This window comes from Ruegeria sp. CDSB113 (genome assembly GCF_059611045.1).
Window position 1 is genome coordinate 56237 of sequence record NZ_JBXWOU010000004.1, and the last position, 54987, is coordinate 111223.

The window sequence follows — 54987 nt, forward strand, 5'->3', positions numbered from 1 at the left end:
GAGTCCAGGCGGCTCATCTGCCCGGCACCAACACCCACGGTTGCTCCGTCTTTGACATAGACGATGGCATTGGATTTGACGTGTTTCGCCACTTTCCACGCAAACAGAAGATCGCGCATCTGTTCCTCGGTCGGGGATTTCTTAGTGACGACCTTCAGGTCATCCAGGCCAACAAATCCGTTGTCCTTGTCCTGCACCAGAAGGCCACCGGCTACCTGACGGACGGTTTTGCCACCTGTGGTCACGTCTGGCAGGCCATCGGTTGTCAGCAGACGCAGGTTCTTTTTGGCGGCAAAGATTGCCTTGGCCTCATCCGACGCACCCGGAGCGATCACAACTTCGGTGAAAATTCCGGTGATTTCCTGCGCGGTTTCGGCATCCAGCGGCTGGTTCAGCGCAATGATCCCGCCAAAGGCCGAAGTGCGGTCACAATCAAACGCGGCCTTATAGGCGTCGATCAGTGTCGCGCCCTTGGCAACACCGCAGGGGTTGGCATGTTTGATGATCGCGCAGGCTGATCCTTGCGCCGGATCGAACTCGGCAACCAGTTCAAATGCCGCGTCCGTGTCGTTGATGTTGTTGTAGCTCAGTTCCTTGCCCTGATGCTGCACTGCTGTCGCGACACCGGCGCGGTTGGTGCCATCGGTGTAGAAGACCGCCTGTTGGTGGCTGTTTTCGCCATAGCGCAAGGTCTGCTTCAATTCTCCGGCAAAGGCGCGACGGCGCGGGGCCTGCGCGGCCAGCGCATCAGCCATCCAGTTCGACACAGCCGTGTCATAGGCAGCAGTACGGGCATAGGCTGTCTGCGCCAGGTTCTGACGGAACGCATAGGATGTCTGCCCATCATTAGCCGCCAGCTCGTCCAGCAGCGCGTCGTAATCCTGAACATCCACAACCACATTGACAAAAGCGTGGTTCTTCGACGCCGCGCGGATCATCGCCGGGCCACCGATATCGATGTTTTCGATGCATTCGTCGTAACCCGCACCTTTGGCTACCGTGGCCTCGAACGGATAAAGGTTCACCACCAGAAGGTCGATCGCGCCGATGCCATGTTCGTCCATCGCCGCCACGTGGCTGTCATTGTCGCGCAGCGCCAGCAGCCCGCCATGCACCATCGGATGCAGCGTTTTCACACGACCATCCATCATCTCGGGGAAGCCGGTAATCTCGCTGACGTCCTTCACCGCAAGCCCTGCATCGCGCAGCACCTTGGCTGTACCGCCGGTCGACAGCAGTTCGACCCCGCGTTCGGCCAATGCCTTTCCCAGCTCGATCAACCCGGTCTTGTCGGAAACGGAAAGCAACGCGCGGCGCACGGGGTGAAGATCGGTCATGGGGTCAAAGGTCCTTTTGGCGTCAGTCAAACTCGGGCTCGTCCCGGTGTATATCCCGCACGGCATAGGCTGTGTCCTGGGCCTTGCTCAGCGTCCACCGGATGCGCGTCGCATACTCCATTGCGCGGCCAGATAGAACGATCTGTTTTGTCGCGCGTGGTTTTAAACGCCCTTTTTCCAGATAAACGCTTGGTTCTACAGACAATTTTCCCACGCCATCATGGCGGAAAACCCAAATCTCACCACTTTTCAGCGCCATCGAGACTGCTGCACCCCCCAAATCCAGCGCTGCATCCACATCCGGATGCAGGTGAAACCGGATGTCAAAGGCGATGCCCTTCAGGCCCGAGGCGTCCATCGCCTTGTCAAATTGGCGCTTCGCCTTGTCGGTGGCCGTCAGCAGAATATCCTCACAGGCCAACTCACGCCCATCAAAGCGCAGCTCAAAGGTACGCGCATGTGTCAATCCGAAGACCTTGGTATACCCGTCATGCCCGGCCATGAATCGCGTGCCTTCAAAGGCATCCTCGAAATCAATGGGAACCTCATGCGGCGCATCCACCAGTGCCTCGCGTTCGGCGCCCTGCGTCGGCGGCGCCAGCCGAGCGCTTGAATACCCATCAAGGCACAGTGTCGAATGCGACGGTGTCGCCCGACCCGCACGCCGCCATTCCGTCCCAAAGCTTTCGCCCGATCCGCAATTGACCACCAGTGGTCTGCGGCCCGACGTCAGTTCGAAAGCCAGGGTCGAAGCATGGGCGTTGTATGACGCCGCCCCCTTGGGTGGAGTGGCGGCATCCACAATCACGCTGGTTCTGGCCGCATAAAGTCGGGCAAATCCCATGGACAGCCCCGTGGCGTGATGTGGCCTGACACCACTTTGCGCCAGTGCCTGATCCAGACGCCCTTCGACACCGCGCCCACCGCCGTGAAACCGAGCCAAAGCCCCGTCCGCATGGCGCAGGCTGCGCAAGGTGGGGGCCATGCGTTTAATGGCACTTGCCTGCGCCCCGGGCGTGCCCCGGCCCAATGCGCTGAGCGCGGCCGAGGTCCATGAAAGCAGCATAAAAACCTCAAGCAGCTCTTCGGGGTTGCGGGTTAAGATTCCGCCCTGCTCATCAATCTGGCTGTCGCATTCGCGCGCCAACGCACGAAGGGCGGGATCAGCCATTTGCTCCAACCCCTCCAGCGCCAATCCGGCCTGCACCAGCCCGGCAAGCGCCTCAAACCGGGGAAGACCGGGGGTCGCTGCCTTCCAACGCTTGGACAGAAACCATGTCTGTTGGGCTAACGAGCGAAAAAACATCCTGCTTTGGTGTTCATCTGCGCCGCGCAACAGGAAAATCGCATGGTTGATCCAGCGTATGACGCGCCGACCGGTCAGATCAGGTGCCCAGCCCGGCCCCTGACCGCGACCATGCGCGTTGATCCAGCCCCAGACCCACCGCTGGGCCTTTTCACGCGCGCGCATATCGCCGACAGCAGCCAGATCGTCGAGCCAGGCAAAGCCGTGGCGTTCATTGTCGAACCCGGTGCTGGGCGCGGCCACATCCCACAGCTCGGTATCCTGAGCTTCGACCAGATAGCCCGCAAATAGCAGATTTCCGGCGACCAACTGACGTCCGCGCGCAAATGAGCCAACCGTGCGTGGTTCCGGCTCGCCAACAAACCCCGAGACCGCTTTGCGCCGCTGGCTGAGTCGTGCATAGAGACGGTTCTGAAACCGTGTCCACCGATTGGTCATGGTATCTGTCTTTGACATGACGCTCGTTACTCTGCCCCTTGCGCTCTGCTGGCGCCTGAGACCCAACGATAGACCGGGGCGATCGTCAAGTCATCGAAAAGCGTGCCACTACGTCGATTTGTTCAGGCGTGCGATATAGAACCCGTCCATTCCACCAAGATCAGCCCAGTAATCGGGCCGCAGGCGCAGGCCGCCTTCTTCGGTGATCCATTCGGACTCGATTCCGGCAATGTTCAAAGCCGCCCGATCCACCGACATGTCCGGGTGTTGGTCCAGCGCTTCTTCGATCTGCACCTCGCCCTCATCCGGCAGCAGTGAACAGGTGCAATAGACCAGCCGCCCGCCGGGTTTCAACAAGGTCCAGGCGTGGGCCAGCATCCGGGCCTGCAGCTCGATCAGCTCACCGAATTCCGATCCGTCTTTGGCAAAAGGCAAGTCAGGGTGCCTGCGGATCGTTCCCGTGGCAGAACACGGCGCGTCCAAAAGGATGGCGTCATACTGGCCCTGATGTTCAAGCGCGTCGCCCGCGACTACAGTGGCTTTCAGCCCGGTGCGTTTGAGGTTCTCATGCACCCGCGCCAACCGCGTTCCCGAGATGTCGAGCGCCGTAACATCGGCCCCAGCCGCCGCCAGTTGCAGTGTTTTTCCACCCGGAGCGGCGCAAAGGTCGAGGATCTTTTCGCCCGATTTCGGGGCAAGTATGCGCACTGGAATAGCGGCTGCCGCGTCCTGCACCCACCAATCACCTTTGCCATAGCCCGGAAGGGCCGTGACCTGACCGGCATCGTGCAGCCGCATCGAACCTGTTGGTAGGGCCTCACCCGGTCCGCTGGCGCCCGGCTTCACAGTCAGGTCAAGTGGTGCGCCAGATAATTGCGCCTTTTCCATTCCCGCGATTGCATCCTCACCCCATGCCATGATCAGCGGATCACGCAGCCATTCGGGCAAACGCGGCACGCGCATTTTGGGCCATGCATCGGGCCCTTCGGCGGCCACTTTGCGCAACACGGCATTCACCAGGCCTTTCAGCCGTCCGTGCTTGCGTGAACGCCCTACAATGTCGACCATTGAATTCACCACACCATGTGCCGCTTCACCGTGGCACAGCTCGACCGCGCCAAGGCGCAGGGCGTTATGCACAGTCAAAGCGGGGGTACGGTTCAGGTGGTTTTCCAGCAGACGATCCGCACGCTCTAACCCGCGCAAGGTTTCCAGCGTCAGGCGTTGCGCCCGCGCGCGATCTTCAGGGGCCAACCTGTCCAGCGCGCCGGCGGCCAGACATTCGGACAGCAGGCGTCCTTCACCCAGAATCTGATCCAGCAGATAGATCGCGCTGCGTCGCGCCGCTGTTGCGTTGTCTGACATGGAATCGCCTTTGAATAAATCCTCGCCCGCATTGCCAATAGCGGACGCGGGCGTATATCAAGCCCATGCACGGAAAGGAACCCGATGTCATGAGTGACGACCGCAAAGACCTGCCGCCTGCCGCCCAGCGCGCCCTTGCCGAAGCTGAAGAGCGGCGCCGCAAGGCCGAGGCCAAAGCGAAAGAGATGCCAAAGGAACTGGGCGGTCGCGACGGTCCTGACCCGGCCCGCTATGGCGATTGGGAGAAGAAGGGCATCGCGATCGATTTTTGATCGCCTATCCCCGCAGAACTTCCAGAAAATCCGCTATCAGAGCGCGCTGCTTCTTTGATTTCGCCCGTTCTTCCGGCCATGTCAGCCAATACCCATCCTTCGTTTTCAGCTCGGGCAGGTGCAACCGGCGCAACCGTCCGTCCTGTAGATCCGCCTTGGCCAGTGGCATCGACCCCAACGCTACGCCCATGCCCTGACGTGCCGCGGACAACGCGTGTTCCATTGAATCGAAGCTGATGTTCGACGTAGTCACATCGCCCTGATCTGCCTTTCGCGCCCAATCTCGCCACCCCGGCCGTTCTCCGCGCAGATCAATCAAAGGCGCGCCCCATTCAACACCCGGAGCCGCCATCGGCACCAACACTTCAGCTGCGATCAATTCGGAATCCCGCCCGGGCCAGGCACCGCGACCGTAGCGGATTTGCAGCCATGTCCGCTCTTCATCCAGCGACGACCGTCGTGCCACGGAATCGGTGAGGACACGCACCTTCGGCTGCATCTCCTGAAATCGCGCAAGGCTGGGAACCACAAGCGCGTGGATGTGCGATGACAAACCGGCCACCCGCAATTCGCGCGGGGATTTGCCAAACAGATCCTCGGTATTGCGTTCAAGCGCCTGCAAACTGTCTTGCACCAGCGGCAGGTAGCTTTCGCCTTCGACGGTCAATGACACGCCACGTGCCTCACGCACAAACAACGTGCGCCCAAGCCAGGCCTCAAGGTTACCGATCCGCTGGCTTACCGCCGCTTGTGTCAGACCAAATTCCCTCGCCGCTGCCGAAAACCCGCCCAGACGCCCCGCCGCCTCAAAAACGCGCAGCCAGTCCAAGGGCGGCAACCCGATTTTTTTCTTAGCCATAAGTTTTTCCAAGCCTCAGCAGAAAGAAGGATTAATTGTCGTAATGCCACAAGAGGCGTATCTCCTCAACCAAAGCCCGCGCTGAACAGGAGACCCCCCATGCTGCGCTCTGCCACCCATGACACCTTGGTCGTGACCGTTGAGTTCGACACCGGCACCAAAGCTCGCTTTCACGCCATCTGGCTACGCGACAACGCGCTGGACCCCGAAACGCGCGCGCCCGGCAATGGCCAACGTCTGATCACCATCGGTGATATCCCCTCAGACATTTCGGTCAGCGCCGCCGAAATCAGCAATGGTGATCTGACAGTCACCTTTCAGCCCGAAGGCAAGACCGTCACCTTCCCCGCCGACTGGCTGGCCGCGCACAGCTATGACCGCGATCACAGCCTTCCTACCGGTCGGACAGCCCCCGGCATCACCACCTGGGAACGCGGCATCGACGCGCCCAGCGCTGATTGGGATGAGGTCCACGCCAATCCCAGCGCCAAACGCGGATGGCTAGCTGCGGTGGCCGAATACGGCTTTGCCAAGCTGACCGGCGGCCCGACTGAACCGGAATCCCTGCTGAAAGTCGCTGATCTGTTCGGCTATGTGCGCGAAACCAACTACGGCCCCTATTTTGAGGTCCGGACCGAGGTGAACCCGACCAACCTCGCCTATACCGGCCTTGGTCTGCAGGCGCATACCGACAACCCCTATCGTGATCCGGTTCCGACGCTGCAAATCCTCTATTGTCTGGAAAACAGCGCAGAGGGCGGTGATTCCATCGTGGTTGACGGCTTCCGCGCCGCTGAAAAGCTGCGCGAACAGAACCCGGAAGGCTTTGCCTTGCTGGCAGGCTACCCCGCCCGATTCGAATACAAGGGCTCGGACGGTATCTGCCTACGGTCACGCCGCCCGATGATTGAACTCTCACCGGATGGTGAATTGGTCGGTATCCGGTTCAACAACCGCTCATCCGCGCCGTTCGTCGACGTGCCGTTCGACCAGATGGAGGCCTATTACGCCGCCTATCGCCAATTGGGCGAGATCATCGACGACCCCGCCATGGGCGTGTCGTTCAAGCTGGAACCGGGTGAAAGCTTCATCGTCGACAACACACGCGTGCTGCACGCGCGTCTGGGCTATTCCGGTGCGGGCTCTCGTTGGTTACAGGGCTGTTACGCCGACAAAGACGGGTTGCTGTCCACATTGGCCGCGATGGAGATGAGCCAACCGGAGGCCGCAGAATGAAGCCCGATTTCTCGACCCTGAGCCGGGACAATATCGTGGCCTTCATCGGCGATATCTTCGACCGCCGCGGCGGTGAGGAATATCTGGGTGAGCCCGTCACCATGGCCGAACACATGCTTCAAGGTGCAACGATCGCCGAGCAGAACGGCCAGCCCGAGGAAATCATCGTCGGCGCGCTGCTGCACGATATCGGGCACTTCACATCCGAGTTCGGCACCTATCACCCGGATGACACCGAGGACCGTCATCACGAGGATGCAGGCGCTGAGGTGCTGGAACAGTTCTTCCCCTCGGTCATCACCGATTGCTGCCGCTATCACGTGGCAGCCAAGCGGTATCTCTGCGCCACCAAACCAGAATACTTCAATCGTCTGTCCACCGCCTCGGTCCATACGCTGGAATTGCAGGGCGGGCCGATGAGCGCGGAAGAGGTCGGAGAGTTCGAGAGCAATCCGAACCTGAAAGAGATCATTCAGGTGCGCTATCTGGACGAGGCTGGCAAGCGGGCTGACATGGAAACGCCGGATTTCGTCCATTTCGCACCGATGGTACAGCGCATGGTCGACAGGCATCTGGGCACATCATGAGCGCGCCGGAATACATCTTCGAGGCCAGCTCGAAACCGTCCCTTCCCTGGCACGAGGTTCCGCTGATCCGGGCCACGGACACGTCGGTCAAAGGCTATGGCTGTCTGGTTGATAACCCCGATACCTTCGAGATTGAAATCGCTCGCTGGCCGCAACAGGGCTGGCGACAGATTGACGAAGGCACCGGTGACGAGGGCGGCTGGGTCGAAGGCACGTTCAAATGCGACTGGCAAGGCGACGTGCTTTATGGTGAGAACGAGGCCGTCAAAGGCCACTATGTTCTGGGTTGGTCCGCTGATCCACAACAGGCGCAGACCGATCTGCAGACGGCACCGCGCGATCAGGTTCTACTGTGGCACATGAACTACCACCCCGATGGCGGGCAAATGTTCTGGCCATTGGACAACAAGCCCTTCATCGTGCCTGTCGCCCTGCCCGGCGACAACCTGACGCCAGAAAAAGTGGTCGCATTCTGGTGTGACGGCACGCGTGGCCTCTATATTCATCCCGGCATCTGGCACGAAGGGATATTCCCCGTTGAAGACAACCAGCGCTTCCTTGATCGGCAGGGCCGGGTGCACGCCCGGGTCAGCGCCGATATCGGTAAAGAGTTCGGCGTTTACCTTGCCTGCCCCTTGCGCGCGGACAAGATACGCGATCTGTAGCCAAACCTGTCGCTTCCGGGCGGCTCTTTTCAGATTCCCTTAACCTTTGCCGCAAACTTCTGTGATACTCTCCCTGTGTGTGCACAAGGGAGGCGCAGATGGGATTGAACCGTCGGAAATTGGTACAACTAGGCACCGCAGCTACCGCGAGTGCGGCGCTACCGCGATTTGCTATCGGCGCAACTGGCCAGAATGAGGCGTTCGAGGCCGAGTTCGCCGAAACACTGGCTGGCCTCAAAGCCGCGTTCGCCAAGCTCGGGTTTTCCGAGTCACAACCTTTTTCGATTGTCACCGGGAACGTCGACTATAATGGCGGGCTGCGGCACGATTTCGAGCAAAAGAAATTGCAACCAAACGCTTTCGTCATACAACCGCTGGCTCGCGTCGCAGATGTGGAAGAAAAAAACCGCCCCGATGTCCTGCCCCTGTTTCACGAGGTTGGCTGCCATCCAGAAGACGCGGTCAGCGGGCGTGATACCACGGAACTTATGGTGCGTCTTCTGACTGAAGAGTTCAGCCTTGACCCATCCCGCATTGCTTTTGTCAGCGTGCCTCAGGCCGATGACGTGCGCTCGGTTCTGGATGGGATGAACTTGCCGTTCTCGCAAAAGGTCCTGCTGCGCGATGAGGCCGAGGCATTGGCCGCCCGCGACGCCTCAGGCTATTTCTTTCCAGATCCGTTTGGCGAGGATTATCTGGTCACAATGGGCGTTTATTACCGCGTCGGCAATCAAACTGAACCCGCACCCGAATCCTATCCACCATCTGCCAACTGGACCGAAATCGGAGAGATCATCATCGGCGGCGAGGCCGCACCGTTAGGCATATCAATCGGAGCAGAGCGTCTGACCTATGCGTTGACAGGTCAGTTCCCGACATGGGACCAGCGTTTGGATGCTCTGTTCGCGCATATCGACCTGGGACATGCAGAACCGCCGGGGATCGCCGCGTTCAGGTAGGATTCCTTACAGCCCCAGCACATCCACCATGTCATACTGACCCGGAGCCTTGCCTTGCCCCCACAGCGCCGCCTTCAGCGCGCCGCGGGCAAAGATGGCGCGGTCGGTGGCCAGATGGCGCAGGACGATGCGTTCTCCGGGGGCTGCGAACAGCACGTCGTGTTCGCCCACAATGTCACCGCCGCGAATGGCATGGAACCCGATATCGCCCCGCTTGCGCGCGCCGGTGATGCCGTCGCGGCCTCGATCGGACACATCGGCCAGATCAACCCCGCGCCCTTCGGCGGCGGCCTCGCCCAGCATCAGCGCGGTGCCCGAGGGCGCGTCGACTTTGTGGTTATGGTGCCCTTCGACAATCTCGATGTCGAAATCTTCATCCAGCGCTGCGGCGACCTTTTTGGTCAGCTGCACCAGCAGGTTGACGCCAAGGCTCATATTCCCTGCCCGCACGATCACCGCGTGTCGCGAGGCTGGCTCCAGCGCTGCAATCTGCTCATCCGACATGCCAGTGGTGCCGATCACATGCACACAACGTGCCTGCGCGGCCAAAGCGGCAAACTCCAGCGTCGCCTCGGGCGCAGTAAAGTCAATCACCGCCTGCGCCTGCGAAAACGCCTCTAGCGGGTCGTCTGTGACGGTGACGCCCAGCGACTGACCGCCCATCGCCTCGCCCACATCCTGACCGATCCAGTCATGGCCCGTCCGCTCAACAACACCAACCAAACGCGCCTGATCGCTGTTCGTCACGGTTTTGATCAGCATCTGCCCCATACGGCCCGAAGCCCCTGTGATGACGATCCCCGGAATATGGGTCATAGCGCTGGTCCTTTTGTTGAATTCGGCTCAAAGCCTCCTACCCCGTTCGCGCCCGCTTGGCAAAGTCCTGCTTTGGGCTTAGATCGGGGATATGGCAAAGAACAAATTCCACGATGGCCCCGGCCCGTCCCAACGACAGCTCCGTGTCGGCGAACTGATCCGCCGCACCCTGTCCGAGGTTCTGGCGCGCGGAGATGTCCACGACCCCGACCTGAACCGCATGTCAATCACCGTGGGTGAGGTGCGCACCTCGCCCGATCTCAAGATCGCCACCGCCTATGTGTTGCCCTTGGGCGGCAAGGGGCAGGAGGATGTGATCGCGCTGCTGGCCCGCAACAAGGGTGAATTGCGGCGGGCGGTCGGCAAGAAGGTCGGTCTGAAATTCTCACCCGATCTGCGGTTCCGTCTCGATGACACCTTTGACCGAATGGATGACACGCGCCGCATGTTCGATCAGGACGCGGTGCGCCGCGATCTGGACGAGTGATCCGCGCATTTGTCATTTTGGGCGCGGTCTTCTGGGCCGCGCAGGCCTCAGCGGTCACATGCGAGAAGGTGACCCATGAGGACAAGCGGTACACCGTCTGCGAGGTGGATGCCGCCAGCGAAGAGTTGCGCCTCTTCCTCAATGATGAAGACGGTAAGGTGCTGGGCCATTTCTCATCAGTGAACAAGACCCTGGCCCCACAGGGAAAGCGTCTGGCATTTGCCATGAACGCGGGCATGTATCATGACGACCGCTCGCCCGTCGGGCATTATGTCGAAGGCGGCCAGGAACAGATGCGGGTGATCCCCAATGCCGGGCCGGGCAATTTCGGTTTGCTGCCGAACGGAGTGTTTTGCATCCGCGAAGGCCGCGCCGACGTGTTTGAGACATTGGATTACGTGGATCAGGCCCCGCAGTGCCGTTTCGCCACGCAATCCGGCCCGATGCTGGTCATAGACGGTGAACTGCACCCGCGCTTCCTGCCCGATTCGACCTCGCGCTATGTGCGCAACGGCGTTGGTACCAGCGCGGATGGGACACGGGCGGTATTCGCGATCTCTGATGACTATGTCACCTTCCACGAATTCGGCAGCCTGTTCCGCGATGTCCTTGAAACGCCGAATGCCCTGTTCTTCGACGGCAATATCTCTCGGATGTATGAACGCGCGGGCAATCGGTCGGATGTCGGGTTTTCGCTTGGCCCTATTGTAGGTGTGGTCGAAGATACGCCCTGAAATTGACAGTGGCAGAACGATCCGTTAGGTCGCGCGCCTCGGTAAGATTCAAGGTGTAGAATGGGACGCAAACGCAAGGGTCGCGACATTTCCGGTTGGCTGGTGGTGGACAAGCCCGCGGGCATGACCTCGACCGCTGTGGTCAACAAGGTTAGGTGGGCAATGGATGCCAAGAAAGCAGGCCATGCGGGCACGCTGGACCCCGAAGCAACCGGCGTTCTGGCCGTGGCGCTGGGTGAGGCGACCAAGACCGTTCCTTATATCACTGACGCGCTGAAGGCCTATACCTTCACCGTGCGCTTGGGTCAGGCAACCAACACCGACGATGCCGAGGGCGAAGTGATCGCACAAAGCGATGCGCGCCCTTCGGATGACGACATCAAACAGGCGTTGACCCCGTTTCTGGGCGATATCATGCAGGTCCCGCCCAAATTCTCGGCCGTGAAGATTGACGGGCAACGTGCTTATAAACTGGCGCGCGATGGCGAGGAAGTAGAGTTATCCGCCCGCCCGCTTTGGGTCGAAGAGTTGATTCTGGTTGACCGCCCAGACGAAGACCACGTCGTGCTAGAGATGACTTGCGGCAAGGGCGGATATGTCCGCTCGATCGCGCGTGATCTGGGCGCGGCGCTGGGATGCCACGGCCACGTCAAAGTTCTTCGCCGCGTCTGGTCCGGCCCGTTCGAGGTTGACGACGGGTTGAGCATCGAACAGATTGATGAGATGGCCAAGACAACCGCACTGGACGATTACCTGCACTCGCTGGAAACCGGCCTCGCCGACCTGCCTGAATTGAAATGCACACCCGAAGGCGCCACCCGCCTACGCAACGGCAATCCGGGCATGGTTCTGGCCTCGGACGTGGAATACGGCGATGAAGCCTGGGCTTCGCTGGACGGCAAGGCCGTGGCGGTCGGGATCTACAAATCCGGCGAATTGCACCCCAGCCGGGTGTTCGTTACCTAAGCCACGTGCTAGGCGAAGTCCATGATTACCCGTTCCCACACCAAGGGCGACGCGCCCTCGACCGCCATCTATTCCGACTGCGAGAATTATCGCTATAGCCTGACCCGCATCTGGGATCCGGCAGGTCGCAAAGCGCTGTTCGTGATGCTGAACCCGTCAACTGCGACCGAGGTTCAGAACGACCCGACAGTGGAACGTTGCGAGCGCCGCGCGCGGGCGCTGGGGTTCGGAGCGTTTCAGGTAACCAACATCTTCGCATGGCGCGACACCGACCCACGCAAGATGCGCGCTGCTGCCGATCCGGTAGGACCCGAGAACGACGCGGCTATTCTGGACGGCGTGCTATGGGCCGATCAGGTCATCGCCGCCTGGGGCACCCATGGCGCGCATCTGGACCGTGGCCCGGCGGTTGAAACCCTTCTGCGCGGCACCGGGCAGACGCTGTTTCATCTGGGGCTGACCAAGGCCGGACACCCCAAGCATCCGCTTTACATCGCCTATACCCAACAGCCCGAACCTTGGTGACCAACGGTTAACCACAAGTTCAGCTTGGCTTTGACCAACTGGCTGATCACATGGGATATTTCATCCTCGGAGCAGTGCGTTCTCGGAGGGTTGCCATGTTTTTGTTCGGATTGCTGAGCCTGGCCGCAATGGGCGGAGCAGCCTATGCGATGGGCGGTATTATCGAGGCTGACGACGACACCGAAGAAGACGAGATCATCGAAGATGAACCGCAAGCGGTCTCTGACGGCAGTTATCTCGAGATTGGTGAAAACATCGACGAAGTCGAAGAGCCTTCGACCGGGACCATAGTCTCAGAATTCGAAGGCGATTTGGTTGTGGCCGGGGACGACCAAGCAGACATTCTGACTGGGCAAGATGGCGACGACCAGATCAACGGCTACGGTGGCGACGACACTGTGCTGGGGGGCATGGGCGATGACACCCTGCATGGCGGCGATGGCGTTGATACAATCCAGGGCGGCGATGGCGATGATGTTTTGCATGGCGAGGGCGACGATGACGTCCTGTCCGGAGATGATGGCGACGACAAGCTTTTTGGCCATTTCGGCGACGACAGGCTGGACGGCGGTGATGGGGATGACGACCTGTATGGCGGTCAGAACAACGACACGCTGACCGGAGGCGCGGGCTCCGATGCGCTGCATGGGGGCTATGGCGACGATGAGCTTGCTGGTGGCGCAGGTGAAGACGTCTTGTTTGGCGGCGACGGTGACGACGTGCTGACCGGTGAGGATGGCGAAAACGAAGATTCGGTGGATTTTCTGAATGGCGGTGCCGGCGACGACGCTATTGTTGCCCATAGCGGTGATATCGTGACCGGAGGCGAAGGCGCTGACAGCATCCAACTGAACCCCGAGGATGACGACGACGCCGTCAAGGTCATGGATTTTGAGCCCGGGCAAGACAAGCTGTTGATCTCTTGGGAAGGCGAGGAAGATCCGGAGATCAACATTGAACCAGACGCTGAAAACGAAAACCTGACCCGTATCATGGTCGACGGACAAGACGTCGCCCAACTGCTGGGTGCCAAAGGGTTGACCCTGGACGATATCCAATTGATCAACGGTCAGGAACTGTCGCAGCTCAATGCGCTGAGTTGAAGCAATAGAATCCCTTTGCCATTTGCCTGAAATCCGCTTATACGCGCCCATCCGCATCGGAATCGGTGCGGTTTTCTCCATGGGCCTGTGCTGGACGACATCCCGGCCTGCGCCATCAACTCTAACCTTTTAAAGGAGACCCCGATGTCGATTACTGCCGCTGAAAAAGCACGCGTCATGAAAGAATTCGGCACCAAGGACGGCGACACCGGTTCGCCAGAAGTCCAGGTTGCCATCCTGACCTCGCGCATCACCACCCTGACCGAGCACTTCAAGACCCACAAGAAAGACAACCACGGTCGTCGCGGTCTGCTGAAAATGGTCGCCCAGCGCCGTAAGCTGCTGGACTACCTGAAGGGCAAAGAAGAAGCGCGCTACCAGGACCTGATCAAAAAGCTGGGCATCCGCCGCTAATACCGGTTTCTGCCGCTTTTGGATTTTAGACGCCCGCCCTAATTGGCGGGCGTTTTTTGTTGGATCAGGGAACGCGCGCTCGGAGTAGCGGTATAGCGGGGCTCAATCCGGCTTGCAGTTCACTAACTCTGTCGGCACTATCCCGGGACCTGATCAACAGCTGCTCAATACCTCAGTCCCCCAAGCACACATCCAGTGTGTGACGACAAGTAAAATGGAACCAAATGAAGCTGGAATTTCATCACATTAACCTGGTGGCGGACGATGTAGATCGCCTGCATGACTTTTATACAAACGTCTTGGGTTTGGATGATATTCCGCAGCAGAATTTCCCGCGTTCTGAAGCCACTAAAGACGCAGGATATGATGGCCAAATTCGCTTTGCTACAGACGGCAGCATGCAGATGCATCTGGCGGAACGGGACTTTGACGTCGCTTTCAAAAATGATCAGGTCATCAATCCAGTGAGCCGCGGACACATTGCGTTCCGAACGGATGATCTTGCCGCGGTCCTGAGGATACTTGATGAAAACGCGGTTCCTTATTCGGACTATGGCACTGCCTTTTCGAAAGAGTGGCACCAAGTGTTCTTTCGCGACCCCGAAGGCAATGTTGTCGAAGTTCACCAACAGGTGGCGACTTTGGACCAATCCTAGGTGCGCTAGACCAAATCATACTCTACGCTTCTTGCTCCGGTGTCGCCCATGTGGCCGGTGATGCGCTGCACCAATTTCTGCCTGGACATGTCTGCAAGCGCCTCCGGAAAACTCTGAAGCTCTTCCTTTCTGGCGACAACTGTCAAAGTGCGTGAAAGGCCCGAGACCGGAAGATCTTTCAACTGCAGACTCATATTCTCGACCAAACCATCAATCAGCAATGTCGGCGTCAAAAGGCTGAACCCCTGGCCTGCGGAAACACAGGACGTAACCATGCTGGACCGGTCCGCCTGGATGACTTTGTCGGGCTCGAAACGCAACCGGCGCAGATGCTGCGCTATCTGGCGGCCCGCGTTGGTTGTATCTCCGAACCGCACCAGAGGAAGCCGCGTTTGGATCGCTTCCAGGCTGTCTGTCGGGCCGTCATATGCTTCGGGAAGAACCAGAAGGTATCTTTCGGTTAAAACGTGATGCCGCTCCAATCCATCCATATCCAGAAACGGATTGGATGTGATCGCGAGGTCCGCTTGTTTCGTCCGCAGCAGGTGTTCATGGTTACCGCTTTGACCGGCGTGCAAGGTGATATCTTCGACGTTGAACTCGCGCTGCGCAAAATCGACCAAAGAGGGCGTCAGCGTTGTGGCGATTGAGGCCTGGATGCCGACTCGCAGCAGCGTCAGGGATTTCTGGCCAACATGGCGCAATTCCGTTTCCATGTCCGAAAGCGCATCAAGAATTTTCTGCGCTTTTCCATGCAAACGCGCACCCGCATAGGTCAGCCGCGCCGGTCGCGTACTGCGATCCAAAAGCACAGTGCCGAATGCCTTTTCCAACGCCGTGACGTGCTGGGACGCCGCTGGCTGCGACAGGTTCAGAAGTTTTGCGCCCGCCCGCATCTGACCCGTTTCCGCAACGGCGACGAAGACCTCAAGTGAACGCATCAGACTTGGTGAGAGTTTACGATGATCCAGCATTGCTCATCCTTAGTATAAATAATTATTATACTGTTGGAATTTTCTTGGTTTACGTCAAGCACTCGGTCAACGCTTTGGCCATGACACGTTCGCGCTCATCTCGACGCCGCAGGGCGGCTGGACCTCGCACTCTTCCCGAGGCGCGCGCGCCGTTTATTCTGCGCAAGCTTTCGACCTTCAATGTCCTCAGCGAGGCAGGGTTGGAACAGATCGAGGCCAATGCGGATACCATCCTTGCCGAAACCGGGATGGAGTTTCAGGACGACCCAGAGATTCTAGGCATTTTTGCCGAAGCAGGCTGTGACGTAGATGGCTCGCGTGTGCGGTTCGCGCCGGGGTTCTGCCGCAAAACGATCATGGCAACAGCGCCGGCTCAGTTCGTTCAACATGCCCGAAACCCGGCCAACAACGTTCAGCTGGGCGGCAACGCCAGCGTGCTATGCCCGGCTTGGGGTCCGCCCTTTGTGCATGATCTGGACCGCGGGCGGCGCTATGCCTCGCATCAGGACTTCGTCGATCTGGTCAAGCTGCATCACAGCCTGCCCTGGCTGCACCATTCGGGCGGCGTGGTCTGCGAACCGGTGGATTTACCGGCCAACAAGCGCCATCTCGACATGCTTTATGGTCATATTCGCCATTCTGACCGCGCCTTTATGGGGGCCTTTATCGGGACCGAACGCGCGGGCCACGCAATCGACATGGCACGGATTGTGTTCGGCGAAGACTTCGTGGCTGAAAACGCCGTGCTGTATTGCGTCTCGAACACAAACGCGCCGCTGGTGATGGACAGCCACATGTCGGGCGCTTTGAAAACCTATGCCCGGGCCGGGCAACCGGTCGCTTGCACCCCTTGGGTTCTGACCGGGGCCATGTCGCCGTCCACCGTGGCAGGAACGTTGGCTCAGGTGTTGGCCGAGACCATGGCAGCGATGACGCTGACCCAACTGGTAAACCCCGGGGCACCCTGCTTGATGGGCAGTTTCGCCTCGACCATGTCGATGAAATCCGGTGCGCCCACTTTTGGTACGCCCGAAGCCGGGTTGATGGTTTTGGCGGCCGGTCAGCTTGCCCGCAGGCTGGGGGTGCCGCTGCACACGGTTGGCACGCTCAGCGCCTCAAAAGTTCCGGACGCCCAAAGCCAGCAAGAGGCCACATGGGGCCTGATGATGTCGATGTTCGCGGGTGCCAATCTGATCAACCATGCCACGGGATGGCTCGAGGGTGGATTGGTGACCTCGTTCGAAAAAACGATCTTGGATCATGATCTGTGCGGCAAAGTCGGACGGTTCTTCGATGGAATCGACATGAGCGAGAACGCTCAGGCGATGGAGGCAATTGCCGCGACCGGCCCGGGGCAACACTTTCTGGGCTCTGAGCATACGCAGGCCAATTTCATGTCCGCATTGTTCCGGCCCTGGACCCCGGATGACAATTCATTCGAACAATGGCACGCGGCCGGAGAGTTGGATGCCGCAGCCCGCGCCAATGCAATCTGGAAAGAGCGGATTGACGCATACGAAGATCCCGGTATCGACCCTGATATTGACGCGCGGTTGCAGGATTACATCGCGATGCGTAAGGCCGAGAAGCCAGATCAGGATTACTTCTGATGAGCCGTATCTTGATCATCGGTGGTGGCGCCATTGGCCTAAGCCTGGCCTACCATCTAGCCAAACGCGGCTCGACTGACGTCACTGTTCTGGAGCGCAATCAGCTGACCTCGGGCACATCCTGGCATGCGGCGGGGATTGTCGGTCCGCTGCGCGCAACGCCAAACATGACCCGATTGGCAATGACCGCACTTGAGGTTTTTCCTACCCTTGAGGCCGAGACTGGCATGTCCACTGGATATCGCCAAACCGCTGGCTATTGGCTGGCCCGCGACCCTGCCCGCCTGGACGAGCTGCGCCGGATTGCCGATCTGGGTCAGGTGCTGGGACTGACCCCGCGCATGATCGAGGCCTCGGACGTGCCCCTGTCGCACCTTGATCTGAGAAACCATGTCGGTGCGCTTTATGTACCGGAAGATGCCAATGTGAATCCGGTCGATTTGTGCATGGCATACGCCAAAGGTGCACGGGATCGTGGCGTTTCAATCCGCGAATATACCGGGGTTCAATCTCTGCGGAAGAAGGGCCAGCGGATCACGGGTGTAACCCTGACCGATGGGACGGAACTGGACGCCGATCAGGTTGTCATTGCCACCGGCGCTTGGTCACGCGAGCTGGCCGCCAGTGTTGGCGTGGCGCTGCCATTGCAGTCAGTTGAACACATGTATGTCGTCACCGAACCCATGCCTGACCTGCCCAACCCGTTTCCGGTGATCCGCGATCTGGACCGGGGCATCTATATCAAGGGCGACGCGGGCAAGCTGGTGATTGGCGGCTTTGAACCCAACGCCAAATGCTGGGACGCCTACGGCCCCGAAGGCGACCGGCCCTTTCTTGAACTGGCCGAGGATTGGGATCAATTTGCCCCTTTCATGGAGGCCGCATTAGAGCTGTGCCCCAGCCTTGAAACCGTCGGCATTCAGCTTTTCATGAATGGCCCGGAAAGCTTTACCGCGGACACAAGGCCGCTTGTTGGTGAAACCACGGTCGATGGATTGTTTGTGGCTGCGGGTATGAACTCGGTCGGGGTCATGTCTTCGGCGGGGATTGGGCGGGCGTTGGCGGATTGGATGGTCGACGGCCACCCCCCGATGGACATGTGGGAGGTCGATGTCGCCCGGGTCGACCCGCACACAGCCAGCGCTGAACATATGGCCGACCGCATGGAAGAGGCCGTCGCGGATCTTTTCGCTTTGCATTGGCCATATAAACAGCCCAACGCCGGCCGAGGTCTGCGCACCACAGCACTGCATGATTTCTGGGCTGAGGCTGGGGCGCATTTTGGCCTGACGGCCGGTTGGGAACGCGGGCTGTATTACGGACCGGCACAGCCCTATTCGACAACTGATCAGGGGTGGTGGCCGCTGGTTGAGGCCGAAGCGGCGGTCTTGGATCAGGGCACTGCGCTGATTGACCTAAGCCCGTTTACCAAACTGGACATCACCGGGCCGGATGCTCTGAAGGCAATGAACCACCTGACGACCGCGCAGATGGACGTGCCCATTGGTCGGGCTGTCTATACGCAGATACTTAACGCGCGCGGTGGGATCGAAATGGATGTGACCATCACGCGGTTGGCTCGGGATGCGTTTCATCTAACCTCGGGCGCCGCCACGCGGATGCGCGATCGGATGTTCCTGCGCAGGCATTTGAAGGGCGATGTGTCTGTAAAGGATTTGACCGAAGCATTCTGCACAATCGGTGTAATGGGAGGTGGCAGCCGGACGCTGCTACAGGGTCTTGGCAGCCTTTCAGAAATGGCATTTGGCCATGCCGCCACCGCCAAAATGGCAGGCATTACTTGCCGCGCCACGCGCGTTAGTTTCGTCGGAGAATTGGGCTGGGAATTGACCGTGCCAAACGCGCAGGCCCCTCAGCTGTTCGACACCCTCCACAAGGCAGGCGTGCGCCCGTTGGGCCACTATGCGGTGGATGCCTGCCGGTTAGAGAAGGGCTTCAAACACTGGGGGCATGAACTTGGCCCCAAGGTCACTCCGCTGGAAGCTGGTCTGGGGTTCACCATCGACTGGGCCAAGAAGTTTCAGGGCAAAGCGGCGCTGGAACAGCAAAAGTCCAACGGCTTGCAACAGCGCCTGATCCTTCTGCAGGTTCACGGCAATGCCCTGATGTTGCATGACGAACCGGTGTTCAAGGACGGCATCCATGTCGGGCTGACAACCTCGGGCGGGCGCGGGCCGCGTACGGGGCTGAACATGTGTTTCGCCATGGTCTCGGTCCAACCGGGCGAGACGTTGACCCAGACATGCGATCGAAGATTCACGGTTCGGGTCGCCGGGCAGGACTATCCAGCGCGGCCTCTGCGTCGACCGCCCTTTGATCCCTCAGGCGAAAGGATGCGCGAATGATCAAAGCGCAAGTCACAATTATCGGCGGCGGAGCTATGGGTGTTTCGCTGATGTATCATCTGATCAAGGCGGGCTGGTCCGATGTTATACTGGTCGAGAAAAACGACCTGACCCATGGGTCGACCTGGCATGCGGCAGGGCTGTGCACCCATTTCGCGCATAATCCCACCATCCAAGAGCTACGCGCCACATCTGTCCGGCTCTATCGCGATATCTTGCCTCAGGAAACCGGACACGATTGCGGCTTTCACCGCTCGGGTGCGATGCGGATCACACGCAACCCCGACAGGATGGACGAGTTTCGCCATGTGGCCGGCCTGTCCGAATTCACCGGCTACCCGCTGGAGGTGCTAACGCCCGACCGGATCGCCGAGCTTTTCCCTTTGGCCAAACTGGATGGGCTGATCGGCGGGATTTATGAACCCGATGACGGCCACGTAGACCCGACGCTGGCAACCCACGCGATGGCCGAAGTTGCCCGGCGCGGCGGGGCGCGGATCATGCGAAACTGCCCGGTCACCGCGATTGAGCGTCAGCGAGATCATTGGCGGATTGAGACCGGGAATGAGACAATCGAATCCACCCACGTGGTCAACGCCGCAGGCACTTGGGGGTGGGAGATCGGACATATGATGGGGCTCAACATCCCGTCGGTTCCGGTGCTGCACCAGTATCTGGTGACAGACACGGTTGAGGCCGTATCGTCCCGGATCAAAGATGGCTTGCCCGAGCTGCCAATCATCCGAGACCCTGAAGAAAGCTGGTATGTGCGACAAGAGCGCGATGGGGTGATCCTTGGGCCGTATGAAAAGAACGCCAAGGTCTGGTCCGTTGATGGTGTGCCACCCGAGTTTGGCGCGGACCTGATGCCGCCGGATCTCGATAGTGTGGAACACATCATACTGGCCGCGATGGAGCGCATACCCGCGTTGGAGACCGGCGGCGTCAAGTCGGTGATCAACGGGCCGATTACCTTCACCCCGGATGCAAATCCATTGATCGGACCTGCACACGGGCTGGAAAACGCGTGGTTATTGACCGGCTCGTCCATGGGGGTGATGGAGGGCGGTGGCGCGGGTTGGTTCCTGGCCCATTGGATGACCCACGGCGCGCCACCTATGGACGCACTGGCGGTGGACTCGCGCCGCTTTGGGTCCTGGGCAGATCGTGATTATCGGGTTGCCAAAGCCGTCGAGTGCTTCGGCCTGCAATTTGGCGTGCACTATCCGCACGAAGAACGCCCCGCCGGGCGCGGTCTGCGCCTGTCTCCACTGCATGACCTGATGGTCGAACGCGGCGCGGTGATGGGTGCGGCCTATGGGTGGGAACGTCCAAACTGGTTCTCGGACACACCCGGAGCTGTCGCCGATGAAACCTTCCGCCGTGCCAATTGGTTTGAACCGGTGGCGCAAGAGGTCGAGGCCACACACAATCGCGTCGCCATGGCCGACTTGTCCGTGTTTTCAAAATTCGACGTCACCGGCCCCGATGTCGCGGCCTTTCTGCAAGCATTGGGCGCGAACCGCGCGATCCCGCCGGGCCGGATCGGCCTGACCCATGCGCTGACAACCACAGGTGGCGTGCTGTCGGAATTCACTGTCACCCGCTTGGCCGAGGGTCACGCCTATCTGACCAGCGCTGCCGCGGCCGAGCAGATCGACCATGATCTTCTGACGCAGGTTGCCAAAGGCTTTGACGTCACCATCCGAAACGTCTCTGAGGATCTGGCAGTTATCGGCGTCATGGGCCCCAAATCCTCCGATGTGTTGCCCGAGTTGAACCATATGCCATGGCTCACCGCGCAAGAGACCCATATCGCCGGGTTCTCCCTGCGCGCCTTGCGAGTGTCCTATCTGGGCGAATGCGGTTGGGAACTGCACGTGGCTAAAGAACATGCCGTGCAACTTTTCATGACGCTTGAAGAGATCGCCAAACCTCATGGTCTGGGATTCTACGGGGCCTATGCTGCAAACTCCATGCGTCTTGAAAAAGGCTATCGCGGTTGGGGCAGTGATCTGACGACCGAACGCAGCCCATTTGAGGCAGGTTTGACCCCGTTTGTCCGCAAGGACCTACGCGACGAACTAGCAAGGGACAACGCATGGGAAATGGTGCTGCTTGAGGTCGACGCCGGTGAGATAGATCCGTTCTACGCGCACACGGTCTGGAAAGACGGTCTGCCGGTCGGCATCGCCACCTCGGGTGCCTATGGCCACCGGACCGGTAAGGTTCTGGCTTTGGCCTATCTGCGCGACCCGACTGCGCGAGACGGGCTGACCATCTCAATACTGGGCCAGCATCGTGCGGCAACGATCCTGCCTGAGGCCCCCTTTGACCCCCAAAACTCACGCCTGAAAACCGGAGGTTCCAAATGACCGACCACCCCCTTCACACCGACTGGGACTTCTCGAACACAGCCGCGCGACGGGACCAGTATTATGCCGCCTCGCTGACGCGGTTCACGCCGTTTCGCGAACCGATCGTTTTCAAGAAAGGTCAGGGCCAATATCTTTGGGACACGGATGGTCAGAAATACACCGATCTGCTGGGCATGAATGTCTGTATCTCGGTCGGGCACTCGCACCCGCGCGTGGTGGCGGCGGCAACAGCACAGGCGCAGGAACTGACCCACTGTACGACAATGTTCTACCACCCGACACCAGCACATCTGGCCGAAGAACTGGCCGCAACCATGCCGAAAGGCCACGATTGGGTGGTGCATCTGACCAACTCCGGATCCGAAGCGGTTGATCTGGCGATGACCATGGCGCGCACTTACACAGGCAATCTGGATTTACTTGCGCTGCGTACCGCCTATCACGGACCAACGGCTGCAGCGCAGTCGATCACCGGTATCTCGGGCTGGCGCCACCCGGGCATGCCCGGCAACGTTGCCTTCGTGCCGGAACCCAATCAATACCGCGGCATCTTTGGGCCGGGCACGCAGCCCTATCTGGATGAGATCGATCGCACAATCGCCACAGCCACATCCGGCAATGTGGCGGGCATCTTTGTCGAAAGCGTGCAGGGCTATGGCGGCATCATCGAAATGCCGCCCGGCTATATGTCCGGTGCCGCCGAGCGCGTGCGCGCGGCAGGAGGTCTTTATATCGCGGACGAGGTACAGTCGGGCTTTGGCCGCACGGGCGAAAACTTCTGGGGGTTCGAGGCAGATGGTGTTGTTCCCGACATTGTCGTCATGGCAAAGGGTCTGGGAAATGGCTTTCCGATCGGGGCGGTTGTGGCCAAGAAACACATTGCCGAGCCCATGGCCGAAAGGTTCATGTTCCACACCTATGGTGCCAACCCGACATCGGCTGCCGCGGCCCGCGCCGTTCTTGCCGTCATGCGGGACGAGGGATTGCAGGAGAACGCCCGTACCGTCGGCGCTGCGCTTCTGGAAAGGCTGCATGGCTTAAAGAACAAGTATCACGTCATCGGCGATGTGCGCGGAAAGGGACTGATGCTTGCGCTGGAGCTCGTCAAGGACCGGGACAGCAAAACGCCTGACAAGGGCATGACGACAGAGGTTTTCGAAGCCTGCCGCGCACAAGGGATTATCTTGTCGAAATCCGGTCCGTTTCAACACTGCCTGCGGATGGTGCCACCGCTTTGTTTGTCACTGGACGACGTAGATCAAGTGGCGAACAGTCTTGATCAGGCGCTCGAAACTGCCGTGAATGTCGCCAAAGCATAAGCGACAGGGCCACAGATCCGTGCCATTTGGCCTCGAAGTTTCCGGGCTTTTTCGGTTGTCCAGTGACAAAAAAGCGCCCGCCAAAAGGCGGACGCCAAAAGGTTCTCAGATCAAGAACCTACATCTTGGCCCGTTCTGATTTCAGCGCCAGCCACAAGCAGTAGCACATAACCAGAACCACTAGCGTGAATGGGATGCCGGTCGAGACCGCAGCACCTTGCAGAGCGGAAAGACCGCCGCCAAGCAACAGCGCGATAGCGACCAGACCCTCAAGCGTGCACCAGAACACCCGCTGTACAACCGGTGCGTCCATCTTGCCACCCGCAGTAATCGTGTCGATCACCAGTGAACCGGAATCCGACGAAGTGACAAAGAAGATCACGATCAAAACCAAAGCGATCGGGGCCACAATACCATAAAGAGGCAGCTCCTTGAGAAAGCCAAACAATGCGCCCTCAGGGGCGTAGCTGTCGATCACCGTTGCACGCACACCTTCAGCACCGCCTGCGTTCAGCATGTCGATGGCAGCACCACCGAATGTCGACATCCACAGGGCACAGACTGCCGTCGGTGCCAGAAGGGCGCAGAGAATGAACTCGCGCACTGTGCGACCCTTCGAGATGCGAGCGATGAACATGCCCACAAATGGTGACCATGCGATCCACCAAGCCCAGTAGAAGGTTGTCCAGCCGTGGAAATAGCTGGTGTCTTCACGTCCGAATGGGTTGGACAATGCCGGCAGGTGCCACACGTAGTCCTTCATTACGTTGAAATACCGTGCGAAAGCAGTGCCGACGCCGGTAACAACGATCACGAAGACAAACAGACCCACGGCCATGATCATGTTGATTTCACTCAACCGTTTGACGCCAGCATCCATTCCCATCAGGACCGAGCCCAGCGCAATCAGCGTGATGCCGATGATAAGCAAAACTGTGACCGTTGGGCTGGGTTCGATGCCGAACACCTCATTCAACCCCGCCGCAACTTGCTGCGCCCCAAGCCCAAGCGAAGTGGTCAGTCCGAAGAGCGTCGCAAACACCGCCAGCGTATCGATGATATGGCCCCACCAACCCCAGACACGCTCTCCGAGGATCGGGTAGAAGGCTGAACGCAAGGTCAGGGGCAGATCAAGGTTATAGGCAAATATGGCCAGGCTTAGACCAACAGCGGCATAGACCGCCCACCCTTCCAGCCCCCAGTGATGGATTGTACCGACAACTCCAGCATATTCATTGCCCGGAACAGCGATGTCGATGCCCAGTGGCACCGCGTTGCCGTCTTCGGCAAAATTGTAATAGACGGGCTCCATCACTCCAAAGAACAACAGCCCGATGCCGATACCAGCCGCGAACATCATCGCAATCCATCCGGCATAGGAATAGTCGGGCTTTGCGTCCTTGCCACCGATCCGCACCTTGCCAACCGGCAAAACGATCAGAACAAGACAGAACAGCGTGATTGCATCGACCGACAGGACCAGGAACCAGTCAAACGTGCTGGTGAGCCATGGCCGTAGCCAGCCAAAAAGTGCCGCAGCACCCTCTTGATTGGCTAACGCGATCAGAACAAACGTGAAGATCAGGATGCTCGAGATCAAAAAGACCGGGTTATGGATGTCCAAACCGAATGGCCGGACGTTGTCTTGCCCAAGCTCGTATTCGGTCTCGAAGTCGTAAATCCGGGGGTCCGGATCCAGCATTTTCTTGGTTTGTGCCATTCGTCTGCCCTTCTGTTCGCTAAGTGCAAACGCCAAGGTATTCGACCAGCGGACGGAAACGAGATTTTGTCCCTTGGCGCTTCTCCGTCAATTCGACCGCGGGCTTCGCGATAACAGCTTACACTGACGACATAATTTCACCAAACGCATTCCCGTTAGTGAATTTATCTGACTTGATAAACGACTTTGGACGGCACCGGGATCATTGGTCCCAACTTCTGGCCATGGGGTTTTATCTGTGTTATTCACCCAAATGGTTGACTGAAGCAGAAGAAGGATATAATTCATCCATATGGTTGAACGAGAGAGTCGCTCTGATCTGAGCGCGATATTGAAGGCCGCGTCCGACCCGACCCGCCGTGCGATCCTGACGATGCTTGCGCAGCAGGGACCCTTGCGGGTGACGGACATCGCGCGGCAATTCGATATGAGCCTCAATTCGGTATCCAAGCACATCAAGGTGCTGGAAAACGCCGAACTGGTGCGGCGCCGGACGGAATGGCGTGAGCATTTGATCGAGGTTCAAATGGATCCCTTGTCAGCCGTGGATGAATGGTTTGCCGGTTTGCGTTCGATCTGGACGCTTCGGCTGGACGCTTTGGAAACTGCTTTGGAGGACCCAGAAGATGACGGATCTGTCACTTGAAATCACACGCGCAATCCCGCACCCGCCTGAAAAGGTGTTCGACGCCTGGCTGAACCCGGACATGCTGGCCAAATTCATGCTACCGGGGCCGGAAATGACGGTGCCCGAGGCGCATTCCGACGCAAAGGTCGGTGGACGGTCCAAGATCATCATGCGCGCGCCCGAAGCCGGGGATTTGCCACATGAGGGCGAATACAAGGTCATCGACCGCCCGAACCGGCTGCAATTTACCTGGAATTCTCCGTACAGTCAGGATGATTCCACCGTGACGCTGGATTTCACGCCAACCGATGCAGGGACCGAACTGCGCCTGCATCACGTCCGATTCCCATCACAGGAAAGCCGCGATAATCACGAGGGTGGATGGACTGCGATCCTTGCAGCGCTGGAGACAGCGCTATGATCAACTGGCTGGCCCTTGCAGCGGGGGTGATCGCGGCCTTTCTGCTGGGTTGGCTGGTCTATGGACCGGTCGGATTCCAGAAGCGCTGGGCCGAAGGAACGCGGATTGATCCGTCACCGCCGGAATCGCCGCCATTGCCTCAGATGACCGCGCAGATCGTGTTCCTGATCTTGCTGGCCACTGTGATCGCGCTCACCGAAACCACCAACAGTCTGGGCGTCGCCCTTCTGGCCATCCTTGCGGTGGCGGCGCAGACGGCCTCGGTCGGGGCCTGGGCGCAAAAAAGCGTGTTCGCGATCATGGTCGACACTGGCTATGCTCTGGGATGCGGCGTGGTGATGATCCTCGCGCACGCAATCTTTTGAACGGCTCTGGCCCGGTCCAATATGGATCGGGCGTAGGCTGTGCAGTCCTCCACCGGCCTTGTGCGGTTCCCCTTTCCTTCTACACCAATCTCATGTATGCGCGCGGTATCTGAGACGTTGTGCCCTGATCCCGGCACTCAGACGAAAGCTAAAATGGGATCGGCGGCAATGGGGCCGCCATGCAAACGGGAGACCCGCAGGGGCGGGAGTGCTCCCATCTAGGATACGCATATGTTTGATGTAACGAAAAAATCTATGCAGTGGGGCGAAGAAACGCTCACACTGGAAACCGGCAAGGTTGCCCGTCAGGCCGACGGCAGCGTGATCGCGACACTGGGCGAAACCAGCGTCATGGCGAACGTGACCTTTGCACGGCAGCAAAAACCGGGTCAGGACTTTTTCCCTCTGACCGTCCACTATCAAGAAAAATACTATGCCGCCGGTAAAGTTCCGGGTGGCTTCTTCAAGCGCGAGGCGCGCCCGACCGAAAAAGAGACACTGACCGCGCGTCTGATCGACCGTCCGATCCGCCCGCTGTTCGTTGACGGCTTCAAAAACGAAGTTCTGGTGATGTGCACCGTGCTGTCCCACGATCTGGTCAACGACCCCGACATGGTTGCGATGATCGCTGCCTCGGCTGCGCTGACTATTTCCGGCGCGCCGTTCATGGGTCCGATCGCCGGTGCCCGCGTTGGTTTTGAGGACGGTGAATACGTTCTGAACCCGACTGTTGACGACATGCAGGACCTGCGCCTGAACCCTGAACAGCGTCTGGATCTGGTTGTTGCCGGCACCAAAGACGCCGTGATGATGGTTGAATCGGAAGCGTACGAGCTGTCCGAGGCCGAAATGCTGGGTGCGGTCAAATTCGCACATGAGCAGATTCAGCCGGTCATCGACCTGATCATCGCGCTGGCCGAAGACGCCGCGAAAGAGCCGTTCGACTTCCAGGCGCCCGACTACTCGGAGCTGTCCGCCGCTGTCAAAGCTGCCGGTGAAGAGCAGATGCGCGCCGCTTTCGCGATCACCGACAAGCAAGAGCGCACCGCCGCTGTAGCCGCTGCGCGTGAAGCAATCAAAGCAGCGCTGACCGAAGAGCAGCTGGAAGACGGCAACCTCGGTTCCGCAATGAAGAAGCTGGAAGCTGGCATTCTGCGCGGCGACGTCGTCAAAGGCGGCAAGCGGATCGACGGTCGTTCGACCACCGATATCCGTTCGATCGTTGCAGAAACCTCGATGCTGCCCCGGACGCACGGCTCCGCGCTGTTCACCCGTGGTGAAACGCAGGCTCTGGCCGTGACCACGCTGGGCACTGGCGACGATGAGCAGTTCATCGACGCGCTGCACGGCAACTTCAAATCGAACTTCCTGCTGCACTACAACTTCCCTCCCTACTCGGTTGGTGAAGTTGGCCGCGTTGGTGGTCCGGGCCGTCGTGAGATCGGCCACGGCAAGCTGGCATGGCGCGCCCTGCAGGCGGTTCTGCCTGCGGCGACCGACTTCCCCTACACGATCCGTATCGTGTCGGAGATCACTGAATCCAACGGCTCCAGCTCGATGGCTTCTGTCTGCGGCGGTTCGCTGTCGATGATGGATGCGGGCGTTCCGCTGAAAGCACCGGTTGCCGGTGTGGCCATGGGCCTGATCCTGGAAGATGACGGCGACTATGCCATCCTGTCCGACATTCTGGGTGACGAAGACCACCTGGGCGACATGGACTTCAAGGTTGCGGGTACCGAAAACGGCATCACCTCGCTGCAGATGGACATCAAGGTTGCGGGCATCACGCCCGAGATCATGGAGAAAGCCCTGGCGCAAGCCAAAGACGGCCGGATGCATATCCTGAGCGAGATGGGCAAAGCCCTGTCCGAGACCAACGATTTCTCGGTCCACGCCCCGCGCATCGAGACCATGAACATCCCGACCGACAAGATCCGTGAAGTGATCGGTTCGGGCGGTAAGGTCATCCGCGAAATCGTCGAAGTGTCGGGCGCCAAGGTCGACATCAACGACGACGGCGTCATCAAGATCGCCTCACCCGATGGTGAATCGATCAAGAAGGCGTATGAGATGATCCACTCGATCGTCGCTGAGCCGGAAGAAGGTCAGGTTTACACCGGTAAAGTCGTGAAGATCGTCGACTTTGGTGCCTTCGTGAACTTCTTTGGCAAGCGCGATGGTCTGGTTCACGTGTCCCAGATCGAAAACCGCCGCCTGAACCATCCGTCGGATGTTCTGAAAGAAGGTCAAGAAGTGAAAGTTAAGCTGCTGGGCTTTGACGATCGCGGCAAGGTCCGCCTGTCGATGAAAGTTGTCGATCAGGAAACCGGCGAAGAGATCGTTCCCGAGAAGAAAGAAAAGAAAGAGGAAAGCGCAGAGTAATCTGCCCCTCTTTGAATGCAGAAAGGCCCCGGCGATTGACCGGGGCCTTTTTTTGTCTTTGCGCCATCTGGTTTGGTCTGATGCTCAGAACTTACTTAGCCCGCCTCACTCTGCCATTGGTGCGATAGGTCCCGAAACAAGAAATCAGCACCTTATATAATACACGCATTGCGTGTATTGTGGTGGGAATGAAGATGAGTGTTTCAATTTCAGGGGCATCGTTAATCCATGAATTTTTTTACACTGTATCAAGTAAGCGCCGATCCGCTTGGTAATCCGAATGTCACGGTCACGAACGCCTTTCAGGTGGCAATTACCGACAATGACAACCAACTTGAAAACCCGGACGCCGATGGCAGCCAGCAATTTGATGTGAGCGGCATCGCTGGGTTGAATACTTCCGAAGATTTCCAGGTTTTTGAGAATTACACCGCCAATGTCGGCGGATCGCCAGTTACTTTTACTTTGCTGCAATGGCAAGGAACTCAGTACATCGTCGTCACATCCGGTCAGGTTGCGGTCAACGATGTACTGTCAGGCAACACACTGACGCAAAACCCTGCGTCGCCTTCGGTCTACGATACACTTCCAACTTTCGTTTGCTTTACTTCCGGGTCCCTGATCCTTACGGCGGCTGGTCGACGCCTAATTGAAACACTGGAACCCGGAGACGAAGTGATCACGGCAGATGGCAGTGCGCGGCCGGTGCGCTGGATTGGCCGGCGCCAGTTATCTGCGCAAGAGTTGAAACGTGATCCGCACCTTTGCCCGGTTCGTATCCGCGCCGACCGCTTTACCGAAGGTTGTCCTAGTCGGGATCTTCTGGTCTCTCCCCAGCATCGGATTGCTGTAACCTCTGCTGTTATGGAGCTGTATTACTTTGATACTGTAATGCTGGCCCCGGCCAAAGGCATGGTCGACGGTCAGGGCATCGAACAACTCCCTCCGGAACAAGGGGTCGAATACATCCATATATTGTTCGACAAACATGAGCTAGTGAATGTCGAAGGTGTCTGGTCCGAGTCCTTTTTCCCCGGCGACACCACAATGAGCGCAATGGCCCCGGCCACCAAACGCGAGCTGTTTGAACTGTTCCCCGAACTTATGTGCAGCAAAACGGGTTATGGCGAGACCGCTCTGCCAGTCCTCAAACCCTACGAAGTCCGCCTTCTTCGGTCAGACCTGTCGGTCCCAATGATTTGGTGACACCACCTACGCAGCGGAACACTCTGCCTAAGTCCACTTTCGGGTTTACTATGAGCCTATGATTTCGGGTTTGGTTTAGTCATGCCCGTGTGTCGCATCTGTCAGTGTGAAACGCCGCTTGGACCGTGTTTCATGACATGCCATTGGCCATAACTGTCGTTCAAATCCAGCGAGATCGCCGCATCTGCCTTGGTTGAGGCACTGCCTATCTCGGCCAGGGTAAATTCGATACCACCGGGAATGTCGATCCGTACGCGATGCGGACCACCGCCATGTGGGGCCTCGATAGGACGGCCGGTTGAGTTCAGCACCTCACCGATTGAGACTTTGGCAGTGCGCCCCTCCATGTCCATCTCAAAATCAATCGGCACATACAGGGTCTCGTGAACGGTGTCGCACATCGTGCGGAAGACATGCCAGTGGGTTGCCATTTCCTCGGTCTCTTCCCCGTGAAAGACCTTTTCCAATGCGGCCCGTTGCGCGTCCGAGGCGCTTGGGTCGATGATCACCTGCATCTGGCCGCCGCCCTCAAAGATCGGGCCAGGCCAGGCGTAGATCAGCGCAGCTTTTGTGCCCGCAAGGTCGGTGTCGCCAAAATGTCCTTTGGAAACCTCAAGCACCTCAAAGCCGCGGCAATTTCCGTGGGTTGGTAATTCTTCGAACTGGCAAGGGCAGGCATAGCCGCAATTGCAGTTCCCGAATGCATCGCCTTCAACGTACCAATCTGTGAATGCCATCGTCTTCTCCTGTTTTACACAGTCTGAACGCCCGACGCCGTGGTTACGTGCCTGTAGATTTCCCCCGCATAACCCTAGCACAATTCGGTCAAATGCAGAACCAGGTGGCCTGAAACCGTATTTTTCCTGGATAAACCTTGGTCCAATTCCCTGCGTTTCAACCAAAGGCCAATGGCAGCGCACCCGCCTTGCCCCCAATTCCATCACGTCACCGAGACGCAAAAAGGAGATGCAAAATGGAAACCTTGAAACTGCTGACACTGACCGGATTGATTGCAACAGCGCCGGTTCTTGCACTGGCCAATGTCGGGCTGGGCGACAAACTGGGCACCAGTGAGGCTGATATCCGCGCGACCCTGGAGGCGCAGGGATACCAGATCGAAGAAATCGAATTCGAAGATGGCGAGATCGAGGTTGAACTCATCAAAGATGGTGTAGAAACTGAACTTGTCCTGTCCGAGACCGACGGCGTGGTAACTGTCATCGAACTCGAAGAGGACGATGACTGACTTGACGAACTCTCAGGAGCCTCATGAAGCTTTCACAAACGTCATTGCTTTGGCTCCTTCTGGTGGTGCAGGCTGTCTGCGCCGCCTTTTTCGTGACGGACGCGATGTTGGACTGGACCGGTGGGGAAAGCGCGGGCTTTCGCCACCTGCATAGTTTCGAACTGGTTCTGGCGCTGGCATTGATCGGCGGTCTTGCCGCAACGATTGCACTGATCAGGTCCCAGAACAGGCGTGTGCGCGACATGCAGCGACAGCTGAGTGTCGCGCAGGGCGCGTTTGCTCAACTCATTGCCTCTCAATTCACTGATTGGAACCTGAGTGATGCTGAACGTGACGTTGCTCTGCTATCAATCAAGGGTCTTTCGATCGCGGACATCGCGACATTGCGGCAAACCAAAGAAGGCACGGTCAAAGCGCAATGTGCTGCGGTGTATCGCAAAGCAGGAGTCACGGGGCGCGTGCAATTGCTGAGCTACTTCATCGATGAGCTGCTTTCTGAACCTTTGCTGACAAACAGTTCTGAAAGGCCGAATTCGACCACATAGACCGTGAATCAAAATGTTAGGTCGGTGCTGATCTTATTCACTCACACACGCCCAAAATCCTGTGAATTGAAGTGAAGGGCTGGCGCCTTTCATTCCTGCCTTTACTGCCCACATGTGCGCCATACCAATTGTGGAACAAAGGACATGGTCATGGTTACGCGTCTTCTTCTCGCCTCGACAGCTTTGACGATCAGCGCGTCCGCGCTGGCCGCACAGAGCCTTTCCGAGGGCCTCTATCTTCAGGGCTTTGCCGGGTACAGCCAGCTACAGGACAGCGACTTTAGCGGCAGGATCAATGGATCATCGCAGTCGGTAGATACCGATTTCGATGGCGGCTATGGGCTGGGCATCGCGGTCGGCAAAGAGATCCCGCAATGGTCGAACGATCAGTTTGGCACCCGGATCGAGCTGGAACTGTCCTATCGTGATAACGACGTGGACGGCGTCAATTTCTCGGGCAACGGTCCCGGCGCGGAAGGCAACATTTCGGGTGACGTTTCGCAGACATCCCTATTCGCCAATGTGCTGGTTGATTTCAAACAGGCAGGGGCCTTCACACCCTATGTCGGTCTGGGTCTGGGTGCCACCTACTCTGATCTGGACTTTGTCTACGGACCGGGCGTCGAACTGAACGACACCGACACCACCTTTGCTGCGCAAATTATTGCCGGTGTAGCCTATGAGATCAGCCCAAATACCTCTCTGACCCTGGACACCCGATATGCCCGCGCATTCGACGTATCCTCGGCACGTTTGGCACCAAACGGTGCGTCCACGGGTACGGTCGAGGATGATATCGACGCCTTCAGCGTCAATGTCGGCCTGCGTTACGGTTTCTGATGGATCACGGGGAAGTGTTTCTTTCTGGTTTCTCTTCCCCCTTTCGTTGTCGTGTTCTATGCACTGTGCCATGAGGACTTTTGTCATCCATATGACAGCAAGCACAGCGCGGCGACCCAACGCCGAACGGCTATGTGCCAGTCTGCCCAATGCGGAACTTTTCGAGGCCGTCAATGGGAAGGACCCCGCTCAAATCGCGGATGTACAATTGTTTCCGGGCGATCTGTACCGCCCCAGATACCCTTTTCCGCTGCGCCCCGCAGAAATCGGAATTTTCGCGAGCCATCGGCGGATCTGGCGCAAGCTCGTTGATGAAAAGATCGACCGCGCTATCATTACCGAGGATGATCTGCGCATAGATCCGTGCCGCATGGCCTATGCGTTAGAGATGCTGGATCCGCTTGCGACCCCGGATCACTATATCCGAATTCCCGTGAAACAGCGCGAGGATGCGGCACGAACGCTTGTAAAGCAAAACGGATTGCGTCTGATCCTGCCAAAAGTCATTGGCTTGCAATGCGTCTGCCAGGTGGTCGGGCGGCGTGCGGCTGAGCGGCTGCTTGCCGTAACCGACCAGATTGACCGACCGATCGACACGTTCCTGCAAATGCACTGGGTGACTGGGCAACCGATCCTGTCCTTGCAAGGAAGCGGCAATCAGGAAGTCGCACAAGAAATTGGCGGTTCAACCATACAGACAAGCCCGCCGCTGGCCGACAAACTGACGCGTGAATTCAAGCGTGCTGCCTACCGTCGGAAACTGTATCAGCACCCTCAACGATCCGCAGCTTAGTCACCCTTGAAGGCGTATTGGAAGCGGGCAGAGCTTAGCGCCCTGCCCGAGCTACTTTAGCTGGGCGCTTTGGTTTTACGCAGATACGGGAAGATGGTTTCGAACTCACCGAACTTTTCTTTTGCCTCGTCATTCGACACCGCAGGCGGGATGATCACGTCTTCGCCCGGCACCCAATTCGCGGGGGTGGCCACGCCCTTGGCGCTCATCTGCAGACCGTCCAGCGCGCGCAGGATTTCGGCAAAGTTCCGGCCCACGGTCATCGGGTAGGTCATCGACAGTTTCAACTGTTTGTCAGGGCCGATGATGAACACCGAACGCACGGTTGCACTGTCGGCAGGGGTGCGGCCATCGGGCAGGTACGCCTCGGCGGGCAGCATGTCGAACGCCTTGGACACGGCCAGACCGTCATCAGCGATGATCGGAAAACCGGGGTTGGCGTTGCCATACGCCTCGATGTCCTTCTTCCACTTCTTGTGGTCCTCGACGCCATCGACTGAGACGCCCATCACCTTGGTGTTGCGGGATGCCCATTCGTCGTTCAGCTGTGCAACGGCCGAGAACTCGGTGGTGCAGACCGGCGTGAAATCCTTGGGGTGTGAGAACAGGATCGCCCAGCTGTCACCGATCCAGTCATGGAACTGAACAGTGCCCTGATCCGTCTCTGCAGTGAAATTCGGAACGGTGTCATTGATGCGCAAACCCATGGGGCATCTCCTTTTTTGTGAAACAAACCGAGTCGGTTGCTGGAAACCTAATAACTCTGCGCCATTGTTAAACCATCCGCTGCTTGAAAGGGTATTCATTTTTGAGGAATTTAATTTGATCAAATTGCGCCTTGCCACACCGAAATACCGGTGCCAGAGTGGCGCAAATTCCCGGCATCCGGGCCACGGGATCAGGAGGATACGTGATGATCGAGAAACGAAATTTCTACATTGACGGAACATGGGTCGCCCCATCTGCAGCGAATGATTTCGAGGTGATCAACCCCTCGACCGAGGAACCCTGCGCGGTGATCTCACTGGGCGCGCAGGCTGATACCGACGCCGCAGTTGCTGCCGCAAAGGCCGCCCTGCCCGGCTGGATGGCCACACCGGTCGAAGATCGCATCGCGCTGGTCGAGAAACTGATCGGGATTTACCAAGCCCGGTCTGAGGATTTGGCACAGGCGATGTCTCTTGAGATGGGCGCGCCAATCGACATGGCGCGCACCCAGCAATCCGGCGCGGGCATGTATCACCTGGCGAACTTTGTGCAGGCCGCCAAAGCGTTCCAATTCGACCGCCCGCTGGGCGATCACGCGCCCAATGACCGGATCATCTATGAGGCCGTCGGTGTCGCCGCCCTGATCACACCGTGGAACTGGCCGATGAACCAGGTCACGCTCAAGGTCGGCGCGGCGGCGATTGCAGGCTGCACCATGGTTCTGAAACCATCCGAACAAAGTCCGCTGAACGCAATGATCTTTGCCGAGATGATGGATGAGGCTGGTTTCCCCGCCGGCGTGTTCAATCTGGTGAACGGCGATGGCGTGGGCGTTGGTTCCCAGCTTTCGGCGCATCCGGATGTGGATATGGTCAGCTTTACCGGCTCGACCCGCGCTGGCACAGCGATCTCAAAAAGTGCTGCAGACACCTTGAAGAAGGTACATCTGGAGCTGGGCGGCAAAGGCGCAAACGTGGTCTTTGCCGATGCCGATGAAAAGGCCGTCAAACGTGGCGTTCTGCACATGATGAACAACACCGGCCAAAGCTGTAATGCGCCCAGCCGCATGCTGGTGCAGCGCCCGATCTACGATCAGGCCGTGGAAACGGCGGCTGAAGTGGCCAGCAAGGTTTCGGTGGGCAGCGCGCAGGAAGAAGGCCGCCATATCGGCCCCGTCGTGAACGAGGTGCAGTGGAACAAAATTCAGGACCTGATCCAGAAGGGCATCGATGAAGGTGCCCGGCTGGTAACAGGCGGCACCGGTCGGCCCGAGGGGCTGAACAAGGGCTATTATGTACGTCCGACCGTCTTTGCCGACGCCAATAACCAGATGAACATCGCGCGCGAAGAGATTTTTGGCCCGGTCCTGACCATGATCCCCTTCGACACCGAAGAAGAGGCGGTCGAGATTGCCAACGACACGCCATACGGCCTGACCAATTACGTTCAGACACAAGACAGCGCGCGGGCAAACCGAATGGCGCGGGTACTGCGTTCCGGCATGGTCGAAATGAATGGCCAGTCGCGCAGTGCAGGGTCACCGTTTGGCGGCATGAAACAGTCCGGCAACGGGCGCGAAGGCGGATTGTGGGGGTTGGAAGACTTCCTTGAGGTCAAAGCCGTCGGTGGCTGGGCGGCAGAGTGACGCCAGACCAGAACTTAACAAAAGGGCGCGGCGGTGGTTACCCGCCGCGCCCTTTTTTTACGTGGGTCGCACGATCAGTTGCGGTTGGCCGTCCGAGGTATACCGTGTAGATCGACCATCCCAGCCAATCTCACCGGTTACGCGCTGCCGGTAGGCCGAGAAGCTGTTGAACTGAACGACATCCACGGGTGTTTCAAAGTGTAAGGTAACGCGCCGATGCGACCCATCACCCAACAGGGTCATACCACGGATTTCCGCCCTGAACGGCTGCCCCAGATAGAACCCTTCAACCCGGTCACCAACACGCAAATGCATGCGATTTCCGGCCATGGCGTGCAACGTATTCCAATCGCGCACCCCATGTTGATGCGCCAACAATTCCAGCGATTCACTATGCGAGAGCGTGACCCCCGCATCGCGCAGCCTGTCGCGCAGTCGTTTTGCCTGCGCTTTTAGCTCCTCAAGTGGAGCAATACTGTTTGAACGTGTCATTTCTTGCCTCGTTTCCTTAAACGGGCGCAAAGTCAGGACGGGGTTCGCATTGCCATCCGCGCGCCAGGAAAGGGCAACAGATGTTCATCAACCGGGTTTCACCAATGCCAAATGGCTGCGAACGGCAGGGGGCCCGAACCTGAGGGCGACATTTCGCACTGGCGGATGTGTCTGTCAATCAGGCTCTGGTACTTTTTAACTCGCTGTCCGGTTCCAGATGGATGACAAAAACTGACCCCGGAAACTTCCTGTTCAGGGCCGCCTCGATATCGTCGCAGATGTCATGCGCGGCCGCGACCGACATGGCACCGTCAACGACAAGGTGAAACTCAACGAAAATCATGTTGGCTGACCTGCGACCGCGCAGATCATGATACTCAAGCGCCGGGCCCAAATTGGCTTCGATTGTTTCGCGCACAAACGTCAATTCCCCATCGACCAGCGAAGCATCCATCAACCCGTCGACCGAGCTGCGGATGACCTTCCACCCCTCCCACAGAATGTTCAACGCCACCAGAATCGCGATGATCGGATCAAGGACCAACCAACCTGTCGCCATCGCAATCAGCAACCCGACAACAACACCGACCGAGGTCATAATGTCGGTTAATATGTGCTTTCCGCTCGCCTCCAACGCCGGTGAGGATTCTCGTCGCCCAACCCGCAACAGCAGAAACGCCCAGATACCATTCAGGCACGTCGCGCCCACATTTATGGCAATGCCCAGGAACGGTTCCCCGGCCAGATGCGGATCAGGTAATGCGAAAACAGCTTCACGAATGATCAGCAGTGCGGCCAGAACAATCAGTGTTCCCTCGACCACGGCCGACAGGTACTCGGCTTTCTTATGCCCGAACGGGTGTTTCTTGTCTGGCGGCATGCCAGATATCCGCACCGCAAAAAATGCAAGCAGAGCGGCCGCCACATTCACCACTGATTCCAAGGCGTCCGAGAGCAGGGCGACCGAGCCCGTCACCCACCAGGCCAGCAGTTTCAGCAGCAAAACCGCCACTGAAACCGGAATGGCCCACGCCGCGAATGTCTGTGTGATCTGCCTGCTTTCCTGCTTCATAGATTCTCACTATCATAGGATGCAGCAGCGCAAAGTCTGTTTTTGACGTGACTATGCGTCGGCCTGAGCGGCCTCGAATGCCAACATCGCGCGTTTGACCGGCAGCCCCCAATGATAGCCGCCCAGCCCGCCGGATTTGCGCAGCGCCCGGTGGCAAGGGATCAGCCAGCTGACCGGGTTGCGACCAACCGCAGTACCCACGGCGCGGACGGCTTGTGGCGATCCCACACGCTGCGCGATTTCGGAATAGGTGGTGACCTGACCCGATGGGATGTGCATCAGGGCCTCCCAAACCTTGATTTGCAGGGGCGAGCCAATGAGGTACAGCGGCGTAGGTTCCAGCCGGTCGCTTGCCGCGCCAAAGGCGCTTAGAACCCAAGGGCGCAGGCGCATCGGATCTTCGATGAAATCTGCCTTGGGCCAGCGCGAAATCATATCCTCCATCGCGTTCTCTTCGCCGGTTTCAGCACCAAAAGCCATGCCGCAAATGCCCTTGTCGGTTCCCATCACCAGTGCAGGGCCAAATGGGCATTCGAACCAGCCCCAATAGATGGTCAGCCCGATGCCCCTGCGCGCGTATTCGCCGGGGCTCATGGATTCCCATTTCAGGAACAGATCGTGCAGGCGTCCACTGCCGGACAGGCCAATGTTATGCGCGGTTTCCAACGTGGTGAACCGTTCCCGCAACAATGCCTTGGCGTGGCCCAGGGTCAGATATTGCTGGTAGCGTTTCGGCGACACCCCGGTCCAACGCGAGAAAAGGCGCTGGAAATGCGCCGGGCTCATATCCATCTGGCGGGCCAGCTCTTCCAGGCTCAGGCCCTCGCCGCCCTGATCAATCAGGTCGATCGCGCGGCGCATGACGTTGTAGTGGTATCCGCTTTCCGGGGTCTGGACGTTCATGGCTATTACCTCATTGTCTTGACCAAACCATAGCGCGCAGGTTACGTCCTCGCGACCCGGAACTTGCGCATTGGCTTTGGACTTGTATCGACGCGCCCCGAACGGCATTAAGACGCGGATGGCAAAACAACTCGGATATCACCGGATCCGCGAGATCTTTATGCGCTTTCAGGAAGCCGACCCCGAACCCAAGGGCGAGCTTGAGCATGTCAACGTTTACACTCTGGTCGTCGCTGTCGCGCTTTCGGCACAGGCAACCGATGTAGGCGTCAACAAGGCCACGAAAGAGCTGTTCAAGATCGCCGACACCCCGCAAAAGATGTTGGATCTGGGCGAAGAAGGTCTGATTGAACACATCAAGACCATTGGCCTGTTTCGGCAAAAGGCGAAGAACGTCATCAAGCTCAGCCGTATTCTGGTCGACGACTATGGTGGCGAAGTACCCAATTCCCGCGCCGCGCTGCAATCGCTGCCGGGTGTGGGCCGCAAGACGGCCAATGTGGTGTTGAACATGTGGTGGCGGTATCCGGCGCAGGCGGTGGACACGCATATCTTCCGTGTTGGCAATCGCACCGGCATTTGCCCCGGTAAGAATGTGGACGCCGTCGAACGCGCCATCGAAGACAATATCCCAACCGACTTTCAGCTGCATGCGCATCACTGGCTGATCCTGCATGGCCGCTATCATTGCAAGGCGCGCAAACCCATGTGCGGTACCTGCATCATCCGCGATCTCTGCGAATTTGAGGACAAGAACCTATGAAAACCTACCAACTGACCGGCATCGGAAATGCTGTTGTGGACGTGATTTCCCAGGCCGACGACAGTTTCCTGGAGCTGATGGGCATCGAAAAAGGCATCATGCAACTGATCGAGCAAGAGCGTGGTGAGGTCCTCTATGCCTCGATGGAAGGCCGGGTACAGACGCCGGGTGGTTCGGTTGCCAACACCATTGCTGGCGCAGGTGCGCTGGGGCTGGATTCAGCGTTTATCGGGCGGGTTCATGATGACGCTCTGGGCCGGTTCTACGCGGATGCGATGAATGAAGATGGCGTTGATTTCGTGAACGCTCCGGTGCCGGGGGGCGAGCTGCCGACTTCGCGGTCGATGATCTTTGTCTCGCCCGATGGGGAACGGTCGATGAATACCTATCTGGGGATTTCCTCGGAACTGTCGTCGCAGGACGTATCGGATGACGTCGCAGGCAACAGCCAGATTATGTTCCTTGAGGGCTATTTGTTCGACAAGGAAAAGGGCAAGGCCGCGTTTCTTGAGGCCGCGCGCGCGTGCCACAAAGGTGGCGGCAAGGCGGGAATCGCCATTTCCGACCCCTTCTGTGTGGAACGCCACCGTGTCGATTTCCTGCTGCTGATCGAAAACGAACTTGATTTCGTCATTGGCAACGAGGCCGAGATCAAATCCCTGTTCGAAACCGACGATCTGGAAGAGGCGCTGGCCAAAACCGCCGCGATCTGCCCGCTTGTCGTATGTACCCGCTCCGGCGACGGCGTGACTGTCCTAAGCGACGGGCAACGCGTCGACGTACCTGTCGAGAAAGTCGTGCCCGTGGACGCAACCGGTGCGGGCGATCAGTTTGCCGCCGGCTTCCTGTTTGGCATGGCCACAGGCCGCGATCACGAAACCTGCGCCAAGATCGGCAATATCTGCGCCCGCGAGGTCATCAGCCACATCGGCCCGCGCCCCGAGGCGAACATGCAGGAACTGCTCCGCGCCGAAGGGTTGCTATAATCCGCTGATTAAGATCCAGCCGCCGCGTCGTTCAAGGCCCAGTCATACTGATACGCTTTGACACGCGGCGTCTGCTGAAGACGGGCGCGCAGCTCGGGTTCTGCTGCTTTCGATATATAGGCCAGCACGGATTTTTCGTTCGGTCCGAAATCCTCGCGGAACCAGATAAAGATCTTTGACAGGATCAATCCGCCGCTTTGGTCGAACTGCACACCACGCGGGTCGTTGATATAGGCGTGCTCGGCAGCGGCGAAATCGCGCTCTAACGTCTCGGCCCGCCAAGCACGGTCCATCAGGTTGGGGCAGCCCACAGCAGCACAGTTCAGCACATAGTGGATGCGCGGTTCGCCGAATGTGGGCCGGATGATGCGGTGTTCGATATCATTGAGGGTCAACTCCTGCCCGGCCACCCGCGCCAGAGGTTGATTCCACGGCCCAATCGAAAATCGTCCGTTCTTGATGTCGCGGATCGAAGCAACGGGATAGTTTTCAAGAACCACATCCACCGTCAGCGCATTGTACAAGTTGATCCAATAGGCCAGTTGCTGATCACGTGTCAGCCGTGCAGGGTCAACGGCTTGCAGATCGACCAGATATTCGTCCAGGCGCGCCCTGTCTGCCTGTGTCACCTGTCCGTAAGTTACCCGGTTCACGCCTCTCCCGTCGGTGACGACATAGCGGTGCAGAAAGGCGGTCCAGTCGCGGTGATCGACCTTTTCGCCCGGCGGGGACGCAAATCTGGTCAGGGTCTGCCCTGGCAATGCCTCGGGGGCGGGCAAAGCCAGACGCTCGACACTTGCGCAAGCGGTCAAAACCGGAAGCAGCAGCAGGATCAGAAGTTTTCTCATGATACGTCCTTTTGGTTCCGGCGCATGGCCCGCAATTGCCCCTTGAGCCGCTTGAGCGGGGCCAGGCCCGGATCACTCAGATCCGGCAGATCGGACCCGCCAGACAGGCGAGGAACAGCGGCATTCCACCAGCTTGGGCCAGATGGCCCGTCGACCCGATCCGGTGCGGCCAGATGCATGTCACGCTGCGCGTTGTGAACGCACATGGACAGCGGCCCGTTCGCGGTTGCGACCATAAAGACGCAAGAGGCACAGCGATCTTCCTCCAACGCCTCGGCAGCCATGAAGTTATGAATGAACACCGATTGCCGGCGGACAGGTCCCCGCAACAAGCCTCGGCCCAAACGCAGCACGCATCTCAGCAGGTGCAACCCGGCCCGCAGCGCCAAAAACGGGTTGCGCCGCGCCATACGCCGGACGCTGTCACGGGTGTCGATATGGCCGTCGGTTGATTGATCGGCCCGGCTTAGCGCAGCGATCACTTTCTGAGTCAGGCGTTTGGCGGACAGAACCGAAACCGCACGCCCGCCGGCAGTCACAACACTTGCATAGCGATTGCATTTCGAATGCCCAACGGCGGCCGTGTCAAAATACAGGGGCGTTTCATATCCGGCCTCGACCGCACGCATGACACTGTCCTGCGTGATCGCGTCGGGACGTTCGCGCAACACCCCGCGCCCGGTATCCGCTTGCATCTGGAAGGACACAAAAGCCACCTCGGGACGGTCTCGCATGAATCGTGCCAGCGCAGACAGTTCAGCAATATTGCCGCCGAAGACCGTCGTGTTGAACAATACCCGCAGGCCCAGTTCGCGCGTGTGCCGGATATAGGCGCGGCGCACCACATTTAACTCAGTCTCGTTGTTGAACCCCTTGCGCTCCTGCGTCATGTCCACGTGAAAGGCCACGTCATCCAACCCCGCCGCCGCAAGCCGCGTCAGAAACGCCCGGCTGGCGCGAATGCCGTTGGTCATCAGGCACGACCGCATGCCCAGACGGCGAATTTCGCGGCACAGTGCCTCAAGGTCTTCCACCTTGCGCAGGGTCGGATCACCCCCCGTCAACTGGACCGAGACACCGGGGCCATAATGGCTTTGGATTGTGGTAAGACGCGCAAACAGAACCGACAGCGGTGGGTCATAGGTCATCTCGGCCCGGTCCGAGAGGTAACACAGTGTGCAATCCAGATTGCAGCGTTGCGTGACCTCAAGCGCGACGCAGGCGATGGGGTAGAACCGGCCTGCCGTCTGCCCTGCGCCATATTCCCCGCACCCTTGCAGGCCGCCGCGCAAAGGCGTGCGACGGTCGGTGCCGGTGAACTTGCGCCCGGCGGGCGCGATGGTCGATAGAAGTGACGCAGTATCTTTCATACCCGCCAAGCTAGACAGGTCGAGTGCACCCGACCACGCCCCCTCACGCCAACGTGCGGGACGGTGATTGAACTAACCGCACCATCCCCCGGTTTGTTTCAATGGAAAGGTGGCAGGGGCTGCATTCTGGTTTTCATCGCGCCCCAGCCCATGCGCGCGATACTTGGACCAGATGACCTTATTTACATGCCGCTTTATGACAGATGATCGGCAAAGGCGGCAATCACCTGCTGATAAACCTCACGTTTGAACGGCACGATTTCTTCGATCAGGTTACTGGGGTGCTGCCATTTCCATTGGGTGAATTCCGGGTGCTTGGTCTGGATGTCGATCTGGTCGTCGCGACCGGTAAATCGCAGCAGGTACCATTTCTGCTCTTGCCCGCGATAACGGCCTTTCCAGATTTTGGGCACGATGTCGTGGGGCAGATCATACGGCAACCAACCATCCGTCTCGGCCACGATCTCGACCAGGTCCGAGGTCACGCCGGTTTCTTCCCACAGCTCACGCAGGGCTGCATCCCGTGGATCTTCGCCCTTGTCCACGCCGCCCTGAGGCATTTGCCATGCCTCCTTGTGGCGATCATTACGCTGACCGACGAAAATCCTGCCCTCGGAATTCATCAGCATAAGCCCCACGCAGGGGCGATAGGGCAGTTTGGCGATCTCTTCGGGGGTCATGTGCAGCCTCGTAAACATGCTTTGCAGGTTCTGTAGCAAGCAGCGGAGTGAAGGCAAAGGGTGTGACGTTAGGTTTCGCGTGACAACATTGACGCGAAGGTCAATCTATCCGCAAAAATCAGGAGGGAGAGTTCGCCATGACTGCGTACCCAAATATGCTGGCCCCGCTGGATCTGGGCTTTACCACATTGAAGAACCGCGTCCTGATGGGGTCGATGCACACAGGGCTTGAGGAAACCGGCGACTGGAATCGGGTGGCCGAATTCTATGCCGACCGCGCCCGTGGCGGCGTCGCGTTGATGGTGACAGGCGGAATTGGCCCGAACCTTGAAGGCTCGGTCCTGCCCGGCGCGTCAATGATGACCAACGAAGAAGAGGTCGCAAAGCACGCCATTGTCACACAGCGGGTGCACGACGCAGGTGGTAAAATCGCGATGCAGATCCTGCATGCGGGCCGCTATGCCTATGGTCCGAAATGTGTCGCCCCCAGCCCGGTGAAATCTCCGATCTCTCCTTTCCCACCGAATGAGCTGGATGAAGAAGGTATCGAGAAACAGATCAGCGACATCGTGAACGCTGCCGTTCTGGCCCGGAAAGCGGGCTATGACGGGGTCGAGATCATGGGGTCCGAGGGATATTTCCTCAACCAGTTCATTGTGACACACACCAACAAGCGCACCGACCGTTGGGGTGGGTCCTATGAGAACCGCACGCGCCTGCCGATCGAGGTAGTGCGCCGCACGCGTGAAGCCGTGGGCACCGATTTCATCATCATCTATCGTCTGTCGATGATCGACCTGATCCCCAATGGCTCAACCCATGATGAGGTTGTGCAACTGGCGCAAGAAATTGAGAAGGCCGGGGCGACGATCCTGAACACCGGCATCGGTTGGCACGAGGCCCGCATCCCGACCATCGCCACCAGCGTTCCGCGCGCGGCCTTTGCCTGGGTAACGAAAAAGCTGATGGGCAAAGTTTCGATCCCCGTCATCACCTCGAACCGGATCAACACGCCCGAAGTGGTCGAAGAGGTTCTGTCGACCGGTTGCGCCGACATGGTGTCTCTGGCCCGTCCGATGCTGGCAGATGCAGATTTTGTGAACAAGGCAATTGCGGGCGAGGCCGCCCAGATCGCCCCCTGTATTGCTTGTAACCAAGCCTGTCTGGACCACACGTTCAGCGGCAAGCTGACCTCATGTCTGGTCAACCCCCGCGCCTGCCATGAGACCGAGTTGACCATCACCGCAGCTGAAACGCGAAAAACTGTTGCCATTGTCGGCGCGGGTCCAGCCGGTCTGTCCACGGCAATGACTGCCGCCCAGCGTGGCCACAACGTAACCCTGTTTGACCGCGCGTCCGAGATTGGTGGCCAGTTGAACATGGCCAAACAGGTTCCGGGCAAGGAAGAGTTTTGGGGGCTGGTTGACTGGTACCGCACGATGATTGCCGACCTTGGCGTCAAAGTAGAGCTGAACCGCAACGTCGGCGCCGACGACCTGAGCGGCTTTGACGAGGTGGTCATCGCCACTGGTGTCATGCCGCGCGATCCGCAAATCCCGGGTCAGGATCGGGACAACGTCATCAATTATATCGACGTGCTGCGCGAAAAAGCGGATGTCGGTAAGTCAGTCGCTGTGATCGGTGCGGGCGGAATCGGGTTTGACGTGTCCGAGTTTCTGCTGGAAGACGGCCACAGCGTTACCACCGACCTGCCCGCATGGATGAAGGAATGGGGCGTCACAGACCCGGCCGAACACCGCTCGGGCCTGGCACCTGAGGGTCCGCAACCTGCGGCACCTGCGCGTGATGTCACTCTGTTACAGCGCAAGAAACAGGCGCATGGGAAAGGTCTGGGTAAAACAACCGGCTGGATTCACCGCGCTACGCTAAAGATGAAGGACGTCAATTTTGTGGGCGGCGTGAATTACGAGCGCATCGACGAAGACGGCCTGCATGTCAGCTTTGGTGAGGAACGTGCCGATCCGACCGTGATTGCGGCGGACACCATCGTTCTGTGTTCCGGTCAGGTATCCGAGCGCAGTCTGGCGGATACGCTGATCGAACGGGGTATCACCCCTCACGTGATCGGCGGCGCGGATGTGGCGGCAGAGTTGGATGCTAAACGGGCGATCAATCAGGGGACGCGGTTGGCGGCTACGTTCTGACGCCATTGTCACAATTGCTCTGACGAAAGCCGCTTCGAAAGAGGCGGCTTTTTTCGTGCCGCTTGACTCTCTTGGTACTTATATACATATGTACTTCATGGGCCAAAAAATTGAACGCACCCAAACGGGAATTCGAATCGAAAAGCGCCTGCTGAAAGTCCTCAAGGGGCTGGCAGAGTCGCTGGATATGACCCTTGGCGATCTGATCGAGGGGATTGCCCTGCATAGCTTTGAGAACAAGGCAGCGTTTTCCGAGGAAACGCTGGAGAAGATCAAACAGCTCAAAAGTGTCTACGACCTCAACTGGACAGCCGAGGACAGCCACCGTTTCAAGGAGGACGGAGAATGAGCGCCAACATCACCAGCGCGTTTGAGGCACACGCCATCGACAACACGACATTCGGACATGCCGAACATGTACGGGTCGCATACGATCTGCTGCGCAAGTATGATTTCATCGATGCTGCAGCGATCTACGCCAAAGGAATCCGAACACTTGCGGCCAAGGCCGGCGCCCCGGATAAGTTCAACCTGACGATCACCTACGCATTCATGAGCCTGATCGCAGAGCGTCTTGCCAGTTCGCAAACCAGCACTTTCGAGGCATTCGTTGCGGAAAACCCCGAATTGATGGCCAAGACTGCCCTCAGCCAATGGTATCCACAAGAACGGCTGAATTCGGCGCTGGCGCGCCGCATTTTCCTATTGCCCGACGTGGCATAGTTGCCTGAGCCGTAAAGGCACGTCGGTTACTCGACCGTAATCGTAATTACCTGGGACACAATAGGCGGGGAGTGTGGCACATGCCCGGCGTCGCCCAGCACCAATTGCAGCGTGTGCGCTCCTGGGGCCAATTCCGTAGTCACCTCGGTCTGCCCCCCACCAAAATGTAGATGGTTGTCGTCCGCAGGCAAACCATAAGCCAGCTCATCCACACCGTCCTCGCCTTCACCAATGGGCGGGCGGTCGATCAGCAAATGGTGGTGACCGGTGTTTTCAGCTTCGGTTCCAGCGGGGGCCACGCCCATCCCGCTTAACCCAAAGACCACGGTCACCGGCGATGAAACCGTGTCGCCGTCCGACAGGTTTACAAAATAAACCCGTGCGTCCGGGTTCGACGGCGTCTCGCCACCAGCCCATGTGAAGGTCGCGGACAGACATATGGCTGCGATGGTATAAATGGCTTTCATGATCTCCTCCGTGGTCACAAATTTGCCATTGTCATCCTAGCATATCCGGCCGAAATCACCCAAAACCCTTGACTTACAGGCTTTGTGGCCATCTGGGAAACCATCGTTTCCGCGTTTCCCAATCGCAAACGATCCGAATTGAAACCCTGATATTATCCCATGTCCGCCCTGTTTCCGCCTAGATTGGACGTCAGGTTGGAAAAAAGAACTAAGACCTGGGGAATGAGAATGGACCGACTGACCGAAATGGAAGCCTTTGCCAATGTGGTGGACCAGGGTGGCTTTACCGATGCGGCCAAGAAAATGGGCATCTCCAAATCGGCCGTGTCAAAGCATGTTTCCAGCCTCGAGGCCCGTCTGGGCGCACGGCTGCTGAACCGCACGACCCGGCGCGTGTCGCCGACGGAAATTGGCCTGGCATATTACGATCGCGCGCGGCGCGTTCTAAATGATGCGGGCGAAGCTGATGCGCTTGTGACTTCGATGCAATCCGCCCCCTCGGGTCTGCTTCGGATCAGCGTTGCGACGGATTTCGGCGTCAATCACCTGTCTCCGGTTCTGTCGGATTTTCTGGCGGCCTATCCTGATATCACAGTGAACATGGTTCTGAACAACCGGTACGTCGAGTTGATTTCAGAAGGGTTCGATGTGGCCGTCCGGATTGGTGAGTTAGAAGACAGCACCCTGCGCGCACGCAAACTGACCGAAACCGTCAAGCGGATGGTCGCGGCACCCAGCTATGTCGAGAAATTCGGCCGGCCGCAGAAAATTGACGATCTGAACGAACACAAGCTACTGCATTACTCCAGCCAGTCCTCTGGCAATGTGTGGAGGCTGACCGCGCCGTCGGGTGAAAAAAGACAGGTTCGCACCGCAGGGTGGCTGAGCGTGAACGATGGGCAATCCCTGTTGAACGCCGCCATCTCTGGTTTGGGGATCGCATATCTGCCCAGCTATCTGTACGCAGAAGCGCTGAAATCCGGTGCTGTTGTAGACGCCATGCCATCGCTGCCGGACGAAGTTCAGGGCGTATACGCCGTTTACCCGCCCGGACGCTTTACACAGCCCAAGGTGCGGGCATTCATAGATTTTCTCGTCGATGCCTTTCACGAAAAAGGCCCGATGGATTGGTGAATTAACCTCGGTAAACTGTACGGCCCGCGCCAATTGCGTGGGCCCTTTTTTTTGCAAATCATGATTTGATGGGCACCCCAGGCGTCAGTTGATCAGCAAGACCGCCTCGACCCGGCGATTCAAGTCGCGGCCTTCCGGCGTGGCATTCGAGGTGAGCGGGGCCAGATAGCCGATCCCGCGCGCTTCGACTCGGTCTGCCGCGATCCCATGCGCCTCGATCAACCGGGCACGCACGGCCTGCGCACGGCCGGTACTGACCGAGATATTGGCATCCAGCGCGCCCGTGTCATCGGTGTGACCCACAAGTGCCAGCCGGATGTTTGGGTTTTTGTCCAGAAACTCGGCAACCAATTTCAGCGACGCAAAAGGCCCTTCGCCCAACGTCATCTCTCCGGTACGGAAATGAAGATCTTCCAATATTGCATGGCCGTTTTGCTCCAATTCGGCCAATAGGTCGCTGGACGACGTGACTGGCTCGTCGATCACAAGCGGCGGCGGAGCCTCTGCACCCACCGGTGTGACGCGGATCATCTGCACATACCCGTCAGGCGGATTGCGGCTGACCAGCAGGCTGACCACATTGCCCCCCCGAATGGCGGACAAAAAGCGATAGTCCTGAATGGCCACATACATGTCCGGTGTGGGCACGACTTCGGTGCCAAATCGAAAATCGAACCCGCCACACGTTTTGGCCTGACACTCAAGCAGGATCTCGTACCCCTGCGCGGCGATCTGATCCCGCAGCGGGGCCAGTAATTGCAGCGTGGTGCTGGAGCCCGATTGCAGCCGCCAGGTTAACCGCTCGACTTTTCCTTCAACCTCTCTTGCGGGCACTGCACCGTCAGCAAAAGGACCGATTGGCAGCTCATAGCTGTCCAATTCACTCGTCCGGTCGCTGACCAGCCGTGCGCCAGAGGGCAACGTCAGGTTCTGTGCAAGACCCTGACTGGCCATCATCATCAGAAAAAGGGCTGCGGTTCGTATCATCGGGCCTGCGTATGGTATTCGTTGTTCGGGGCCATCGCTGTTGCGCTGGCCACCCGGTTCGACATGTTGAAAAAGCCGGTCACATTGGCAATGTCCCAAATGTCCCGGTCGCTGAAACCAACATCGCGCAGATGTTGGCGATCAGGTTCTTCGATCTCAGTACTGGCGGTCGTCATCTTGGCAGCAAAATCCAGCATGGCGCGCTGACGATCGACCAGAGGGGCCACGCGGTAGTTCATAACCAGCATCTCGCCCAATTGCGGATTGCCCGACAATTGCCGAACAGCTGCACCATGGGCCACCAGACAATAAAAGCATTTGTTGATCGCGGACACGACCACCGCAATCATTTCGCGTTCCAGTTTTGATAACCCGCTGTCACCCAACATCAGGTCGTTATAATTCGCCGTAAACGCGTTCAGCTTGTCGATGTCGAACGCATAAGCCTTCAGAACATTGGGCACAAAGCCCAGTTTTTCGACACAGATATCAAAGTACTTCTGCGTCTCAGGCGGCAGAGGGTCCACCATCGGCAGGTCCAGCGCGGTGGGCAGGGTTTGGTCGGTCACGGTGGTCACTCTCCTTGGACAAGCTGACGGTAATGGTATTCTCCGGTGATCTCCATCCCGAGCGCATGGTAAAGACCATTTGCCCCGTCATTGGCCTTGGTGCAGATCACGCTCAGCGTTTTTGCGCCGTTCTTCTGCGCCCAGATTGCAGCCGCGCGCATAGCCCATTTTCCCAAGCCCTGACGCCGGTGGGCTGGCAGGATTTCCAGCGCATGGACCATGGCTACGTCGTCGTGAATAGCGACGAAACCGGTCCCCGCCGGGTGATCGGAATGACGCAGGAATATTCCCGTTTTCGACCCCTCGGCCCGGTCCATGATGGCCCGCCGTTCCGGACCGATCCCGCCTTGCGCCCAGATCTCGTTCATGATCGCCAGCGGACTCCAGATGGTAAAGGCGGTGACCCGGGGGATCGGAGTATCTGTCAGGTGCTCAACCGGGCATTGGTAGATGTTGACGGGATCAAGAATGTCATAGCCACGATCCGCAAGCTGCTGATCCAGCCGTTCGTCGCCCGGACGCAGGCAGAATATGGGCCGCTGACCCATCGCGCGCATCGCCCCTTCAGCGGCTTCAATATCCGCGTCGGTCGCCGATGCCAGAGCGCTGGCCGCGGAAACGCGCGAGCCACCACCCAATCCTTGCCGCAGGCGAAAAGGGCCAATTGTCTCGAACCGAGCCGCCGGCCATGTTCCGTCGACAACGTCGCCCCAGTTCGGGCTCAAAGCTCCAGCTCTTTCGCCAACCGGGTCGTGGCCGCATCGACCTGCGACCCGTTCGTGCCCCGAACCACTACGTTAGAGCCGAATACCCCATTTACCTGGAACGGATAGCTGCCGATGGCGAGATCAGGGAAATCTTCGGCCAATGCTGACAGGGTCGAGGCGATATCACCTTCACCCCGGTTGATCCTCAGCGTCTGTGACAACAGGGGATCGCCGCCGGTCAGCTTTGGCAGAACGCTGGCGACCATAGCCTGAAAGATCGTGGGGATCCCCGCCATGACGTGCACGTTGCCAAGGGTGAAGCCTGGCGCGGTTGAGACCGGATTGTCGATCAATGTCGCGCCTTCCGGAATACGTGCCATACGCAGGCGCGCGGCGTTCAGTTCCAGCCCCGAATTCTCATAGTGCCGCTCCAACAGCGCTCGGGCGTCGGCGCGCACGTCAATCGATGCACCAAAGGCGCGGGCAATGCAGTCGGCAGTGATATCGTCATGGGTCGGGCCTATTCCGCCGCTGGTGAACACATGATCAAAGCGGTCCGACAGGGCGCGCACGGCCTGTTCGATGGCAGTGGCGTCATCGCTGACCATACGAACCTCTTTAAGATCAATGCCTTGCTTGGTCAGTTCCTGCGCAAGGTAATGCATGTTCGCATCCCGGGTGCGTCCCGACAGGATTTCATCCCCGATCACAAGCATTGCTGCGGTTGGGTTCGGCATGACCTGTCCTTTCCTGATATGGCACAGGCCGCAAGATATCGTTCCTGCTGAACCTCGCAAGGCCGTTTGTCATTCTCGCAACGCTTGGGCAGGCAAATCGGCAGTGACGCTTTGGAACAGGTCCATATCGTTCATCGACCGCGCCAGAATCATCGCCCCTTCCAGGCGGGCAATCGTTTCCCCTGCTCGGGCTTCGGGATTCGCGGCCCCTGCGGCCCGGAAAACCGTTTCCAGCCATACGAGATTGCGCTCGAAAAACTCGCGAGTCCGTCTGGCGACCGGGTCCGGCAACCTTGCGATTTCAGCACCAAACATACCGCACAGGCACATCAGGTCCTGTTCGATCAATGCTTGTCGATATGCCGCGACATATTGTTCGAGAGATTCCAAGGGCGTGGCTTCGTCCAACCGTCCCAACGCCCCCAGGAACCGATCAGTGTACCGGGTCACCAGCGCCTCGCCCAAAGCTTCCTTGGTGGGAAAATGGTAGTGAATGCTGGCCGATTTGATGCCGATTTCAGACGCGATGTCGCGAAAACTGAAGGCATAATACCCGCCTTGTCGCGCCATACGCTCGCCCACATCCAAAATATGGCTGGCAGTTTCTGACAGGGGTTTTTCCGTTTTGGGCATCTGCTCATCAATCTAAAAATTACCTACCACTAGATAGGGGGTTGTATTTCAGTTTCCAAGCTCAATATATCTACCTATCAGTAGATAGGGAATCTGATCATGACACAGACAACAACACTTATCGTCGGCGGATCCAGCGGAATGGGTCTGGCCACAGCGCGCCAAATCATAGCAAGCGGCGGGCACGTGATCCTTGTCGGGTCATCCGCTGGCAAGTTGGACGCGGCGAAAGCGGAACTTGGCGACAACGCGGACATATACCGCGCGAACTTGCGCGCCGCGGCAGACGTCGAGGCGTTGATCAAACAGATCAATTCGGACACGCGTCACATCCAGGGATTGGTAAATGCTGCCGGTACATTCGCGCCAAAACCGTTCATGGAACACACTGCCGAAGACTATGACAGCTATCTGGACCTGAACCGCGCAACCTTTTTCATCACGCAGGCCGTGGCTGAAAATATGAAAGCCAACGGAGGCGGAAATATCGTCAACATAGGCTCTATGTGGGCAAAACAGGCAGTTCGCGCCACACCGTCCTCGGCCTATTCGATGGCCAAAGCCGGGCTTCATTCCCTGACGCAGCATCTGGCAATGGAGCTGGCGGAACACAACATCCGGGTGAACGCCGTTTCTCCAGCGGTGGTGGTGACCCCCATCTATGGTGCCTTCATCGCACCGGATCAGATCGAGGCGACCTTGACCGATGCTTTCGACGCTTTCCACCCGATCGGTCGCGTCGGTCGGCCCGAGGATGTGGCGCATACGGTCACCCATCTTCTGTCCGATGATGCGGGTTGGGTCACCGGGGCAGTCTGGGATGTGGATGGTGGCGTAATGGCGGGCCTCGTCTGACACTTCCCATACGGGCGGGCGCGCGTTAAGCCGGGTGGCATGAAGTTTGCCACCCCATTGATCCCCGCCCGTCTGATCCGCCGCTACAAACGCTTTCTGGCCGATTGCCAATTAGAAGACGGGCGTGAAGTAACCGCCCATTGCGCCAATCCGGGGTCAATGATGGGCCTGGCGGAACCCGGCGAGAAGATCTGGTTGGAACCCAACGATGACCCGAAGAAAAAACTGAAATACGGCTGGCGCCTCGTCGATCATGAGAACGGGCATTTTACCGGTGTTGACACCTCGGTGCCCAACAAAGCCCTGCGCGCGTCCCTTGAGGCTGGCGAAATCCCCGAACTGGCGGCTTATGAATCCGTAAAGCCCGAGGTGAAATACGGTCAGAACAGCCGCATCGATTTCCTGCTGACGCAACCGGGCCTGCCGGATGCTTATGTCGAAGTCAAAAGCGTGACTCTGTCCCGTGAACCCGGCCTGGCCGAGTTCCCCGACAGCGTCACCGCACGCGGCACCAAACATCTGGGTGAGTTGTCTGACATGGTGACACAAGGACATCGCGCGATCATGCTGTATCTGGTGCAGCGCACGGATTGTGACCGGTTCACGCTGGCGGCGGATATCGACCCGACCTATGCCGCCGCGTTTGAGGCCGCGCAGGCGCAAGGGGTAGAGCGGTTGATCTATGACACGCGCATCTCACCACAAGGCGTTTGGGTCAACCCAACCCTGATAAGCAGCTAGGTTCAACCAGCCCGCCCGTGCGGTGATACGCAAACTGACCCGAATTCCCGATTGCTAAACAGCATAGGGACTATTCATCAGCCGTTTGGGTATCTGGCCATAGTTCCGGCTCCAGTCCTTTCACAAATGGCGCAAGTTGGTCCGCAAACGTATACCAGCGCCCAATCGATGACGTGTTGACCGGTTTCCGAATCTGCAGGTTGCTCGCCGTTCTGACCGCCTCCGAGGAAGCCTGTGGCGACAGCATACTGTCCTCGAACCCGAGACCGGACAGCCGTGCCAGTTCATTGGCCGCATCCGTCAGGTTTTCGACCAGATGTTCGTACCGGATGTTGTGAATACGACCCGGCAATTCCTGTTGCCAGTGCAGGATGTATCGACGATAGCGATTTGCCTCGGCGGCCATCCACTTAAGGTCATGCGTATAATGCAAGCCGGCTGCGCCAAAATGCGTGCGCCACATCGATAGGGCCACATCACGCGGATCGCGCTCGACATTCAGGATCACAGCCTCAGGGAAAGCCTGTGCAATCGCGCCCAGAAATGCGTAATTTCCCGGCGCTTTGTCCACAAACGCCGCGCTACCCTCAGAAAGACCCGGTAGATGGTCCACATAGAAATCCGCCAGTTTCTGCGCGTCTTGCCAATCAGTGGGGCGCGCTTCGGCTTTTCTGGCCCAGTGGTGAACGGTCGCAAGCTCTCCAAGTCCCTGAACCTTTGAATGTGCGGAGAGAATACGCTCGACCAGCGTTGTGCCAGATCTGGGAAGGCCGACAACAAAGATCGGACGGGGGATAATAGGTCGCGGCCCGGATGGTGCGGCAAGCAGAGGGGCTGCCAGACGTTTGCGGCAGTCCCTTTCACTGCGGCCCTCCAATTCCCTCAGCCCTTCACGCAGCAAGCTGTGGCCTTCGTTCAGATGGCCCATCTCTTGCGCCGTGTCGCCTTCATGTCGCGCCAGACTTGCTGCTGCAAAGTGAAGCGTCGCGACAGCCTCGCGATTATCAGAAGGGACGTCGAGCGCTTTCGAAACCTGGACTTTCAACGCAGTGCGATCATCTGGTGACAGACTTGGAAGCGTTGCCGCGAATTCGAGTGTTTCAGGGTGATCTGGCGCCAGCCTGAGCGCGGCGCGGGCATGCTCTAAGGCAGCATCCAATTGCCCAATACTGACATATGCTTTGGCTAGACGCAGCTGCCCATAGTGGAACTTTGGATGTTGTTCGACCAGCTCTGTCAGAACGTCAATCGCGCGCTGCCACTGATGTTGTTCATCCAATATGTCTGCTTTCAGACAGTAGGCCTGTAAATTCCCTGGCTGATCTTTCAGAACCAAGTCGACAGCGGTAAGGGCGTCAGCCTCTTGATGCTCGCGCAGCAATGCCATCGCGCGAATGAAAGACTGCGGTGGAGTCAGGGGGGCTCTGGTACCTATTTTGTCGATGAATCGAAGTGCTTTTTCCGATTCCCCCCCTTGAACGAGGCTTAGTCCGTAGTTTTGAATCAGTTCCGGATTATCGGGTTCCAAATGCCAGGCTCGTTCAAAGCTAGTCTGCGCCAGTTTGAAATTTTGCTGTTGAATCGCACACAATCCCGCGAGCCGCGGTAATGCGGGTGCCTTTGGCCATTTTTTCGCGGCTTTCGTCGCTCGTTTATAGGCCCGATCCGTTCGGCCGTTTTTCAACAATTCGCCAATCGCGGAAATTTCGGCACTCAGTGGATTAAATTTATTTATCATCTTCAATGCCTTATTTATTATTATGGGCTTGTTCAGGCTTTTACCCGAACCGTCCAACGACTCTCGGGCAACTATCCATGTGATATGTGCCTCAGTTTGCGGATTTACAATGCGGCTGCGCACCCTCTGGAACTTTCTGCACAAGCAGCGTAAAAGGAGTGCTGCGCGCAACATTTGGAGCTTAGCGTCGATGAAAGAACATCGTGGCCGCCTGACCAAGGACGGCATCCGCATTTATGAACAGGGTGACTTTGCCGGCATGCATGCGGCAGGGGCTTTGGCTGCGCGGATACTCGACGATATTGCAGAACATGTCTTTCCGGGCCAGACCACTGGCGCAATTGACGGCATGATCACGCAGATGGTCGAGGATGCGGGCGCGACATCGGCAACAATTGGCTACAAGGGCTATCAGCATGCCAGCTGTATCAGCGTGAATCACGTGGTCTGCCACGGCATCCCCAGTGACAAGAAACTGAAGGATGGCGACATTCTGAACATCGACGTTACGGTCATCGTAGACGGCTGGTTCGGCGATACTTCGCG

At 58.4% G+C, this 54987-nt stretch carries 57 protein-coding genes and 1 pseudogene (2 of these 58 only partly in view); 35 read left to right on the plus strand and 23 right to left on the minus strand.

The genetic code is table 11. The features are described 5' to 3' along the window. The 3 genes from purH to AC2FIS_RS09165 form a co-directional block, all read right to left on the minus strand. Nucleotides 1-1337 carry the 5' portion of a bifunctional phosphoribosylaminoimidazolecarboxamide formyltransferase/IMP cyclohydrolase gene (gene purH, locus AC2FIS_RS09155; protein ID WP_496772978.1) on the minus strand. 253 nt of this gene lie to the left of the window's left edge, so 1337 of the gene's 1590 nt are visible here — the first part of the coding sequence; the start codon lies at nt 1335-1337; its stop codon lies beyond the left edge, outside the window. A gap of 22 nt (nt 1338-1359) precedes the next feature. After that, nucleotides 1360-3099: a heparinase II/III family protein gene (locus AC2FIS_RS09160; protein WP_496772979.1), complete on the minus strand. Its 1740-nt coding sequence runs from the start codon at nt 3097-3099 to the stop codon at nt 1360-1362. Nucleotides 3100-3189: 90 nt separating this feature from the next. After that, nucleotides 3190-4446, minus strand: coding sequence for an RsmB/NOP family class I SAM-dependent RNA methyltransferase (locus tag AC2FIS_RS09165; protein WP_496772980.1), 1257 nt, complete (start codon nt 4444-4446; stop codon nt 3190-3192). Between the two features lie 89 nt (nt 4447-4535). Between AC2FIS_RS09165 and AC2FIS_RS09170 the strand changes: the two genes are divergently transcribed. Continuing rightward, nucleotides 4536-4718, plus strand: a complete 183-nt coding sequence (locus AC2FIS_RS09170; RefSeq protein WP_170550772.1) for a DUF1674 domain-containing protein — start codon at nt 4536-4538, stop codon at nt 4716-4718. A gap of 4 nt (nt 4719-4722) precedes the next feature. Here AC2FIS_RS09170 and AC2FIS_RS09175 read toward each other — a convergent pair whose 3' ends face one another. Further along, nucleotides 4723-5577 (minus strand): LysR family transcriptional regulator, encoded by an 855-nt coding sequence (locus AC2FIS_RS09175; protein WP_496721028.1) that lies wholly within the window; start codon nt 5575-5577, stop codon nt 4723-4725. A gap of 99 nt (nt 5578-5676) precedes the next feature. Here AC2FIS_RS09175 and tmpA point away from each other — a divergent pair, with 99 nt between their 5' ends. From tmpA to AC2FIS_RS09195, 4 genes are all read left to right on the plus strand, one after another. Next, nucleotides 5677-6813: a 2-trimethylaminoethylphosphonate dioxygenase gene (gene tmpA / locus AC2FIS_RS09180; protein ID WP_496772982.1), complete on the plus strand. Its 1137-nt coding sequence runs from the start codon at nt 5677-5679 to the stop codon at nt 6811-6813. Then, entirely contained in the window at nt 6810-7400 is a 591-nt protein-coding gene (tmpB, locus tag AC2FIS_RS09185) for a (R)-1-hydroxy-2-trimethylaminoethylphosphonate oxygenase (protein WP_496772983.1), read from the plus strand. The genes tmpA and tmpB overlap by 4 nt, the downstream gene beginning before the upstream one ends. Next, entirely contained in the window at nt 7397-8065 is a 669-nt protein-coding gene (locus AC2FIS_RS09190; RefSeq protein ID WP_496772984.1) for an ureidoglycolate lyase, read from the plus strand. Before tmpB ends, AC2FIS_RS09190 begins: the two co-directional genes overlap by 4 nt. A 98-nt stretch (nt 8066-8163) precedes the next feature. Next, nucleotides 8164-9024, plus strand: a complete 861-nt coding sequence (locus tag AC2FIS_RS09195) for a hypothetical protein (protein WP_496772985.1) — start codon at nt 8164-8166, stop codon at nt 9022-9024. 6 nt (nt 9025-9030) lie between these two features. Here the strand turns inward: AC2FIS_RS09195 and dapB are convergent, their stop codons facing one another. After that, nucleotides 9031-9840, minus strand: a complete 810-nt coding sequence (gene dapB, locus AC2FIS_RS09200; RefSeq protein ID WP_496772986.1) for a 4-hydroxy-tetrahydrodipicolinate reductase — start codon at nt 9838-9840, stop codon at nt 9031-9033. Between the two features lie 91 nt (nt 9841-9931). On the opposite strand from dapB, the gene rbfA reads away from it, so the two are divergent. The 7 genes from rbfA (at nt 9932) to AC2FIS_RS09235 (ending at nt 14725) form a co-directional block, all read left to right on the plus strand. Further along, nucleotides 9932-10327 carry a 30S ribosome-binding factor RbfA gene (rbfA, locus tag AC2FIS_RS09205; RefSeq protein WP_058274960.1) on the plus strand — a complete coding sequence of 132 codons (396 nt, stop codon included), beginning with the start codon at nt 9932-9934 and terminating at the stop codon, nt 10325-10327. Continuing rightward, on the plus strand, nt 10324-11061 hold the full coding sequence (locus AC2FIS_RS09210) for a phosphodiester glycosidase family protein (RefSeq protein WP_496772988.1): 738 nt from the start codon (nt 10324-10326) through the stop codon (nt 11059-11061). Before rbfA ends, AC2FIS_RS09210 begins: the two co-directional genes overlap by 4 nt. A gap of 60 nt (nt 11062-11121) precedes the next feature. After that, nucleotides 11122-12027, plus strand: a complete 906-nt coding sequence (gene truB, locus AC2FIS_RS09215; protein ID WP_496772989.1) for a tRNA pseudouridine(55) synthase TruB — start codon at nt 11122-11124, stop codon at nt 12025-12027. 21 nt (nt 12028-12048) lie between these two features. Then, complete coding sequence (locus tag AC2FIS_RS09220; RefSeq protein WP_496772990.1) at nt 12049-12552, plus strand: DUF1643 domain-containing protein; 504 nt, start codon at nt 12049-12051, stop codon at nt 12550-12552. Nucleotides 12553-12647: 95 nt separating this feature from the next. Beyond that, the gene (locus tag AC2FIS_RS09225; RefSeq protein ID WP_496772991.1) at nt 12648-13655 is read left to right on the plus strand and encodes a calcium-binding protein; all 1008 of its coding nucleotides are present in this window, start codon (nt 12648-12650) and stop codon (nt 13653-13655) included. A gap of 144 nt (nt 13656-13799) precedes the next feature. Beyond that, nucleotides 13800-14069 carry a 30S ribosomal protein S15 gene (gene rpsO, locus AC2FIS_RS09230; RefSeq protein WP_039543122.1) on the plus strand — a complete coding sequence of 90 codons (270 nt, stop codon included), beginning with the start codon at nt 13800-13802 and terminating at the stop codon, nt 14067-14069. A gap of 224 nt (nt 14070-14293) precedes the next feature. Further along, nucleotides 14294-14725 (plus strand): VOC family protein, encoded by a 432-nt coding sequence (locus AC2FIS_RS09235; RefSeq protein WP_496772992.1) that lies wholly within the window; start codon nt 14294-14296, stop codon nt 14723-14725. A 5-nt stretch (nt 14726-14730) separates the two neighbouring features. On the opposite strand, the gene AC2FIS_RS09240 is transcribed toward AC2FIS_RS09235, so the two are convergent. Further along, a complete protein-coding gene (locus AC2FIS_RS09240; RefSeq protein ID WP_496772993.1) occupies nt 14731-15699 on the minus strand; it encodes a LysR family transcriptional regulator in 969 nt (322 codons plus the stop codon). A gap of 80 nt (nt 15700-15779) precedes the next feature. Here AC2FIS_RS09240 and AC2FIS_RS09245 point away from each other — a divergent pair, with 80 nt between their 5' ends. The 4 genes from AC2FIS_RS09245 to AC2FIS_RS09260 are packed head-to-tail and all read left to right on the plus strand — an operon-like array spanning nt 15780 to nt 23372. Continuing rightward, on the plus strand, nt 15780-17309 hold the full coding sequence (locus AC2FIS_RS09245; protein WP_496772994.1) for a trimethylamine methyltransferase family protein: 1530 nt from the start codon (nt 15780-15782) through the stop codon (nt 17307-17309). Then, entirely contained in the window at nt 17309-19675 is a 2367-nt protein-coding gene (locus AC2FIS_RS09250; protein WP_496772995.1) for a GcvT family protein, read from the plus strand. The genes AC2FIS_RS09245 and AC2FIS_RS09250 overlap by 1 nt, the downstream gene beginning before the upstream one ends. Further along, entirely contained in the window at nt 19672-22050 is a 2379-nt protein-coding gene (locus AC2FIS_RS09255; RefSeq protein WP_496772996.1) for a GcvT family protein, read from the plus strand. The genes AC2FIS_RS09250 and AC2FIS_RS09255 overlap by 4 nt, the downstream gene beginning before the upstream one ends. Then, nucleotides 22047-23372, plus strand: a complete 1326-nt coding sequence (locus AC2FIS_RS09260; protein ID WP_496772997.1) for an aspartate aminotransferase family protein — start codon at nt 22047-22049, stop codon at nt 23370-23372. Before AC2FIS_RS09255 ends, AC2FIS_RS09260 begins: the two co-directional genes overlap by 4 nt. Nucleotides 23373-23490: 118 nt before the next feature. Here the strand turns inward: AC2FIS_RS09260 and AC2FIS_RS09265 are convergent, their stop codons facing one another. After that, on the minus strand, nt 23491-25092 hold the full coding sequence (locus AC2FIS_RS09265; protein ID WP_496772998.1) for a BCCT family transporter: 1602 nt from the start codon (nt 25090-25092) through the stop codon (nt 23491-23493). A gap of 292 nt (nt 25093-25384) precedes the next feature. Between AC2FIS_RS09265 and AC2FIS_RS09270 the strand changes: the two genes are divergently transcribed. From AC2FIS_RS09270 to AC2FIS_RS09290, 5 genes are all read left to right on the plus strand, one after another. Further along, the gene (locus AC2FIS_RS09270) at nt 25385-25738 is read left to right on the plus strand and encodes an ArsR/SmtB family transcription factor (RefSeq protein ID WP_058274972.1); all 354 of its coding nucleotides are present in this window, start codon (nt 25385-25387) and stop codon (nt 25736-25738) included. Beyond that, complete coding sequence (locus AC2FIS_RS09275; protein ID WP_496772999.1) at nt 25719-26141, plus strand: SRPBCC family protein; 423 nt, start codon at nt 25719-25721, stop codon at nt 26139-26141. The genes AC2FIS_RS09270 and AC2FIS_RS09275 overlap by 20 nt, the downstream gene beginning before the upstream one ends. Then, nucleotides 26138-26506 (plus strand): DUF1761 family protein, encoded by a 369-nt coding sequence (locus tag AC2FIS_RS09280; protein ID WP_496773000.1) that lies wholly within the window; start codon nt 26138-26140, stop codon nt 26504-26506. Before AC2FIS_RS09275 ends, AC2FIS_RS09280 begins: the two co-directional genes overlap by 4 nt. Nucleotides 26507-26737: 231 nt before the next feature. Continuing rightward, entirely contained in the window at nt 26738-28888 is a 2151-nt protein-coding gene (gene pnp / locus AC2FIS_RS09285) for a polyribonucleotide nucleotidyltransferase (protein ID WP_109313598.1), read from the plus strand. Between the two features lie 228 nt (nt 28889-29116). After that, nucleotides 29117-30094, plus strand: a complete 978-nt coding sequence (locus tag AC2FIS_RS09290; RefSeq protein ID WP_496773001.1) for a Hint domain-containing protein — start codon at nt 29117-29119, stop codon at nt 30092-30094. Between the two features lie 101 nt (nt 30095-30195). Here AC2FIS_RS09290 and AC2FIS_RS09295 read toward each other — a convergent pair whose 3' ends face one another. Then, nucleotides 30196-30831: a DUF1326 domain-containing protein gene (locus AC2FIS_RS09295; protein ID WP_496773002.1), complete on the minus strand. Its 636-nt coding sequence runs from the start codon at nt 30829-30831 to the stop codon at nt 30196-30198. A gap of 236 nt (nt 30832-31067) precedes the next feature. Between AC2FIS_RS09295 and AC2FIS_RS09300 the strand changes: the two genes are divergently transcribed. The 4 genes from AC2FIS_RS09300 to AC2FIS_RS09315 all read left to right on the plus strand — a co-directional run bounded on the left by AC2FIS_RS09300 (nt 31068) and on the right by AC2FIS_RS09315 (nt 33518). Then, the gene (locus AC2FIS_RS09300; protein WP_496773003.1) at nt 31068-31340 is read left to right on the plus strand and encodes a PepSY domain-containing protein; all 273 of its coding nucleotides are present in this window, start codon (nt 31068-31070) and stop codon (nt 31338-31340) included. Between the two features lie 23 nt (nt 31341-31363). Beyond that, entirely contained in the window at nt 31364-31885 is a 522-nt protein-coding gene (locus AC2FIS_RS09305; protein ID WP_496773005.1) for a helix-turn-helix transcriptional regulator, read from the plus strand. A gap of 150 nt (nt 31886-32035) precedes the next feature. Then, nucleotides 32036-32725 (plus strand): outer membrane protein, encoded by a 690-nt coding sequence (locus AC2FIS_RS09310; protein ID WP_496773007.1) that lies wholly within the window; start codon nt 32036-32038, stop codon nt 32723-32725. Between the two features lie 70 nt (nt 32726-32795). After that, a complete protein-coding gene (locus tag AC2FIS_RS09315; protein ID WP_496773009.1) occupies nt 32796-33518 on the plus strand; it encodes a glycosyltransferase family 25 protein in 723 nt (240 codons plus the stop codon). A gap of 56 nt (nt 33519-33574) precedes the next feature. Here the strand turns inward: AC2FIS_RS09315 and AC2FIS_RS09320 are convergent, their stop codons facing one another. Further along, nucleotides 33575-34225, minus strand: a complete 651-nt coding sequence (locus tag AC2FIS_RS09320) for a peroxiredoxin (protein WP_496773011.1) — start codon at nt 34223-34225, stop codon at nt 33575-33577. 206 nt (nt 34226-34431) lie between these two features. Here AC2FIS_RS09320 and AC2FIS_RS09325 point away from each other — a divergent pair, with 206 nt between their 5' ends. Continuing rightward, on the plus strand, nt 34432-35871 hold the full coding sequence (locus tag AC2FIS_RS09325; protein WP_496773013.1) for an aldehyde dehydrogenase family protein: 1440 nt from the start codon (nt 34432-34434) through the stop codon (nt 35869-35871). 57 nt (nt 35872-35928) lie between these two features. On the opposite strand, the gene AC2FIS_RS09330 is transcribed toward AC2FIS_RS09325, so the two are convergent. The 3 genes from AC2FIS_RS09330 to AC2FIS_RS09340 all read right to left on the minus strand — a co-directional run bounded on the left by AC2FIS_RS09330 (nt 35929) and on the right by AC2FIS_RS09340 (nt 38338). Continuing rightward, nucleotides 35929-36363: a glyoxalase superfamily protein gene (locus AC2FIS_RS09330; RefSeq protein WP_496773015.1), complete on the minus strand. Its 435-nt coding sequence runs from the start codon at nt 36361-36363 to the stop codon at nt 35929-35931. 178 nt (nt 36364-36541) lie between these two features. After that, nucleotides 36542-37435 (minus strand): cation diffusion facilitator family transporter, encoded by an 894-nt coding sequence (locus AC2FIS_RS09335; protein ID WP_496773017.1) that lies wholly within the window; start codon nt 37433-37435, stop codon nt 36542-36544. Nucleotides 37436-37486: 51 nt separating this feature from the next. Then, nucleotides 37487-38338 (minus strand): methylated-DNA--[protein]-cysteine S-methyltransferase, encoded by an 852-nt coding sequence (locus AC2FIS_RS09340; protein WP_496773019.1) that lies wholly within the window; start codon nt 38336-38338, stop codon nt 37487-37489. A gap of 118 nt (nt 38339-38456) precedes the next feature. Here AC2FIS_RS09340 and nth point away from each other — a divergent pair, with 118 nt between their 5' ends. Both nth and AC2FIS_RS09350 read left to right on the plus strand, forming a co-directional pair. Then, a complete protein-coding gene (gene nth / locus AC2FIS_RS09345; protein WP_496773021.1) occupies nt 38457-39101 on the plus strand; it encodes an endonuclease III in 645 nt (214 codons plus the stop codon). Further along, nucleotides 39098-40087 (plus strand): adenosine kinase, encoded by a 990-nt coding sequence (locus tag AC2FIS_RS09350; protein ID WP_496773023.1) that lies wholly within the window; start codon nt 39098-39100, stop codon nt 40085-40087. Before nth ends, AC2FIS_RS09350 begins: the two co-directional genes overlap by 4 nt. An 8-nt stretch (nt 40088-40095) precedes the next feature. On the opposite strand, the gene AC2FIS_RS09355 is transcribed toward AC2FIS_RS09350, so the two are convergent. The 3 genes from AC2FIS_RS09355 to AC2FIS_RS09365 form a co-directional block, all read right to left on the minus strand. Continuing rightward, nucleotides 40096-40935, minus strand: a complete 840-nt coding sequence (locus tag AC2FIS_RS09355; protein ID WP_496773025.1) for a DUF547 domain-containing protein — start codon at nt 40933-40935, stop codon at nt 40096-40098. After that, on the minus strand, nt 40932-42305 hold the full coding sequence (locus AC2FIS_RS09360; RefSeq protein ID WP_496773027.1) for a radical SAM protein: 1374 nt from the start codon (nt 42303-42305) through the stop codon (nt 40932-40934). The genes AC2FIS_RS09355 and AC2FIS_RS09360 overlap by 4 nt, the downstream gene beginning before the upstream one ends. 194 nt (nt 42306-42499) lie before the next feature. Further along, on the minus strand, nt 42500-42985 hold the full coding sequence (locus tag AC2FIS_RS09365) for an RNA pyrophosphohydrolase (protein ID WP_496773029.1): 486 nt from the start codon (nt 42983-42985) through the stop codon (nt 42500-42502). Between the two features lie 137 nt (nt 42986-43122). On the opposite strand from AC2FIS_RS09365, the gene AC2FIS_RS09370 reads away from it, so the two are divergent. From AC2FIS_RS09370 to AC2FIS_RS09380, 3 genes are all read left to right on the plus strand, one after another. Next, nucleotides 43123-45150, plus strand: coding sequence for an FAD-dependent oxidoreductase (locus AC2FIS_RS09370; RefSeq protein ID WP_496773031.1), 2028 nt, complete (start codon nt 43123-43125; stop codon nt 45148-45150). Between the two features lie 97 nt (nt 45151-45247). Then, on the plus strand, nt 45248-45499 hold the full coding sequence (locus AC2FIS_RS09375; protein ID WP_496773034.1) for a hypothetical protein: 252 nt from the start codon (nt 45248-45250) through the stop codon (nt 45497-45499). Beyond that, complete coding sequence (locus AC2FIS_RS09380; RefSeq protein ID WP_496773037.1) at nt 45496-45873, plus strand: hypothetical protein; 378 nt, start codon at nt 45496-45498, stop codon at nt 45871-45873. The genes AC2FIS_RS09375 and AC2FIS_RS09380 overlap by 4 nt, the downstream gene beginning before the upstream one ends. A 26-nt stretch (nt 45874-45899) precedes the next feature. Here AC2FIS_RS09380 and AC2FIS_RS09385 read toward each other — a convergent pair whose 3' ends face one another. Then, a complete protein-coding gene (locus AC2FIS_RS09385; protein ID WP_496773038.1) occupies nt 45900-46340 on the minus strand; it encodes a DUF4399 domain-containing protein in 441 nt (146 codons plus the stop codon). A gap of 228 nt (nt 46341-46568) precedes the next feature. On the opposite strand from AC2FIS_RS09385, the gene AC2FIS_RS09390 reads away from it, so the two are divergent. Further along, complete coding sequence (locus AC2FIS_RS09390; protein ID WP_058275233.1) at nt 46569-47474, plus strand: LysR family transcriptional regulator; 906 nt, start codon at nt 46569-46571, stop codon at nt 47472-47474. A gap of 84 nt (nt 47475-47558) precedes the next feature. Here AC2FIS_RS09390 and AC2FIS_RS09395 read toward each other — a convergent pair whose 3' ends face one another. From AC2FIS_RS09395 to AC2FIS_RS09415, 5 genes are all read right to left on the minus strand, one after another. Continuing rightward, a complete protein-coding gene (locus AC2FIS_RS09395; protein ID WP_282170181.1) occupies nt 47559-48461 on the minus strand; it encodes an OmpA family protein in 903 nt (300 codons plus the stop codon). Then, complete coding sequence (locus AC2FIS_RS09400; RefSeq protein WP_496773041.1) at nt 48458-49030, minus strand: peroxidase-related enzyme; 573 nt, start codon at nt 49028-49030, stop codon at nt 48458-48460. Before AC2FIS_RS09400 ends, AC2FIS_RS09395 begins: the two co-directional genes overlap by 4 nt. 5 nt (nt 49031-49035) lie before the next feature. Further along, on the minus strand, nt 49036-49755 hold the full coding sequence (locus AC2FIS_RS09405) for a GNAT family N-acetyltransferase (protein WP_496773043.1): 720 nt from the start codon (nt 49753-49755) through the stop codon (nt 49036-49038). Further along, the gene (locus AC2FIS_RS09410) at nt 49752-50474 is read right to left on the minus strand and encodes a competence/damage-inducible protein A (RefSeq protein ID WP_496773045.1); all 723 of its coding nucleotides are present in this window, start codon (nt 50472-50474) and stop codon (nt 49752-49754) included. Before AC2FIS_RS09410 ends, AC2FIS_RS09405 begins: the two co-directional genes overlap by 4 nt. 69 nt (nt 50475-50543) lie before the next feature. After that, nucleotides 50544-51107 carry a TetR/AcrR family transcriptional regulator gene (locus tag AC2FIS_RS09415; RefSeq protein WP_496773047.1) on the minus strand — a complete coding sequence of 188 codons (564 nt, stop codon included), beginning with the start codon at nt 51105-51107 and terminating at the stop codon, nt 50544-50546. Between the two features lie 99 nt (nt 51108-51206). Here AC2FIS_RS09415 and AC2FIS_RS09420 point away from each other — a divergent pair, with 99 nt between their 5' ends. Both AC2FIS_RS09420 and sfsA read left to right on the plus strand, forming a co-directional pair. Further along, on the plus strand, nt 51207-51962 hold the full coding sequence (locus AC2FIS_RS09420; protein WP_496773049.1) for an SDR family NAD(P)-dependent oxidoreductase: 756 nt from the start codon (nt 51207-51209) through the stop codon (nt 51960-51962). A 39-nt stretch (nt 51963-52001) separates the two neighbouring features. Next, nucleotides 52002-52703, plus strand: a complete 702-nt coding sequence (gene sfsA, locus AC2FIS_RS09425; RefSeq protein ID WP_496773051.1) for a DNA/RNA nuclease SfsA — start codon at nt 52002-52004, stop codon at nt 52701-52703. Between the two features lie 70 nt (nt 52704-52773). On the opposite strand, the gene AC2FIS_RS09430 is transcribed toward sfsA, so the two are convergent. Both AC2FIS_RS09430 and AC2FIS_RS09435 read right to left on the minus strand, forming a co-directional pair. Next, complete coding sequence (locus AC2FIS_RS09430; RefSeq protein WP_496773341.1) at nt 52774-54090, minus strand: tetratricopeptide repeat-containing sulfotransferase family protein; 1317 nt, start codon at nt 54088-54090, stop codon at nt 52774-52776. 144 nt (nt 54091-54234) lie between these two features. Beyond that, nucleotides 54235-54675, minus strand: a pseudogene (locus AC2FIS_RS09435) (hypothetical protein); the annotation flags it as partial. Here AC2FIS_RS09435 and map point away from each other — a divergent pair. After that, nucleotides 54632-54987, plus strand: the start of a protein-coding gene (gene map / locus AC2FIS_RS09440) for a type I methionyl aminopeptidase (RefSeq protein WP_113791219.1). The gene runs 457 nt beyond the window's last position; only the first 356 of its 813 coding nucleotides appear in the window; its start codon is at nt 54632-54634; the stop codon falls past the right edge of the window. The pseudogene AC2FIS_RS09435 and the gene map overlap by 44 nt on opposite strands.

What these genes read in the sequence shown, in the direction of transcription:
- AC2FIS_RS09265 (WP_496772998.1), bottom strand. Translation starts at nt 25,092, where the DNA reads ATGGCACAAACCAAGAAAATGCTGGATCCGGACCCCCGGATTTACGAC.
- AC2FIS_RS09295 (WP_496773002.1), bottom strand. Translation starts at nt 30,831, where the DNA reads ATGGCATTCACAGATTGGTACGTTGAAGGCGATGCATTCGGGAACTGC.
- AC2FIS_RS09305 (WP_496773005.1), top strand. Translation starts at nt 31,364, where the DNA reads ATGAAGCTTTCACAAACGTCATTGCTTTGGCTCCTTCTGGTGGTGCAG.
- AC2FIS_RS09175 (WP_496721028.1), bottom strand. Translation starts at nt 5,577, where the DNA reads ATGGCTAAGAAAAAAATCGGGTTGCCGCCCTTGGACTGGCTGCGCGTT.
- AC2FIS_RS09430 (WP_496773341.1), bottom strand. Translation starts at nt 54,090, where the DNA reads ATGGCATTGCTGCGCGAGCATCAAGAGGCTGACGCCCTTACCGCTGTC.
- AC2FIS_RS09370 (WP_496773031.1), top strand. Translation starts at nt 43,123, where the DNA reads ATGACTGCGTACCCAAATATGCTGGCCCCGCTGGATCTGGGCTTTACC.
- AC2FIS_RS09415 (WP_496773047.1), bottom strand. Translation starts at nt 51,107, where the DNA reads ATGCCCAAAACGGAAAAACCCCTGTCAGAAACTGCCAGCCATATTTTG.
- AC2FIS_RS09290 (WP_496773001.1), top strand. Translation starts at nt 29,117, where the DNA reads ATGAATTTTTTTACACTGTATCAAGTAAGCGCCGATCCGCTTGGTAAT.
- AC2FIS_RS09165 (WP_496772980.1), bottom strand. Translation starts at nt 4,446, where the DNA reads ATGTCAGACAACGCAACAGCGGCGCGACGCAGCGCGATCTATCTGCTG.
- AC2FIS_RS09225 (WP_496772991.1), top strand. Translation starts at nt 12,648, where the DNA reads ATGTTTTTGTTCGGATTGCTGAGCCTGGCCGCAATGGGCGGAGCAGCC.
- AC2FIS_RS09340 (WP_496773019.1), bottom strand. Translation starts at nt 38,338, where the DNA reads ATGAACGTCCAGACCCCGGAAAGCGGATACCACTACAACGTCATGCGC.
- AC2FIS_RS09260 (WP_496772997.1), top strand. Translation starts at nt 22,047, where the DNA reads ATGACCGACCACCCCCTTCACACCGACTGGGACTTCTCGAACACAGCC.
- AC2FIS_RS09255 (WP_496772996.1), top strand. Translation starts at nt 19,672, where the DNA reads ATGATCAAAGCGCAAGTCACAATTATCGGCGGCGGAGCTATGGGTGTT.
- AC2FIS_RS09190 (WP_496772984.1), top strand. Translation starts at nt 7,397, where the DNA reads ATGAGCGCGCCGGAATACATCTTCGAGGCCAGCTCGAAACCGTCCCTT.
- AC2FIS_RS09320 (WP_496773011.1), bottom strand. Translation starts at nt 34,225, where the DNA reads ATGGGTTTGCGCATCAATGACACCGTTCCGAATTTCACTGCAGAGACG.
- dapB (WP_496772986.1), bottom strand. Translation starts at nt 9,840, where the DNA reads ATGACCCATATTCCGGGGATCGTCATCACAGGGGCTTCGGGCCGTATG.
- AC2FIS_RS09280 (WP_496773000.1), top strand. Translation starts at nt 26,138, where the DNA reads ATGATCAACTGGCTGGCCCTTGCAGCGGGGGTGATCGCGGCCTTTCTG.
- AC2FIS_RS09300 (WP_496773003.1), top strand. Translation starts at nt 31,068, where the DNA reads ATGGAAACCTTGAAACTGCTGACACTGACCGGATTGATTGCAACAGCG.
- AC2FIS_RS09270 (WP_058274972.1), top strand. Translation starts at nt 25,385, where the DNA reads ATGGTTGAACGAGAGAGTCGCTCTGATCTGAGCGCGATATTGAAGGCC.
- AC2FIS_RS09350 (WP_496773023.1), top strand. Translation starts at nt 39,098, where the DNA reads ATGAAAACCTACCAACTGACCGGCATCGGAAATGCTGTTGTGGACGTG.
- AC2FIS_RS09275 (WP_496772999.1), top strand. Translation starts at nt 25,719, where the DNA reads ATGACGGATCTGTCACTTGAAATCACACGCGCAATCCCGCACCCGCCT.
- AC2FIS_RS09250 (WP_496772995.1), top strand. Translation starts at nt 17,309, where the DNA reads ATGAGCCGTATCTTGATCATCGGTGGTGGCGCCATTGGCCTAAGCCTG.
- AC2FIS_RS09355 (WP_496773025.1), bottom strand. Translation starts at nt 40,935, where the DNA reads ATGAGAAAACTTCTGATCCTGCTGCTGCTTCCGGTTTTGACCGCTTGC.
- AC2FIS_RS09390 (WP_058275233.1), top strand. Translation starts at nt 46,569, where the DNA reads ATGGACCGACTGACCGAAATGGAAGCCTTTGCCAATGTGGTGGACCAG.
- nth (WP_496773021.1), top strand. Translation starts at nt 38,457, where the DNA reads ATGGCAAAACAACTCGGATATCACCGGATCCGCGAGATCTTTATGCGC.
- AC2FIS_RS09385 (WP_496773038.1), bottom strand. Translation starts at nt 46,340, where the DNA reads ATGAAAGCCATTTATACCATCGCAGCCATATGTCTGTCCGCGACCTTC.
- rbfA (WP_058274960.1), top strand. Translation starts at nt 9,932, where the DNA reads ATGGCAAAGAACAAATTCCACGATGGCCCCGGCCCGTCCCAACGACAG.
- AC2FIS_RS09315 (WP_496773009.1), top strand. Translation starts at nt 32,796, where the DNA reads ATGAGGACTTTTGTCATCCATATGACAGCAAGCACAGCGCGGCGACCC.
- AC2FIS_RS09325 (WP_496773013.1), top strand. Translation starts at nt 34,432, where the DNA reads ATGATCGAGAAACGAAATTTCTACATTGACGGAACATGGGTCGCCCCA.
- AC2FIS_RS09410 (WP_496773045.1), bottom strand. Translation starts at nt 50,474, where the DNA reads ATGCCGAACCCAACCGCAGCAATGCTTGTGATCGGGGATGAAATCCTG.
- AC2FIS_RS09170 (WP_170550772.1), top strand. Translation starts at nt 4,536, where the DNA reads ATGAGTGACGACCGCAAAGACCTGCCGCCTGCCGCCCAGCGCGCCCTT.
- AC2FIS_RS09365 (WP_496773029.1), bottom strand. Translation starts at nt 42,985, where the DNA reads ATGACCCCCGAAGAGATCGCCAAACTGCCCTATCGCCCCTGCGTGGGG.
- AC2FIS_RS09330 (WP_496773015.1), bottom strand. Translation starts at nt 36,363, where the DNA reads ATGACACGTTCAAACAGTATTGCTCCACTTGAGGAGCTAAAAGCGCAG.
- AC2FIS_RS09160 (WP_496772979.1), bottom strand. Translation starts at nt 3,099, where the DNA reads ATGTCAAAGACAGATACCATGACCAATCGGTGGACACGGTTTCAGAAC.
- truB (WP_496772989.1), top strand. Translation starts at nt 11,122, where the DNA reads ATGGGACGCAAACGCAAGGGTCGCGACATTTCCGGTTGGCTGGTGGTG.
- AC2FIS_RS09380 (WP_496773037.1), top strand. Translation starts at nt 45,496, where the DNA reads ATGAGCGCCAACATCACCAGCGCGTTTGAGGCACACGCCATCGACAAC.
- AC2FIS_RS09335 (WP_496773017.1), bottom strand. Translation starts at nt 37,435, where the DNA reads ATGAAGCAGGAAAGCAGGCAGATCACACAGACATTCGCGGCGTGGGCC.
- AC2FIS_RS09310 (WP_496773007.1), top strand. Translation starts at nt 32,036, where the DNA reads ATGGTTACGCGTCTTCTTCTCGCCTCGACAGCTTTGACGATCAGCGCG.
- AC2FIS_RS09195 (WP_496772985.1), top strand. Translation starts at nt 8,164, where the DNA reads ATGGGATTGAACCGTCGGAAATTGGTACAACTAGGCACCGCAGCTACC.
- rpsO (WP_039543122.1), top strand. Translation starts at nt 13,800, where the DNA reads ATGTCGATTACTGCCGCTGAAAAAGCACGCGTCATGAAAGAATTCGGC.
- tmpB (WP_496772983.1), top strand. Translation starts at nt 6,810, where the DNA reads ATGAAGCCCGATTTCTCGACCCTGAGCCGGGACAATATCGTGGCCTTC.
- sfsA (WP_496773051.1), top strand. Translation starts at nt 52,002, where the DNA reads ATGAAGTTTGCCACCCCATTGATCCCCGCCCGTCTGATCCGCCGCTAC.
- tmpA (WP_496772982.1), top strand. Translation starts at nt 5,677, where the DNA reads ATGCTGCGCTCTGCCACCCATGACACCTTGGTCGTGACCGTTGAGTTC.
- AC2FIS_RS09395 (WP_282170181.1), bottom strand. Translation starts at nt 48,461, where the DNA reads ATGATACGAACCGCAGCCCTTTTTCTGATGATGATGGCCAGTCAGGGT.
- AC2FIS_RS09375 (WP_496773034.1), top strand. Translation starts at nt 45,248, where the DNA reads ATGGGCCAAAAAATTGAACGCACCCAAACGGGAATTCGAATCGAAAAG.
- AC2FIS_RS09245 (WP_496772994.1), top strand. Translation starts at nt 15,780, where the DNA reads ATGACACGTTCGCGCTCATCTCGACGCCGCAGGGCGGCTGGACCTCGC.
- AC2FIS_RS09235 (WP_496772992.1), top strand. Translation starts at nt 14,294, where the DNA reads ATGAAGCTGGAATTTCATCACATTAACCTGGTGGCGGACGATGTAGAT.
- AC2FIS_RS09240 (WP_496772993.1), bottom strand. Translation starts at nt 15,699, where the DNA reads ATGCTGGATCATCGTAAACTCTCACCAAGTCTGATGCGTTCACTTGAG.
- AC2FIS_RS09360 (WP_496773027.1), bottom strand. Translation starts at nt 42,305, where the DNA reads ATGAAAGATACTGCGTCACTTCTATCGACCATCGCGCCCGCCGGGCGC.
- pnp (WP_109313598.1), top strand. Translation starts at nt 26,738, where the DNA reads ATGTTTGATGTAACGAAAAAATCTATGCAGTGGGGCGAAGAAACGCTC.
- AC2FIS_RS09220 (WP_496772990.1), top strand. Translation starts at nt 12,049, where the DNA reads ATGATTACCCGTTCCCACACCAAGGGCGACGCGCCCTCGACCGCCATC.
- AC2FIS_RS09420 (WP_496773049.1), top strand. Translation starts at nt 51,207, where the DNA reads ATGACACAGACAACAACACTTATCGTCGGCGGATCCAGCGGAATGGGT.